56 protein-coding genes and 1 riboswitch (1 of these 57 only partly in view) are annotated in these 55,977 nt (G+C 68.8%); of the genes, 27 read left to right on the top strand and 29 right to left on the bottom strand.

Features of this window, described 5'->3' with window-relative positions; all coding sequences use genetic code 11:
* Nucleotides 1–536 carry the 5' end (the start) of an NAD(P)H-quinone dehydrogenase gene (locus tag M1M07_RS02505; RefSeq protein WP_197253845.1) on the bottom strand. It extends 862 nt beyond the left edge of the window, so 536 of the gene's 1,398 nt are visible here — the first part of the coding sequence; the start codon lies at nt 534–536; the stop codon falls past the left edge of the window.
* A 178-nt stretch (nt 537–714) separates the two neighbouring features.
* On the opposite strand from M1M07_RS02505, the gene M1M07_RS02500 reads away from it, so the two are divergent.
* Complete coding sequence (locus M1M07_RS02500) at nt 715–1,185, top strand: gamma-glutamylcyclotransferase (protein ID WP_197253847.1); 471 nt, start codon at nt 715–717, stop codon at nt 1,183–1,185.
* A gap of 364 nt (nt 1,186–1,549) precedes the next feature.
* Here M1M07_RS02500 and M1M07_RS02495 read toward each other — a convergent pair whose 3' ends face one another.
* From M1M07_RS02495 to M1M07_RS02485, 3 genes are read right to left on the bottom strand one after another with little or no spacing between them, the layout of a single operon-like run.
* Nucleotides 1,550–2,707, bottom strand: coding sequence for a M20 family metallopeptidase (locus tag M1M07_RS02495; protein ID WP_197253849.1), 1,158 nt, complete (start codon nt 2,705–2,707; stop codon nt 1,550–1,552).
* Nucleotides 2,704–3,864: a M20 family metallopeptidase gene (locus M1M07_RS02490; RefSeq protein ID WP_248673216.1), complete on the bottom strand. Its 1,161-nt coding sequence runs from the start codon at nt 3,862–3,864 to the stop codon at nt 2,704–2,706. Before M1M07_RS02490 ends, M1M07_RS02495 begins: the two co-directional genes overlap by 4 nt.
* 38 nt (nt 3,865–3,902) lie before the next feature.
* The gene (locus tag M1M07_RS02485; protein WP_197253854.1) at nt 3,903–4,601 is read right to left on the bottom strand and encodes an enoyl-CoA hydratase/isomerase family protein; all 699 of its coding nucleotides are present in this window, start codon (nt 4,599–4,601) and stop codon (nt 3,903–3,905) included.
* A gap of 66 nt (nt 4,602–4,667) precedes the next feature.
* Here M1M07_RS02485 and M1M07_RS02480 point away from each other — a divergent pair, with 66 nt between their 5' ends.
* Together M1M07_RS02480 and M1M07_RS02475 are read left to right on the top strand one after the other, a co-directional pair.
* Complete coding sequence (locus tag M1M07_RS02480; protein WP_248673215.1) at nt 4,668–5,480, top strand: purine-nucleoside phosphorylase; 813 nt, start codon at nt 4,668–4,670, stop codon at nt 5,478–5,480.
* Entirely contained in the window at nt 5,477–6,967 is a 1,491-nt protein-coding gene (locus tag M1M07_RS02475) for a phospho-sugar mutase (RefSeq protein WP_197253858.1), read from the top strand. Before M1M07_RS02480 ends, M1M07_RS02475 begins: the two co-directional genes overlap by 4 nt.
* A 10-nt stretch (nt 6,968–6,977) precedes the next feature.
* On the opposite strand, the gene M1M07_RS02470 is transcribed toward M1M07_RS02475, so the two are convergent.
* Both M1M07_RS02470 and upp read right to left on the bottom strand, forming a co-directional pair.
* Nucleotides 6,978–7,676: an MspA family porin gene (locus M1M07_RS02470; RefSeq protein ID WP_248673292.1), complete on the bottom strand. Its 699-nt coding sequence runs from the start codon at nt 7,674–7,676 to the stop codon at nt 6,978–6,980.
* Nucleotides 7,677–7,892: 216 nt separating this feature from the next.
* The gene (gene upp / locus M1M07_RS02465; protein WP_248673214.1) at nt 7,893–8,516 is read right to left on the bottom strand and encodes a uracil phosphoribosyltransferase; all 624 of its coding nucleotides are present in this window, start codon (nt 8,514–8,516) and stop codon (nt 7,893–7,895) included.
* A 90-nt stretch (nt 8,517–8,606) separates the two neighbouring features.
* Here upp and M1M07_RS02460 point away from each other — a divergent pair, with 90 nt between their 5' ends.
* Genes M1M07_RS02460 through M1M07_RS02440 form a run of 5 tightly spaced genes read left to right on the top strand, consistent with a single transcriptional unit; the run spans nt 8,607 to nt 11,902 of the window.
* A complete protein-coding gene (locus tag M1M07_RS02460) occupies nt 8,607–8,957 on the top strand; it encodes a type VII secretion target (protein WP_248673213.1) in 351 nt (116 codons plus the stop codon).
* The gene (locus M1M07_RS02455) at nt 8,954–9,949 is read left to right on the top strand and encodes a C40 family peptidase (RefSeq protein ID WP_248673212.1); all 996 of its coding nucleotides are present in this window, start codon (nt 8,954–8,956) and stop codon (nt 9,947–9,949) included. Before M1M07_RS02460 ends, M1M07_RS02455 begins: the two co-directional genes overlap by 4 nt.
* 38 nt (nt 9,950–9,987) lie before the next feature.
* Nucleotides 9,988–10,308: a hypothetical protein gene (locus M1M07_RS02450; protein WP_248673211.1), complete on the top strand. Its 321-nt coding sequence runs from the start codon at nt 9,988–9,990 to the stop codon at nt 10,306–10,308.
* Nucleotides 10,305–10,604, top strand: a complete 300-nt coding sequence (locus M1M07_RS02445) for a YbaB/EbfC family nucleoid-associated protein (protein WP_248673210.1) — start codon at nt 10,305–10,307, stop codon at nt 10,602–10,604. Before M1M07_RS02450 ends, M1M07_RS02445 begins: the two co-directional genes overlap by 4 nt.
* A gap of 59 nt (nt 10,605–10,663) precedes the next feature.
* Nucleotides 10,664–11,902, top strand: coding sequence for a primosomal protein (locus M1M07_RS02440; RefSeq protein WP_248673209.1), 1,239 nt, complete (start codon nt 10,664–10,666; stop codon nt 11,900–11,902).
* Nucleotides 11,903–11,963: 61 nt separating this feature from the next.
* On the opposite strand, the gene M1M07_RS02435 is transcribed toward M1M07_RS02440, so the two are convergent.
* Genes M1M07_RS02435 through M1M07_RS02425 form a run of 3 tightly spaced genes read right to left on the bottom strand, consistent with a single transcriptional unit; the run spans nt 11,964 to nt 14,783 of the window.
* A complete protein-coding gene (locus tag M1M07_RS02435; RefSeq protein ID WP_248673208.1) occupies nt 11,964–13,049 on the bottom strand; it encodes an adenosine deaminase in 1,086 nt (361 codons plus the stop codon).
* Nucleotides 13,050–13,066: 17 nt separating this feature from the next.
* A complete protein-coding gene (locus M1M07_RS02430; protein ID WP_248673207.1) occupies nt 13,067–14,371 on the bottom strand; it encodes a thymidine phosphorylase in 1,305 nt (434 codons plus the stop codon).
* On the bottom strand, nt 14,364–14,783 hold the full coding sequence (locus M1M07_RS02425) for a cytidine deaminase (RefSeq protein ID WP_197254985.1): 420 nt from the start codon (nt 14,781–14,783) through the stop codon (nt 14,364–14,366). Before M1M07_RS02425 ends, M1M07_RS02430 begins: the two co-directional genes overlap by 8 nt.
* A gap of 253 nt (nt 14,784–15,036) precedes the next feature.
* Between M1M07_RS02425 and sdhC the strand changes: the two genes are divergently transcribed.
* From sdhC to M1M07_RS02405, 4 genes are read left to right on the top strand one after another with little or no spacing between them, the layout of a single operon-like run.
* The gene (gene sdhC / locus M1M07_RS02420) at nt 15,037–15,444 is read left to right on the top strand and encodes a succinate dehydrogenase, cytochrome b556 subunit (RefSeq protein ID WP_282581764.1); all 408 of its coding nucleotides are present in this window, start codon (nt 15,037–15,039) and stop codon (nt 15,442–15,444) included.
* A gap of 1 nt (nt 15,445) precedes the next feature.
* On the top strand, nt 15,446–15,886 hold the full coding sequence (locus tag M1M07_RS02415) for a succinate dehydrogenase hydrophobic membrane anchor subunit (RefSeq protein WP_248673205.1): 441 nt from the start codon (nt 15,446–15,448) through the stop codon (nt 15,884–15,886).
* Between the two features lie 15 nt (nt 15,887–15,901).
* Complete coding sequence (sdhA, locus tag M1M07_RS02410) at nt 15,902–17,653, top strand: succinate dehydrogenase flavoprotein subunit (protein WP_197254988.1); 1,752 nt, start codon at nt 15,902–15,904, stop codon at nt 17,651–17,653.
* Complete coding sequence (locus tag M1M07_RS02405; RefSeq protein WP_197254990.1) at nt 17,653–18,429, top strand: succinate dehydrogenase iron-sulfur subunit; 777 nt, start codon at nt 17,653–17,655, stop codon at nt 18,427–18,429. The genes sdhA and M1M07_RS02405 overlap by 1 nt, the downstream gene beginning before the upstream one ends.
* 101 nt (nt 18,430–18,530) lie before the next feature.
* Here the strand turns inward: M1M07_RS02405 and M1M07_RS02400 are convergent, their stop codons facing one another.
* Complete coding sequence (locus M1M07_RS02400; protein ID WP_248673204.1) at nt 18,531–19,571, bottom strand: NAD(P)-dependent alcohol dehydrogenase; 1,041 nt, start codon at nt 19,569–19,571, stop codon at nt 18,531–18,533.
* A gap of 184 nt (nt 19,572–19,755) precedes the next feature.
* On the opposite strand from M1M07_RS02400, the gene M1M07_RS02395 reads away from it, so the two are divergent.
* The gene (locus M1M07_RS02395; RefSeq protein WP_248673291.1) at nt 19,756–20,958 is read left to right on the top strand and encodes a hypothetical protein; all 1,203 of its coding nucleotides are present in this window, start codon (nt 19,756–19,758) and stop codon (nt 20,956–20,958) included.
* 25 nt (nt 20,959–20,983) lie between these two features.
* Here M1M07_RS02395 and yhjD read toward each other — a convergent pair whose 3' ends face one another.
* From yhjD to M1M07_RS02365, 6 genes are read right to left on the bottom strand one after another with little or no spacing between them, the layout of a single operon-like run.
* Nucleotides 20,984–22,018, bottom strand: coding sequence for an inner membrane protein YhjD (yhjD, locus tag M1M07_RS02390; RefSeq protein ID WP_248673203.1), 1,035 nt, complete (start codon nt 22,016–22,018; stop codon nt 20,984–20,986).
* A gap of 14 nt (nt 22,019–22,032) precedes the next feature.
* Entirely contained in the window at nt 22,033–23,073 is a 1,041-nt protein-coding gene (gene trpS / locus M1M07_RS02385) for a tryptophan--tRNA ligase (RefSeq protein ID WP_248673202.1), read from the bottom strand.
* A 13-nt stretch (nt 23,074–23,086) separates the two neighbouring features.
* Nucleotides 23,087–23,509 carry a barstar family protein gene (locus tag M1M07_RS02380; protein WP_248673201.1) on the bottom strand — a complete coding sequence of 141 codons (423 nt, stop codon included), beginning with the start codon at nt 23,507–23,509 and terminating at the stop codon, nt 23,087–23,089.
* Entirely contained in the window at nt 23,509–23,997 is a 489-nt protein-coding gene (locus tag M1M07_RS02375; RefSeq protein ID WP_197255000.1) for a ribonuclease domain-containing protein, read from the bottom strand. Before M1M07_RS02375 ends, M1M07_RS02380 begins: the two co-directional genes overlap by 1 nt.
* Nucleotides 23,994–24,797 carry an exodeoxyribonuclease III gene (locus M1M07_RS02370; protein ID WP_248673200.1) on the bottom strand — a complete coding sequence of 268 codons (804 nt, stop codon included), beginning with the start codon at nt 24,795–24,797 and terminating at the stop codon, nt 23,994–23,996. The genes M1M07_RS02375 and M1M07_RS02370 overlap by 4 nt, the downstream gene beginning before the upstream one ends.
* A gap of 5 nt (nt 24,798–24,802) precedes the next feature.
* Nucleotides 24,803–26,032, bottom strand: a complete 1,230-nt coding sequence (locus M1M07_RS02365; protein WP_248673199.1) for an MFS transporter — start codon at nt 26,030–26,032, stop codon at nt 24,803–24,805.
* A 199-nt stretch (nt 26,033–26,231) separates the two neighbouring features.
* Between M1M07_RS02365 and M1M07_RS02360 the strand changes: the two genes are divergently transcribed.
* Nucleotides 26,232–26,735 (top strand): MarR family winged helix-turn-helix transcriptional regulator, encoded by a 504-nt coding sequence (locus M1M07_RS02360; RefSeq protein WP_248673198.1) that lies wholly within the window; start codon nt 26,232–26,234, stop codon nt 26,733–26,735.
* 71 nt (nt 26,736–26,806) lie between these two features.
* Here the strand turns inward: M1M07_RS02360 and M1M07_RS02355 are convergent, their stop codons facing one another.
* The 5 genes from M1M07_RS02355 to M1M07_RS02335 all read right to left on the bottom strand — a co-directional run bounded on the left by M1M07_RS02355 (nt 26,807) and on the right by M1M07_RS02335 (nt 33,301).
* The gene (locus M1M07_RS02355) at nt 26,807–28,081 is read right to left on the bottom strand and encodes an acyl-CoA dehydrogenase family protein (protein ID WP_248673197.1); all 1,275 of its coding nucleotides are present in this window, start codon (nt 28,079–28,081) and stop codon (nt 26,807–26,809) included.
* Between the two features lie 85 nt (nt 28,082–28,166).
* Entirely contained in the window at nt 28,167–29,759 is a 1,593-nt protein-coding gene (locus M1M07_RS02350; protein ID WP_248673196.1) for a class I adenylate-forming enzyme family protein, read from the bottom strand.
* The gene (locus M1M07_RS02345; protein WP_197255007.1) at nt 29,756–30,529 is read right to left on the bottom strand and encodes a citryl-CoA lyase; all 774 of its coding nucleotides are present in this window, start codon (nt 30,527–30,529) and stop codon (nt 29,756–29,758) included. The genes M1M07_RS02350 and M1M07_RS02345 overlap by 4 nt, the downstream gene beginning before the upstream one ends.
* Nucleotides 30,526–31,713: a CoA transferase gene (locus M1M07_RS02340; protein WP_248673195.1), complete on the bottom strand. Its 1,188-nt coding sequence runs from the start codon at nt 31,711–31,713 to the stop codon at nt 30,526–30,528. Before M1M07_RS02340 ends, M1M07_RS02345 begins: the two co-directional genes overlap by 4 nt.
* 244 nt (nt 31,714–31,957) lie before the next feature.
* The gene (locus M1M07_RS02335; protein ID WP_308200760.1) at nt 31,958–33,301 is read right to left on the bottom strand and encodes an MFS transporter; all 1,344 of its coding nucleotides are present in this window, start codon (nt 33,299–33,301) and stop codon (nt 31,958–31,960) included.
* A 321-nt stretch (nt 33,302–33,622) separates the two neighbouring features.
* Here M1M07_RS02335 and M1M07_RS02330 point away from each other — a divergent pair, with 321 nt between their 5' ends.
* The 8 genes from M1M07_RS02330 to M1M07_RS02295 are packed head-to-tail and all read left to right on the top strand — an operon-like array spanning nt 33,623 to nt 40,154.
* The gene (locus M1M07_RS02330; protein WP_248673194.1) at nt 33,623–34,906 is read left to right on the top strand and encodes a cytochrome P450; all 1,284 of its coding nucleotides are present in this window, start codon (nt 33,623–33,625) and stop codon (nt 34,904–34,906) included.
* The gene (locus M1M07_RS02325) at nt 34,899–35,210 is read left to right on the top strand and encodes a 2Fe-2S iron-sulfur cluster-binding protein (RefSeq protein WP_197255013.1); all 312 of its coding nucleotides are present in this window, start codon (nt 34,899–34,901) and stop codon (nt 35,208–35,210) included. Before M1M07_RS02330 ends, M1M07_RS02325 begins: the two co-directional genes overlap by 8 nt.
* Nucleotides 35,207–36,448, top strand: coding sequence for an FAD-dependent oxidoreductase (locus M1M07_RS02320; protein WP_197255015.1), 1,242 nt, complete (start codon nt 35,207–35,209; stop codon nt 36,446–36,448). Before M1M07_RS02325 ends, M1M07_RS02320 begins: the two co-directional genes overlap by 4 nt.
* Nucleotides 36,445–37,230 carry a protocatechuate 3,4-dioxygenase subunit beta gene (locus M1M07_RS02315; RefSeq protein ID WP_197255017.1) on the top strand — a complete coding sequence of 262 codons (786 nt, stop codon included), beginning with the start codon at nt 36,445–36,447 and terminating at the stop codon, nt 37,228–37,230. Before M1M07_RS02320 ends, M1M07_RS02315 begins: the two co-directional genes overlap by 4 nt.
* An 11-nt stretch (nt 37,231–37,241) precedes the next feature.
* Nucleotides 37,242–37,742, top strand: a complete 501-nt coding sequence (locus tag M1M07_RS02310) for a hypothetical protein (RefSeq protein WP_248673193.1) — start codon at nt 37,242–37,244, stop codon at nt 37,740–37,742.
* A 15-nt stretch (nt 37,743–37,757) separates the two neighbouring features.
* Nucleotides 37,758–38,531 (top strand): enoyl-CoA hydratase/isomerase family protein, encoded by a 774-nt coding sequence (locus tag M1M07_RS02305; RefSeq protein WP_197255021.1) that lies wholly within the window; start codon nt 37,758–37,760, stop codon nt 38,529–38,531.
* 7 nt (nt 38,532–38,538) lie between these two features.
* The gene (locus M1M07_RS02300) at nt 38,539–39,000 is read left to right on the top strand and encodes a thioesterase family protein (RefSeq protein WP_197255023.1); all 462 of its coding nucleotides are present in this window, start codon (nt 38,539–38,541) and stop codon (nt 38,998–39,000) included.
* Complete coding sequence (locus M1M07_RS02295; protein WP_248673192.1) at nt 38,997–40,154, top strand: flavin reductase family protein; 1,158 nt, start codon at nt 38,997–38,999, stop codon at nt 40,152–40,154. Before M1M07_RS02300 ends, M1M07_RS02295 begins: the two co-directional genes overlap by 4 nt.
* A 210-nt stretch (nt 40,155–40,364) precedes the next feature.
* On the opposite strand, the gene M1M07_RS02290 is transcribed toward M1M07_RS02295, so the two are convergent.
* Both M1M07_RS02290 and M1M07_RS02285 read right to left on the bottom strand, forming a co-directional pair.
* Nucleotides 40,365–41,798 carry an MmgE/PrpD family protein gene (locus M1M07_RS02290; protein ID WP_197255027.1) on the bottom strand — a complete coding sequence of 478 codons (1,434 nt, stop codon included), beginning with the start codon at nt 41,796–41,798 and terminating at the stop codon, nt 40,365–40,367.
* A gap of 8 nt (nt 41,799–41,806) precedes the next feature.
* Complete coding sequence (locus M1M07_RS02285; protein WP_248673191.1) at nt 41,807–43,171, bottom strand: MFS transporter; 1,365 nt, start codon at nt 43,169–43,171, stop codon at nt 41,807–41,809.
* A 158-nt stretch (nt 43,172–43,329) separates the two neighbouring features.
* Here M1M07_RS02285 and M1M07_RS02280 point away from each other — a divergent pair, with 158 nt between their 5' ends.
* The 4 genes from M1M07_RS02280 to M1M07_RS02265 are packed head-to-tail and all read left to right on the top strand — an operon-like array spanning nt 43,330 to nt 48,837.
* On the top strand, nt 43,330–44,103 hold the full coding sequence (locus M1M07_RS02280; protein ID WP_248673190.1) for an IclR family transcriptional regulator: 774 nt from the start codon (nt 43,330–43,332) through the stop codon (nt 44,101–44,103).
* A complete protein-coding gene (locus M1M07_RS02275) occupies nt 44,100–45,305 on the top strand; it encodes a CaiB/BaiF CoA-transferase family protein (RefSeq protein ID WP_248673189.1) in 1,206 nt (401 codons plus the stop codon). The genes M1M07_RS02280 and M1M07_RS02275 overlap by 4 nt, the downstream gene beginning before the upstream one ends.
* Nucleotides 45,302–46,216, top strand: a complete 915-nt coding sequence (locus M1M07_RS02270; protein WP_248673188.1) for a citryl-CoA lyase — start codon at nt 45,302–45,304, stop codon at nt 46,214–46,216. Before M1M07_RS02275 ends, M1M07_RS02270 begins: the two co-directional genes overlap by 4 nt.
* Complete coding sequence (locus M1M07_RS02265; RefSeq protein WP_248673187.1) at nt 46,213–48,837, top strand: aconitate hydratase; 2,625 nt, start codon at nt 46,213–46,215, stop codon at nt 48,835–48,837. Before M1M07_RS02270 ends, M1M07_RS02265 begins: the two co-directional genes overlap by 4 nt.
* Before the next feature lie 81 nt (nt 48,838–48,918).
* Here M1M07_RS02265 and M1M07_RS02260 read toward each other — a convergent pair whose 3' ends face one another.
* Entirely contained in the window at nt 48,919–50,136 is a 1,218-nt protein-coding gene (locus M1M07_RS02260; RefSeq protein ID WP_197255275.1) for an NADP-dependent isocitrate dehydrogenase, read from the bottom strand.
* Nucleotides 50,137–50,394: 258 nt separating this feature from the next.
* A riboswitch (SAM riboswitch) is annotated at nt 50,395–50,512 on the top strand.
* A 133-nt stretch (nt 50,513–50,645) separates the two neighbouring features.
* Here M1M07_RS02260 and M1M07_RS02255 point away from each other — a divergent pair.
* Entirely contained in the window at nt 50,646–51,776 is a 1,131-nt protein-coding gene (locus tag M1M07_RS02255; RefSeq protein WP_197255273.1) for a homoserine O-acetyltransferase, read from the top strand.
* Here M1M07_RS02255 and M1M07_RS02250 read toward each other — a convergent pair.
* The 5 genes from M1M07_RS02250 to M1M07_RS02230 form a co-directional block, all read right to left on the bottom strand.
* On the bottom strand, nt 51,773–52,057 hold the full coding sequence (locus tag M1M07_RS02250; RefSeq protein ID WP_197255271.1) for a DUF3017 domain-containing protein: 285 nt from the start codon (nt 52,055–52,057) through the stop codon (nt 51,773–51,775). The two genes, M1M07_RS02255 and M1M07_RS02250, sit on opposite strands and share 4 nt — an antisense overlap.
* Nucleotides 52,058–52,077: 20 nt before the next feature.
* The gene (locus M1M07_RS02245; protein WP_248673186.1) at nt 52,078–52,932 is read right to left on the bottom strand and encodes a bifunctional methylenetetrahydrofolate dehydrogenase/methenyltetrahydrofolate cyclohydrolase; all 855 of its coding nucleotides are present in this window, start codon (nt 52,930–52,932) and stop codon (nt 52,078–52,080) included.
* A 34-nt stretch (nt 52,933–52,966) separates the two neighbouring features.
* On the bottom strand, nt 52,967–53,545 hold the full coding sequence (locus M1M07_RS02240; protein ID WP_197255270.1) for a pentapeptide repeat-containing protein: 579 nt from the start codon (nt 53,543–53,545) through the stop codon (nt 52,967–52,969).
* 60 nt (nt 53,546–53,605) lie between these two features.
* Complete coding sequence (locus M1M07_RS02235; protein WP_269437683.1) at nt 53,606–54,436, bottom strand: winged helix DNA-binding domain-containing protein; 831 nt, start codon at nt 54,434–54,436, stop codon at nt 53,606–53,608.
* A gap of 30 nt (nt 54,437–54,466) precedes the next feature.
* Nucleotides 54,467–55,977: zinc ribbon domain-containing protein (locus M1M07_RS02230; protein ID WP_248673184.1), on the bottom strand; the 1,511-nt coding region annotated here is incomplete at its 5' end.

Genomic DNA, 55,977 nt, shown 5'->3' with positions numbered 1-55,977 from the left:
AGGTGCTCGGGCAGCTTGTCGAGGTCGTAGAGCTGACGCCAGGTGAGGATGCGCTCGCCGTCCGGCACCGCACCGGGCAGCACGCGGGGGCTCGCGCCGGTCGCGATGAGAACGACGTCGGCGTCGAGCACCCTCTCGTCGCCGGTGAACAGGTTCGCGCGGACCTGGTGGGCCGCCATGCCGACCTCGCGGTCGATGAGTTCGCCGTGCCCCGAGTAGATCGACACACCGGCGGCCTCGAGCTTGGTGCGGATGTCGGCGGACTGGGCACGGGCGAGGCCCTTGACGCGGGCATGGACCTGCGGCAGCGAGACGGCGGCGCGTTCGAGCTCGATGCCGAGGTCCGCGGCGCGGCGCATGTCGGTGCGCACCCCGGTCGACGCGATGAAGGTCTTCGACGGCACACAGTCGAACAGCACACAGGCGCCGCCGATCCCGTCCGAATCGATCAGTGACACCGTCGCGCCGTACTGGGCCGCCACCAGCGCAGCCTCGTAGCCCGCAGGCCCACCGCCGATGATCACGATCCGGGTCATTTTTCTCCTCTGTATCGATTCCGAGATGGTCCTCGGGCCGGTTTCCGGGCGTGCAGGGTCACCGCTTCGCCCTCATAAACGCTATGCCACCGGGCGCGGGCAGCGCATACGGACGCGCGGACTCGGCGACAAGTGCCCCGAATCCTGCGTCGGGCGGTGACCGATTAGCCTTAGGCACGTGCCGATCTACGCCGCCTACGGGTCCAACATGCATCCGGAGCAGATGTTGCAGCGCTGCCCGCACTCGCCGATGGCCGGTACCGGGTGGTTGCACGGCTGGCGGTTGACGTTCAGCGGCGCCGACCTCGGGTGGGAGGGTGCCCTCGCGACCGTCGTCGAGGACGAGGACTCGAAGGTCTTCGTGGTGCTCTACGACGTGCCGGACGAGGACGAGCGCAGCCTCGACCGCTGGGAGGGCTCCGAACTGGGCGTCCACCGCAAGATCCGGGTGCGTGTGGACACCGCCGACGGGCCGGTTCTCGCGTGGCTGTACGTCGTGGACGCGTACGAGGGCGGCCTGCCGTCCGCCCGCTACCTCGGGGTCATGGCCGATGCCGCGGAGATCGCGGGCGCCCCCTCCGACTACGTGATGGACCTGCGGACCCGCAACAGCCGCAACGTCGGACCCGGCCGGCCCGACGCGTTCTGAGGGCCGGGGTTCCGTCAGGCCCGGGGTCCGTCAGTCCGCGTAGAACGGGCCCGGCAGGCACACCCGAACCGACACCGCGTCCCCGGGGCGCAGGTCGTCGACGTCGCCGCGCAGTGAGCGGATCGTGATGTCGGGTCCGTCGACCCGCACCTCGCTGTGCGCACCACCGAAGGCGATGTCGCGGACGTGAACGACGACTTCTCCACCGCCCCTTCGACGGAGATCTGCTCAGGTCGCACCAGAATCCGGCCGGTGCCGCGCCCCGGCGCGGTGAGCTGCACCTTTCCGACCGCCGTGTGGGCATGGTCGCCGTCCGCTTCGGCGTCGAGCGCGCTGAACGGCAGGCTGAGCTCATCCAGCCGTTTCACCCTGCGCCGAGCACGAGGTTGGTCATCACCCGCACCCCCACCGGCAGCGCCCGCTCGTCGAGGTCGAACGTGGGCTGATGGATGTCGAGCGCCGGTCCGGTCCCGAATCCCACACCGAGCCGGCCCATCGCCCCGGGGATCTGCTCGAGGTACCACGAGAAGTCCTCGCCGCCACCGGATTGCGGTGTGTCGGCCAGGGCGTCCGGGTCGGTGGCCCGGATCGCGGCCTCGAACATGCGCGCCGAGACCTCGTCGTTGACGACCGGGGGCACACCCCGGCGATAGTCCAGTTCGTAGCTGACCCCGGTCGGTGCGAGCAGACCGTGGACGACCTCGCGCACCATGGGTTCGAGCAGTTCCCACGTCTCGTGGTCGCCGGTACGCACGGTGCCGGCGAGCATCCCGGTCCGCGGAATCGCGTTCGGCGCCTTGCCCGCGCTGACCGCACCCCAGACCATGACGGTGCCGGTCCGGGGATCGATGCGGCGGCTGAGCATGCCGGGCAGTCCGGTGATGACGGTGCCGAGCCCGTAGACCAGATCGCCGGTCAGGTGCGGGCGCGAAGTGTGACCACCGGGCGAATCCAGCACCAGTTCGACGGTGTCGGCGGCGGAGGTGATCGCACCGACCCGCATCCCGACCTTCCCCGCTTCGAGGCGCGGATCGCAGTGCAGCGCGAAGATCCGGGACACCCCGTCGAGACCGCCGGCCGCGACGACGTCCAGGGCACCGCCCGGCATGACCTCCTCGGCGGGCTGGAACACCAGCCGGACTCCGACGGGCAGCTCGGGGACCTCGGCCAATGCGAGTCCGGTGCCGAGCAGGACGGCGGTGTGGGCGTCGTGACCGCACGCGTGCGAAACACCGGGGACCGAGGACGCGAACGGCAGTCCGGTCAGCTCCTGCATCGGCAGGGCGTCCATGTCGGCGCGCAAGGCGATACGCGGTCCCGTGGTGGGCCCGAGATCGCAGATCACGCCGGTCCCGCGAGGCAGCACCTTCGGTTCAAGCCCGGCCGCGGACAGGTGCCCCGCGACGAACTCGGTCGTCGCGTACTCCTGGCGCGCCAGTTCGGGGTTCGCATGGATGTGGCGACGCCATGCGGTGAGGTCCTGGGTGTGGTCACCGAGCCACTTCTCGACATAGGGGTTCATCGGCGCGCGACCCCTTCGAGGAGGCGATCACGCTGACCGGCATCGGACGCGACGCGGGCCGCGGTCGCCGCGAGCGCCCGGGCTCCGTCGAGCACCGCCCGATCCGCGGACTCGGTGATACACGCCGCCGCGAAAGCAGCCTGGTGCGTGACCGCACCACCCGAATCGAGTCCGATGACCGGATGGATACCCGGCACAACATTCGTCACGTTTCCCATGTCCGTGCTGCCCAGCGGGCGCGATCCTTCCTCTTCGACGGGCAGCGGCGCCCGTCCCATGCCGATGATCACCTCACGATATGCCTGTACGAGCCACGGGTCGGGAGTGAGTTCGGTGTAGGTGGGTGACACCGTCCGGATCCGGTGGGTGCAGCCGGCGGCGAGCGCCCCTGCCGCGAAGCAGTTCCCGGCCCGTTCGGACAGGTCGGCGAGCGACTCCGCGGTCGTCGCGCGCAGGTAGTACAGCAACTCGGTGTGCGCGGGCACGATGTTCGGGGCCGTGCCGCCGTCGCTGACGATGCCGTGGATCTGCTGGCCCGGCAGGAGGTGCTGACGCAGCAACCCGATCGCGACCTGGGCGACGGTCGCGGCGTCGGCGGCGTTGCGTCCGTACTCGGGTGCCGCCGACGCGTGCGCCTCGCGTCCTTCGTAGCTGACGGCGATGTCCGCCAGCGCGAGGGAGGTCGCACCGGTGATGTCGAAGGGACCCGGATGCACCATCATCGCCGCGGCGACGTCGTCGAACACCCCGCGCTCGAGCATGAGCACCTTGCCCCCGCCGGTCTCCTCGGCGGGGGTTCCGATGACCCGCACGGTGACTCCCAGGGCATCGGCGACGGACGCGAGACCGAGACCGGCACCGACGGCAGCGGCGGCGATGATGTTGTGCCCGCAGGCGTGACCGATTCCGGGCAGCGCGTCGTACTCGGCGCAGATTCCGACGACGAGTTCGCCGCTGCCGAAGCGGGCGTCGAACGCGGTCGGGAGATCGGCGATCCCCGTGCGGATCTCGAATCCCGCGGCGCGCAGGACCTCGACGACCTTTGCGGCACTGTGGTGCTCGTCGAACGCGAGTTCCGGTTCCGCGTGGATCGAATGCGAGAGGGCGATGAGCTCGTCGGACGCCGCCTCGATCACCCTGTCCGCTTCGGTCGTCACATCGTCCAGTCTGTCATGCCGACCGCCCGGTCCAACGGTCAGCCGAAGCGGAAGTTCGACTCGTCGGTCTTCGTCTCGAGTGCGGCGACGAGGGGCGCGTGCAGGCCCCGTTTGACGACGCCGAGGTTCGCGCCACGGGTCGAGGTCAGTCCCGCCGCCCGCTCGACCGCCGCGGCCAGGACCGCGTCCCCGTCGACGGCCTGCGCGACGATCCCGGCGGCCAGCGCGTCGGAGCCTCCGTAACGGCGGCTCGTGGTGACGGCCTCGACCGCGGTGGCCGGGGTCAGCCGGGTGCGCAGCAGCGCGGACATGCCGACGGTGAACGGCATACCGAGCTGCACCTCGGGCAGGCACCAGAAGCCGCGGTCGGCGCGCATCACCGCGAAGTCGTGGGTGAGGGCGAGCATCGCGCCGGCGCCGAACGCATGGCCCTGGATCGCGGCGACGGTCGCGGCGGGGAAGGTCAGCATCCGCACGTACAGCGCGTGCACGGTGTCGAGATAGCCGGGCAGGTCGGGCAGATTCCCGAAGATCCAGTCGGTGTCGAGGCCGTTGCTCCAGAATTTTCCGGTCGCGGCGGTCACGAGTGCGGCGGGACCGTCGTGCGCCTCCACCTCGTCGAGCAGCGCACCGATCTCGGCCAGCCGGTCGGGATGGAAGCGGTTCTCGTCGACCTCCCGGTCCCGGTCGCCGAGGTACAGGACGAAGACGTCGCCGTCACGTTCGAGATAAGGCATGGACACGAGGATAGACCCAATAGCTACTCGCGAGTAACAAGCAGGTTGGCACTAGGGTCATGCGCCATGGGAGCAGCCGACGCCATCCTCGATCCCCCCGCCGAAGCCGGACGGGCCGCCGCCGTCCTCGCCGAGCGCACCGGAGTGGCCGCCCACCCGGTCGCCGTGGTGCTCGGCTCGGGATGGCGCGCCGCCGTCGAACGGTTCGGGCCGACCGTCGCGGACGTACCCATGAACGACCTGCCCGGCTTCACCCCGCCGACCGCGGCCGGTCATCCCGGAACCGTCCATTCGATGACCGTCGGACGGACCCCGGTGCTGTTGCTGGCCGGGCGCATCCACGCCTACGAGGGCCACGACCTCAGCCGCGTCGTGCATCCGGTGCGCACCGCCGTCGCGGCCGGCGCCCGCACCGTGATCCTCACCAACGCCGCCGGCGGCATCCGCCCGGATCTGAAGGTCGGCGAACCCGTGCTCATCTCCGACCACCTCAATCTCACCGGCCGGTCGCCACTGGTCGGCGCCCAGTTCGTCGATCTCGTCGACGCCTACTCCGCCGACCTGCGCAGCCTCGCCCGCGAGATCGACCCCTCGCTCGCGGAGGGGGTGTACGCGGGTCTGCCCGGCCCGCACTACGAGACGCCGGCCGAGATCCGGATGCTGCGCACCCTCGGCGCCGACCTCGTCGGCATGTCCACGGTGCACGAGACGATCGCCGCGCGCGCCGCGGGAGCACGCGTGCTCGGCATCTCGCTCGTGACCAACGCGGCCGCGGGCGTCACCGGTGAGCACCTCGACCACGCCGAGGTCCTGGCCGCAGGGCAGGCCGCGGCCCGCCGCATGGGCGATCTGCTGCGCGAACTGGCGGCGCGGCTGTGAGCCTGCGCTTCGGGACCGCGGGATTGCGGGGACCGGTCGGCGACGGCCCGGACTGCATGAACGTGCCGGTCGTCGAGCGCACGACCGCCGGGCTCGCGGCCTGGCTCGACGCGCAGGGGCACGGCGGCGGTACCGTCGTCGTCGGCCGCGACGCCCGCACGGGATCCGCCGAATTCTTCACCGCGGCAACGGAGGTGCTCGCCGCGGCAGGATTCGACGTGGTCGCGCTCCCCCGCCCGCTGCCGACGCCGGTCACCGCGTTCGCGGTGCGCGCGCTCGGTGCCGTCGCCGGGGTGCAGATCACCGCGTCGCACAATCCCGCCGCCGACAACGGCTACAAGGTGTATGTCACCGGCGGTGCCCAGCTGGTCTCCCCCGCGGACCGCGAGATCGAAGCGGCGATCGACGCGGTCGGCGGCGTGGTGCCTCGTACGCCCGTGAAACCCTCGGGCGGCGACCTCGTCGAGAGATACCTCGCGCGGGTCGCGACGCTGCCGCGGTCGCCACACCGGAACGTGCGGATCGCACTCACCGCGCTGCACGGCGTCGGCGGCGAGACCGCGGTCGCGGCGTTGCGGCAGGCCGGGTTCACCGACGTGCACGTCGTCGCGTCCCAGTTCGCGCCGGACCCCGCGTTCCCCACCGTGGCGTTCCCGAACCCCGAGGAGCCCGGTGCCACCGACGCGCTGCTGGCGCTCGCCGAGGACGTCGGCGCGGACGTCGCACTTGCGCTCGACCCGGACGCCGACCGCTGCGCGGTGGGGGTGCCGGCGGGCAGCGACTCGCGACGGCACGCCGTCGAGGGCTGGCGGATGCTGCGCGGCGATGAGACCGGTGTGCTGCTCGGCGATCACATCCTCGCGGGAGCGCGCCCGGAATCGCTGGTGGCGACCACGATCGTGTCGTCCACGTTGCTCGGGAAGGTCGCCGCCGCGCGCGGCGCCCGCTTCGCGCAGACCCTCACCGGCTTCAAGTGGCTGGCCCGCGCCGGCGAGGGTCTGGTCTACGCGTACGAGGAGGCGATCGGCCACTGCGTCGACCCGGACGCGGTGCGCGACAAGGACGGCATCGCGACGGCGGTCGTCGTCGCGGATTATGTGGCAGACCTGAAGACGCGTGGTCGCACGCTGCTCGACGCGCTCGACGATCTGTACGCCGAGTTCGGCGTGCACCTGACCGATCAGGTCTCGATCCGGGTCGCCGACCTCACGCGGATCGACCGGCTCATGGCATCACTGCGGGCCACGCCGCCGGACGAACTCGCGGGCGAGGCGGTCACCGTGACCGATCTCGCCCGGGCGGAGACACGACTGCGGACCGACGCGCTCGTGTTCGAGGGCGCGTCGGTCCGCGTCGTCGTCCGGCCGTCCGGCACCGAACCGAAGCTCAAGTGCTACCTGCAGGCGGTCGCGGTGGATGGAAACCACGGCAGCGCCACCAGCAAGCTGGCGGCGCTGCGCGTGTGGGCTTCCGGGATGGCCGGTTGATCCTGGGTCGTCAGACCCGCTGCGGCACACCGTAGGTGACGACGGTGTCACCCTTCGAGGTGGTCGCCTTCGCGAACGGCCGGACGGTGACCGGGCCGATCGCCCCGGAGACGGAACCGTGCACACCGGCGATTCGAACGGTGACCGCGCTGCCGTCGAAGGTCAGACCCTCGACGATCGGCACCTCGGTGATGCCGCCGGGTTCGAGTTCGATCTCGAACTCGTGCTCGGGGATGATCCGGCCTCCGAGCTGCGCATTGGCACCCAGATCCAGGCCGATGACAGGGTCGCCGAGCAGATCGCCGAAGCCGAGATTGACGTTGTTCCCCACCCCCCAATCCAGGCTCGGGGTGAAGAGGTGCACGATCGCGCCGGGCAGCGCGACCGGATAGCCGATCTGATAGCCGAGGGTGAGCTTGGTACCGGTGAACGCATCCGCTCCCGGACCGGTGATCTTGACGGCGGCAACACCGTCGCTGAAGAACTCGACGCTCAACGGTGAGCTGTCGAGCGGCGGGACGGACTGGATCGACGTGTCCGCCTGCAGGACTTCGATCGTGGCGCCGCCGTCGAGCGGCATCGACCGGGCGTTGTCGACTGCGGCTCCTGCGGCGCCCGGGTTGACCATCGCCACGAACGCGGCGGCAGCCACCCCCAGTGCTGCTACCCGGAATCGCCGGCGGGATTTCGTTACGGAATTGCGGACCATCGCGTTTCCCCATTTCACGAACTGATGACAGTGAAGCGATCGTGATGCACGCCTCAGAGTAATGAGCCGCAAGCGATTTCGTGAGGAAGATCGTGAAGAGTTGGTAACGGATCAGCGCACGAACAGCGTCTCAGCAGCCCCATGTGCACCATAAGCACCAAAATGGACATCGATGTCACGATTCGGCTGCGTGTTTCGAAGAGTAGGCGATGGCCGTTATCGCGGCCCGAATTGACGGTCGCCCGCGTCGCCGAGGCCTGGAACGATGTACTTGTTCTCGTTCAGGCCTTCGTCGATCGTGGCGGTCACCAACCGCACCGGGTGCCCGCACGCCGCGAGTGCCTCGACACCCTGCGGCGCCGCCACCACACACACCGCGGTGATGTCGGTCGCGCCGCGGGACACGAGGAGCTCGATCGTGTGCACCATCGACCCACCGGTCGCCAGCATCGGATCCAGCACGAACACCGGCAGCCTGGACAGATCGGCGGGGAGGGACTCGAGATAGGGCACCGGCTCGAACGTCTTCTCGTCGCGCGCCAGCCCGACGAAACCGACCTGCGCCTGCGGGATCAGCGCGTGCGCCTGATCGACCATGCCCAGACCGGCCCGCAGAACCGGGACCAGAAGTGGCGGTTGCTTCAGCCGCACCCCCGTGGTTGTCGTGATCGGCGTGCGCACCTCGAACTGCTCGATCGGCGCGTCCCTGACCGCCTCGTACACGAGCATCTGGGTGAGCCGGCTCAGTGCATGCCGGAAGGCGGCGTTGTCGCTGCGCTCATCGCGCAGGATCGTGAGGAGCGAGGCAGCGAGCGGATGATCGACGACGAGCGGATCCATGCCCGAAGGATAGAACGGTGGAACCGGCCGCCGCCCGAATGCGTCGAACCCGTCGAGAGCGATTCGATCCGACATCGAGGGGCGTGAGGCGTGAGAGGCGAGTTTCGGCAGGACGGTGTGCAGGTACGCCCGGAGACCATCGCAGCGTTCGGCGGTACGGCGGGAGACCTGGCCGAACGAATGCGCGGCGCGGTCGACGAGATCCGGGGCGCAGCCCCCGAACAACTGGACACCGGGCTCGGCCCGATCGGAACAGGATTCGTCGCGGCCCTGGTCACGGCGCATCGCGCGCACGAAGAGCACGTGTCCCGCCTCGTGACCGCACTCGACGGCATGTCCGTGGTCGCCGCCGCGACCGCAGCGGGCTACGAGAACCGCGAGGCCGAGTGGTCCACGGGTCTGCAGTCCGCAGGCACGCCCGAGGCGGGAGCGCGACGATGACCATCGGGGCCGATCTGCTCGCGGCTCCGCTGGCGGATCTGCTCACCGCATTCGGCTCCGGCACCGCACCCGCGATCGATCCGGCCGCGGCGTTGCGGGCGGGGACCGCGATCGCGGAGGACGTGCACGCCGTCGGCCGCGCCGCGCTCACCGAACTGGTGTGGGACTGGACCGGTACCGCGGCGGACACCGCGGTCCGCAGCGCCGAGCAGGTACTCGCCGACACGCTGGCCGCCGCCGACCGCGGCATGGAGATCGCCGCGGTCGCGGTGGACGGCACCGCGACGGTCCTCGGCGGCGCCGTCGAGATCGCCCGCATCGTCGACTCGTTCGGTTCCATCGCCCGCAGCCTCGAACCCGCGCTCGCGCTGCCCCAGGGCCAGCTGCTGATGCTCGCTGCCGCACTCGAACATCTCGCGGCAGGCCTCGACGTACTCGCCCGGGTCACGTCCGAACTGGCACAGCACACCGACCGGCTCACCGCCCTGCTGCCGGAGACGCCGCCCCCCACGGGAGCGGGACCGTCCGAAACCGATCCCGGTTCCGGCGACAGCCGCGCGTTCTACGACGACGGGGGCCTCGGGCCGGGATCGGCGTCGGACTGCGCGGTGCGCCTGCCCGACGGCAGCGTCGCCACCGCACCCAACGCCACGGCCGCCGCGGCGGTGCGTCATGCGCTGTCCCAGCAGGGCACCCCGTACGTGTGGGGCGGAACCACCCCGGGACAGGGACTCGACTGCAGCGGGCTGACCCAGTGGGCCTACGGCCAGGCCGGTGTCGAGCTTCCCCGGCTGGCCCAGCAGCAGGACATCGGGACGCCGGTCGCTCCGGACTCGGTCCTGCCCGGCGACCTGGCCGTCTGGGACGGGCACGTCGCGATGGTGATCGGCAACGGCCTCATGGTGGAAGCTGGCGATCCCGTCGCCGTCACCCCGATCCGCACCGGCAACAGCGGCATGGCCTTCGAAGGGTTCTACCGGCCCACCGGATGAGAGGGAACCGGCCGGCGATCGGGTGCGTCCAACCGGATATGAACATCACGACAGCAACCGCCGCCAATGCGGCAGGCACCGTCTCGGTGCGCGCAACCGACCAGGGGGTGCCGGTCGAGCTGCACATCGATCCCCGCGAACTGCGCCACGGGGCCGGGCACCTGGCCGGGCAGATCCTCGCGCTCAGCCGCCGCGCGACCCTCGAGGCCGCCGCGCTGCGCCGCGGCGAGCTCGCTGCCCAGGGCATGCCGGACGCCCTGCTGGACCGGATGGGCCTGCCCACCCGGGACGAGGTGGCGCGCGTCCAGCAGGACGACGACGAGCAGCGGCAACCCACGTCCTGGCTGAGGTCGGTGTGAGCGGGCACCGCGTCGACGAGATCGTCGAACGGGCTCGGGAAAGGCTGGGCATGCTCGAGGACGTGATGGCCGGGCTCGGCGAGGTGACGGCGGAAGCGATGAGCGTGGATGGCCGGGTGTGGGTACAGGTCGACGGCGGAGGCGGCATGATCGCGCTGCATCTGGCGGAGTCGGCGTGCCGGCTCGAGGCCGCCGAATTGTCCGCGGCGATCCTCGCGACCGCGCACGAGGCGGCGCGGATCGCAGCCCGGAAACGCGACCGGCTGCTGTCGGATCTTCGCGAGTCGTTCCGGTGATGACGGTCTCGTCCACTCCCGGCTATGTCTTCGGGCGCGAGGTGGCTAGGCTTCCCGCCATGGCTGGAGACATCGTCCCGATCGAGCTCGGTCTCACCGACGACAACCTCGTCACCCTGTGGGTGCCCCGGTGGCGCGAGGACGGCGAGGAATGGCAGGCGTTCCTCGGCCGTGGGGACGATCTGTACGGATTCCCCGGTGTCGCCGAACTGGTCGCGTTCGTCCGCTCCGACACCGACAACGATCTCGTCGAGCACCCCACCTGGCCGGTCGTCGTGAAGCTCGCGGCCGTCGAGTTCGAGCCCGACGACGCCTATCGGTTCGACATCGTCGGGGTGCCCGAACTCGTCGCCGAGGACGTCGACCCGGAGATCGTCGCCCAGCTCCAGGACACCTTCGACGTCGTCCGCAGCCTGGGCGAGGTGTGCGACCTCGAGGCGGTGACGAAGTTCGTCGACCGGCCCGAGATCGCGACACTGCTGCAGCACGGCGCGAGCGCGTTCGAAGGTGCCGACGGCGAGGACCTGTGGAACCAGGTCGGCACCGCGGTCGCCGAGGACTGGGACGACGTCATCGACGCGATCGACGCCGTCGTCACGACCCCCGACGTCGACTCCGCGATCGTCGCGGAGATCGAGTCCGAACTCGTCGCTGCGGAGGAGAACGTCGTCGAGGCCGACGACACCGTCGAGGGCGAAGACGACGAGGAATACGAGTTCGTGGACGAAGACGAGGACGAGGAACTCGTCGACGACTTCTGGGGCGAGGTCGGCATCGACCCGATCAAGATCATCACGAGCGAAGGCACATGGTTCACCCTGCGGTGCTACCTGGACGACGACGCGCTGTTCCTCGGCAAAGACGGCCTGATCTCGGTATTCGGTTCCGAGCGTGCGCTCGCCCGCTACCTGGCCGACCGTCACGACCACGATCTCGCGACAGTGAGCACCTACGACGAGATCCGTCTCGCAGCGACCGACGGTTCGCTCGAGATCGAGGTGAGCGACGACAACGTGTACGTGCTCACCGGCATCGCCGACGACATCGCGGCGGGCGTCGACGCAGTGGACCCGGACCAGCTGGAACTCGCGGTCGAGTTGTTCACCGATGCCGCGAACTACGCCGGCGACGACTCCACCGACGCCGCGCTCGCCGGTTCCACCGAGCTGGGCTGGTTCGTCAACTACGTGCTCGAGCCCGATACGAGCCGCCTGGCCCCGAGCGCGCCGTTCGACGCCGAGGTCGCGGCGTGGCGCGAACTCGAGCGCGAGTTCGAGGCACGACTCCGCAAGCACTAGGCGGCTCCGCCGCCGGTGTGCCTTTGTGGCGGCTCCCACCGCCACAAAGGCACACCGGGCGCTACGCGCCTATCAACACCGCGTAGCCGGGCTTGATGACGTCGTCGATCAGCTCGAGCCGCTGATCGAACGGCAGGAACGCCGATTTCATGGCGTTGATGGTGAACCGTTCGAGATCGACCCAGCCGTAGCCGAACGTCTCGACCAGGCGCATCATCTCCTTCGTCATCGTGGTGTCGCTCATCAGCCGGTTGTCGGTGTTGACGGTGACGCGGAACCGCAGCCGCGCGAGCAGATCGAACGGATGGTCCTCGAGCGCGGCCACCGCGCCGGTCTGGACATTGGAGCTGGGGCAGAGCTCGAGCGGAATCCTCTTGTCCCGCACGTAATTCGCCAACAGACCGAGCGACGCGGTGCCGTCCTCGGCGACGGTGATGTCGTCGACGATCCGCACCCCGTGACCGAGCCGGTCGGTGCCGCAGAACGCGACGGCCTCGTGGATCGACGGGAGCCCGAACGCTTCGCCCGCGTGAATCGTGAAGTGCGCGTTGGCCGCTCGCATGTACTCGAAGGCGTCGAGGTGCCGGCTGGGCGGATATCCGGCCTCGGCGCCGGCGATGTCGAACCCGGCGACCCCCCGGTCGCGGAAACGCACTGCCAGTTCGGCGATTTCACGCGACCGCGCCGCGTGCCGCATCGCGGTGAGCAGACATCCCACGTGGATCCGGCCGCCAGCCGCCGCGACCGCGGACTCCCCCGACCGGAACCCCTCGAGAACGTGTTCGACGACCTCGTCGAGGGTCAGGCCGGACTCGAGGTGCTGTTCCGGCGCGAACCGAACCTCCGCGTAGACGACGCCGTCGGCGGCAAGATCCTCGACGCACTCGCGGGCGACCCGTTCGAGCCCCTCGGCAGTCTGCATGACGGCGACCGTGTGCTCGAATGTCTCGAGGTACCGCACCAGCGAACCGCTGTCCGCCGACTGCCGGAACCATCCGGCCAACTCGGTCTCGGAATCGGCAGGCAGGGTGTGGCCGCATGCGTCGGCGAGGTCCAGAATCGTCGCCGGTCGCAGGCCACCGTCGAGGTGGTCGTGGAGCAGAACCTTCGGTGCCGTACGCACCTGCGGGGCAGTCAGCTCGTTCATGCCCCGACGGTAGTCGGCTACCCGGAGATCCGCTCCACGACGAGCGGTCGCGCGGGCACCGCGGGTGCCCCTCCGTCGGACGCCTCGGCGGAGATCCGGACCCCGCCCTGCAGCGTGGTGAGCGCGGCCGGGATCTTCTCCGGGGTATCGGTGTGCAGGGTCGCGAGGACCTGCCCGGCGCGCACCGCCTCGCCCGGTTTCGCGTGCAGCTCGACACCGGCGCCGGCCTGCACGGCCTGCCCCTGCCGTTCACGACCTGCGCCGAGCCGCCACGCCGCGACCCCGACCGCCATGGCGTCGAGTCCGGTGAGGATGCCGTCGGAGTCCGCACGCAGGGTCTCGGTGTACGCGGCGGTGGGCAACGCAGCGTCCGGGTCGCCTCCCTGCGCGGCGATCATCGCGCGCCATCGGTCCATCGCCGAGCCGTCCTTCAGCCGCTCGGCGGGGTCGACGCCGTCGATCCCGGCGAGAGCGAGCATCTCCCGCGCCAGCGCCAGGGTCAGCTCCACGACGTCGGGCGGTCCGCCACCGGCGAGAACCTCGACAGCCTCGCGTACCTCGAGCGCATTCCCCGCCGTGCGCCCGAGCGGGGTGTCCATGCGGGTGATCAACGCGACGGTGGGCAGGCCTTCGTCGCTGCCGAGCTCGACCATCGTGCGCGCGAGTTCGCGTGCCTCGCCCAGCTCGGTCATGTAGGCGCCGGAGCCGACCTTGACGTCGAGTACGAGCGCGCCCGCTCCTTCGGCGATCTTCTTGCTCATGATCGAACTGGCGATGAGCGGGATCGATTCGACGGTGCCGGTGACGTCGCGCAGCGCATAGAGCTTGCGGTCGGCCGGGGCCAGGTCCTCGGTGGGTGCGCACACGACCGCGCCGATCGCCGGATCGGTGAGGATCTCGGCCATCTCGACGGTGCCGAGGTCGGCGCGCCAGCCGGGAATCGATTCGAGTTTGTCGAGGGTGCCGCCGGCGTATCCGAGTCCGCGTCCGGACAACTGCGGCACCGCAGCCCCGCACGCCGCGACGAGCGGTGCGAGCGGCAGCGTGATCTTGTCGCCGACACCGCCGGTGGAGTGCTTGTCGACGGTGGGCAGGCCCAACCCGGTGAAGTCGAGACGCCGTCCGGAGTCGATCATCGCGGTCGTCCAGCGGGCGGTCTCGGCGCGGGTCATGCCGCGGAACCAGATGGCCATCGCGAGAGCCGCCATCTGTTCGTCGGCGACGATGTCGTGGGTGAACGCTCTGATCACCCAGTCGATCTCGGCGCCGGTCAGTTCCAGACCGTCGCGCTTGTGCCGGATCACGGAGACGATGTCAGGCACGATCGCCTCCCGTCGGATGCACGGCCGCAAGATCATCGGGCCCGAACGCGTCGGGCAGCAGCTCGGACATGGGCCGCGGCCCTCGGGACGTGTCGACGAGCAGGTCGGGTCCGCCGTGCTCGATGAGGAGCTGGCGGCAGCGCCCGCAGGGCATCAGAACGGCGCCGCGGGCGTCGCAGACCGAGATCGCTCGCAACCGTCCGCCACCACCGGAAACGAAGTTACCGACGAGTACGCATTCGGCACAAAGTCCCACCCCATGTGAGACATTTTCCACATTGCACCCACTCACAACCGCGCCGTCGGCGGTGAGAGCGGCAGCCCCCACCGGGAACCGCGAGTACGGCGCGTACGCACGCCCCATCGCTTCATGTGCCTTGGCGCGCAACGTTTCCCACTCCACGTCCACCATGGTTGACCATCCTGTCACGGTGGCGAAGACGACGTTCGGTGGCCCCCACCGCACCAGATCACAGTTGGAAAGGCAAACCTAACTTAGCATTTCGGGCCGGTACGAATCGCGAAGGAGATTAGTTCCCACGATTCCGATGGGTTTAGAGTCTGAACAAGTCGGTTCAGGTTCTCGTCGGGCCCGTACTGCGGAATCCCCCACAGGCTACAGCGGCTCGACGCGTCCACCATTGACGTTGGAGGCACAGCACTCGATGAGCAGCACGACTGAAGCCGCCCCCGCACCGGCGGGGCGCACACGGTCGCTTTACCGGGGAGATCCCGGAATGTGGTCCTGGGTTCTGCACCGGATCACAGGCGTGGCCACGTTCTTCTTCCTTTTCGTCCACGTTCTGGACACGGCACTCGTCCGGGTCAACCCCGAGACCTACGACAGTGTCATCGAAACCTACAAGAACCCGATCGTCGGCCTGATGGAGCTGGCGCTCGTGGCGATGGTTCTCTACCACGCGCTCAACGGCCTGCGTGTCATGCTCGTCGACTTCTGGTCGAAGGGACCGCAGTACCAGCGCGTGATGCTCTGGACGATCCTGGCGATCTGGTTCGTGGTGATGATCCCCGCGGCCGGACGCATCTTCTACAACATGTTTGCGGGGCACTGACATGAGTGAAGCGAAGACTCTCGGAACGGCCTACGACCGTCCGGCCGGCCTCGACAACCCGCGCTCGCCGCGTCGTCAGGCCAAGAACAACTTCGAGCTCTACGCCTGGCTGTTCATGCGCCTGTCCGGCCTCGCACTGATCATCCTCGTGCTCGGCCACCTGTTCATCATGCTGATGCTCGACGAGGGCGTGCACCGCATCAACTTCGCGTTCGTCGCCGGTCGCTGGTCCAGCCCGTTCTGGCAGTTCTGGGACCTGTCGATGCTGTGGCTCGCGCAGCTGCACGGCGGCAACGGTCTGCGCACCGTCATCGCCGACTACTCGCGCAAGGACTCGACCCGTTTCTGGCTCAACACGATCCTCGCAGTGTCGATGATCCTGATCATGGGCCTGGGCACCTACGTGATCTTCACATTCGACCCCAACATCGTTGCGAGCTAGGGGAGCCAAGACTTCATGCAGGAACATCGTTATGACGTGGTCATCGTCGGTGCCGGCGGCGCCGGTATGCGCGCGGCCATCGAGGCCGGCCCCCGCGCCCGCACCGCGGTTCTGACCAAGCTCTACCCGACCCGCAGCCACACCGGTGCCGCGCAGGGCGGCATGTGTGCCGCGCTGGCCAACGTCGAAGAAGACAACTGGGAATGGCACACCTTCGACACCGTCAAGGGCGGCGACTACCTCGCCGACCAGGACGCCGTCGAGATCATGGCCAAGGAAGCCATCGACGCGGTGCTGGACCTGGAGAAGATGGGTCTCCCCTTCAACCGCACCCCCGAAGGCAAGATCGACCAGCGCCGCTTCGGTGGTCACACCCGTGACCACGGCAAGGCCCCGGTCCGTCGCGCGTGCTACGCCGCCGACCGCACCGGCCACATGATCCTGCAGACGCTGTACCAGAACTGCGTCAAGCACGACGTCGAGTTCTTCAACGAGTTCTACGCCCTGGACATCGCGCTGACCGAGACCGAGGACGGTCCCGTCGCCACCGGTGTCATCGCGTACGAGCTCGCCACCGGCGAGATCCACGTCTTCCACGCGAAGTCGATCGTGTTCGCCACCGGCGGTTCGGGCCGCATGTACAAGACGACGTCCAACGCGCACACCCTCACCGGTGACGGGCTGGGCATCATCTTCCGCAAGGGCCTGCCGCTCGAGGACATGGAGTTCCACCAGTTCCATCCGACGGGACTCGCGGGCCTCGGCATCCTCATCTCCGAGGCCGTCCGCGGTGAGGGCGGCATCCTCCGCAACGCCGACGGCGAGCGGTTCATGGAGCGCTACGCCCCCACCATCAAGGACCTCGCGCCTCGCGACATCGTCGCCCGGTCGATGGTGCTCGAGGTGCTCGAAGGCCGCGGTGCCGGTCCGAACAAAGACTACGTCTACATCGACGTCACGCACCTCGGTGAGGACGTCCTCGAGGAGAAGCTCCCGGACATCACCGAGTTCGCGCGCACCTACCTCGGCGTCGACCCGGTCACCGAGCTCGTCCCGGTGTACCCGACCTGCCACTACGTGATGGGTGGTATCCCCACCAACGTCCAGGGCGAGGTCCTGCGCAACAACGACGAGATCGTCAAGGGCCTGTACGCCGCCGGCGAGTGCGCCTGCGTGTCCGTGCACGGCGCCAACCGCCTCGGCACCAACTCGCTGCTCGACATCAACGTGTTCGGCCGTCGCGCCGGCATCGCTGCCGCCGAGTACGCGAACAGCACCGAGTTCGTCGAGCTGCCCGAGAACCCCGCGACCTACGTCGAGGAGTGGCTCGACCGCATCCTCCACGCGGGCGGCAAGGAGCGCGTCGCCGACATCCGTCGCGACCTGCAGCAGTCGATGGACAACAACGCGTCGGTGTTCCGCACCGAGGAGACCCTCACCAAGGCCCTCGAGGACATCCACGATCTGAAGAAGCGCTACAAGAACATCACGGTTCACGACAAGGGCAAGCGCTACAACAGCGACCTGCTCGAGGCCGTCGAGCTCGGCTTCCTGCTCGAGATGGCCGAGGTCACCGTGGTCGGCGCCCTCAACCGGAAGGAATCGCGCGGCGGCCACGCTCGCGAGGACTACCCGAATCGTGACGACGCGAACTACATGAAGCACACCATGGCGTACAAGGTGGGCCAGGATCTGATCTCCGAAATCCGCCTGGATTACAAGCCGGTGGTCCAGACCCGGTACGAGCCGATGGAGCGGAAGTACTGATGACTACTCTCGAGAAGAACGACGCCGTCGCCGCGGAACTGCCTCCGGTTCCCGAGGGCGCCGTCATGGTCACCCTCAAGATCGCCCGGTTCAACCCCGAGGACGGCAAGGGTCAGCACTGGGATTCGTTCCAGGTGCCGGCGCTGCCCAGCGACCGCATGCTCAACCTGCTGCTGTACGTGAAGGGCTACCTCGACGGAACCCTCACCTTCCGCCGCAGCTGCGCGCACGGCGTGTGTGGCTCCGACGCGATGCGGATCAACGGTGTCAACCGCCTGGCCTGCAAGATCCTCATGAAGGACATGCTGCCCAAGGACGGCAAGCCGGTGACCATCACCGTCGAGCCGATCCGCGGCCTGCCGGTCGAGAAGGACCTGGTCGTCGACATGGAGCCGTTCTTCGACGCGTTCCGTGCCGTCAAGCCGTTCCTCATCACGACGGGCAACGAGCCGACCCGCGAGCGGATCCAGTCGCAGGCCGACCGCGCCCGCTTCGACGACACCACCAAGTGCATCCTGTGCGCGTGCTGCACCACGTCGTGCCCGGTGTACTGGAGCGACGGGTCGTACTTCGGCCCCGCCGCGATCGTCAACGCGCATCGGTTCATCTTCGACTCGCGTGACGAGGGTGCCGCCGAGCGTCTCGACATCCTCAACGACAAGGACGGCGTGTGGCGCTGCCGCACCACCTTCAACTGCACCGACGCGTGCCCCCGTGGCATCCAGGTGACGAAGGCGATCCAGGAGGTCAAGCGCGCGCTGCTGTTCGCTCGCTGACCCTCCCTGTCACAGGGAACTGCAACACGGAACGCGGGTCCGGCCCTTCGGGGGCCGGGCCCGCGTTCTGCGTTTCCGCGACGCTGTTCCGCCGGGCGGACTCAGCCGGGTACGACCACACCGCGGCCGAGGATGGTGCCTTCCCGCAGCCGCCGGTACGCCTCGGGCCCCTCGTCGAGAGTGAACGTCTCGGTGTGGATCTCGAGTCTGCCGGCGCGGGCGAGGGCGATCACCTCCATCAGCTCGGTGCGGGACCCCCAGTACGGCGTCACGACGGAGGCACCGAACGGTACGAGGAAGAACCCGACCTTCGCATGCGCGCCGGCGTGGATTCCGACGATCGAGATGTGCCCGTCGATCGCGACGACCTGCTGCGCCATGTCGATCGTCGACTGCGCGCCGACGAAGTCGAACACCGCGGTGGCGCCCTGCCCGCCGGTCAGTTCGCGGATCGCGGCGGCCGCACTCGCATCGGACCGGATCGCCACGTCGGCGCCCACCGTGCGGGCCAGTTCGAGACGGTCGTCGTCGACGTCCAGTGCAACGACCCGGGCCGCGCCGATCGCCCGCAGGATCTGGATCCCGACGTGACCGAGCCCGCCCACACCGACCACCACCGCGGTGGATCCGGGGCCCAGCAGCGGCAGCACCCGGTTGATCGCGTGGTACGGGGTCAGACCGGCGTCGGTCAGCGGAGCCGCCGCGACCGGGTCGAGATCACCGATGGGCACGAGGTGCCGGGCCGAATCGACGATCATGTATTCGGCCATGGAACCGGGAGAACCGAGCCCCGGCGGGGTGATCCCGAGGTCGGCGGCGCGCGTGCAGTAGTTCTCGTGGCCACGGGCGCAGGCGTGACAGGAACCGCAGCCCCACGGCCCGTACACGGCGACCGCGTCCCCGACCGCGACGCCGTCGACGCCCGCGCCGAGTTCGGCGACCGTGCCGACCCCCTCGTGGCCCAGCGTCAGCGGAAGCCCGTAGACGTATCCGTCGGCGGGCAGGTCCATCACGAAGATGTCGGAGTGGCACAGACCCGCGGCGGTGACCTTCAGCAGCACCTCCCCCGGGCCGGGGGACGGTGTGGGGATCTCGACGACGACCGGTTCCGCACCGATCTCGGTGTACTGGACGGCTTTCATGGACCCGACAGTACGGCCGATCCACCACCGCGTCAGCCGATGTAACCGAATCGAATGATCTTGTTCACCGAAACCCGGTCCGTTCTGGGCGAACCGCGGCTATCGTGGACGCGACGAACGGAGTCCCGTGTCCGACAATCGCTCTCGATCTGCCTGCGCCCGGATCGTTGCCCTCGTCGCGTTCCTGTGCGCCGCCGTCACGGTCGCCCTGCCTCCGGCCGCGACCGCCGATACTCCCCTGTGCGCGTGGCGGTTCATGTCGAACGAGACGGTGCTGAACGTCGCGTTTCCGGACGTGAACGCCACCTACTGGGTCCTGCCCTATGCGCTGGGGCCGGGCGACTCGATCGAACTGTCCGGCACCTACCCGTACGCCCGGTACTTCTCGCTCAACACCTACGGCACGAACTTCGACACCGTGGATACGTTGCGCGACAACCAGATCGACCCCGACCCTGGCAGCAGCAATCCGTTCACGGACGCGTCGGCACGGACCCTCCCCCCTGCGCAACGCCAATGGCACGCCACCATCGTCACCGGCCCGGCCGACCACGCGCGCAACGAGATTCAGGCTCTGTCGGCCGGTCAGAGCACCCCGGTGGGTTTCCTGATCATCCGCGTCTACGTGCCCGACGACGCCGCCTCCCCCAGCGGCGGTGTGCCCCTGCCCGAGGCGACGATGCGGGTCGGTGGGGCGACCGTTCCGCGGCAGCCGTGCGAGCAGCCGTTCGACCCGAACTCCTACACGGGACCCGTCTCGCAGCTCGCGCAGGCAGGTTTCGATCAGGTCATCGCCGGTGCCGCGAGCGGCGCGTTCCCCGGCGACACACCGGAGACGGTGTTCGTGAACCCGGCCAGCTCGTCCGGTCTGTTTCCCAACGGGGACAACAAGTATCTCGGAACGGCACTGACCTACCAGCCGGGCAGGATCGTGGTCGTCCGCGGGAAGGCGCCGCTGTTCCCGGACACCCGCGCGGGTGTCCCGGCGACCGACCCGGATCAGCAGGTGCGGTATTGGTCGCTGTGCCAGAACGATCGGGTCTCGCCCTATCCGGTGGTGGCGTGCGCGGCCGACTTCGAGACCGCGCTCGACGAATCGGGCTACTACACCTACGCGGTCGCCGCGCCCGCCGATCTCACCTCGGTCGCCGATCCGACCGTGACGGTGCTGCCGTGGGGCGATACGACGGTACCGAAGAAGGTGCTGTTCCTGCGCTACATGCTGCCGACGCCGGCGTTCTACCCGCAGTCCATCCAGGCGTCCCAGGCGACCGGAGCCGACCCCGCGACGGTGATGGGACCGTACTATCCGACCGCCGTGTACTGCTCCGCGACGACCTTCGTCGCGGGAGGCTACGAGGCGTGCCAGGACGAGGCGGCGGGCTGATCCGCCGGCCCCTCGACTTCGCCGGTCATCTCCGGGCGCGTCGGCGCGACCCGAGCAGCGCGCCACCCAGAATGCCCGCGCCGAGGAGCGCGATGCTCCCCCGCACCCCGGGACCCTGGTGCACCTCGAGCCGCGGAGTGATCGTCGCCGATTCCGGCGCGGGCACGTGCGCCAAGGCCAGATTCTCCTTCTTCGACGCCGCCCACGCCGTACACAACAGCAGCAGCTTCGCCGTCAGGTTGGAGAAGATGAGCAGACCGAGGATCGGGCCGAAGGCGACGCCGGCGGGCCCGTTCAGCACGATCTCGAGATAGATCGACCCGGCCTGCTTGAGCACTTCGAATCCGATCGCGGCGATCAGACCGGCCTGCGCGGCGCTACGAAAGGTGACCGGTTCGCGGGGCAGCCGCGCGATCACCCACGTGAACACCGCCCAGGTCGCGCCCAGCGCGAAGACCAGCGCGGCGATCCGCAACGCGACGCCGATCCCGAGGAGGTTCTCCATGTTCAGCAGCGTGACGAGCCTGGACATGATCGGGCCGCTGCTCAGCGCCGACAACCCGAGCGAGACGAGCATGGCGAGACCGAGACCCAGCAGCGACGCCCCGTCCCGCAGTTTGGAGACCACGAAGTTGCCCTTGTCGCGCGGGTGGTCCCACATCGCGGTGAGGCCGTCACGCACGTTCGCCATCCAGCCGAGTCCCGCGTACGACGCGGTGAGCAGCCCGATCACGCCGACGGCGCCGCGCGAGTTGATCGCCGACGCGATCAGACTCTGCACGGTGTCACCGAGTTGCCCGGGGATGTTCTCGGCGATCGCGTCCTGGATCTGCTCGATCGTCTCGGGGCGGCCGGCGAGCACGAAACCGGCGATCGAGAACGCCACCATGAGGATCGGCACGAGAGCCAGCACCGTGAAGTACGTGATACCGGCGGCGTAGTAGTCGCCTTTGTGCTCCTGGTAGCGCAGCCCGGTCCGGATCGTGTGGTCGAGCCAGGGATGGGCGGCACGCTGCCGATCGAGGAAACCGGGTTTCTTCTCGTCGCTCGCGCCGGCCATCCGTGACGCTCCTTCTACTTGCGGGGCAGGAATCCCACCTTGTCATAGACCTGGGCAAGTGTCCGGGAAGCGACGTCGCGCGCACGGTCCGCGCCGTTCGACAGGATCTTGAGCAGCTCGGTTTCGTCGGACAGGTACTCGTCGACCTTCGCCCGCAGCGGCGTCACGAACTCGGTGAGCACCGCGGCGGTGTCGTTCTTCAGATCGCCGTAGCCCTTGCCCTCGTATCCGGCGACGAGATCGTCGATGTCGCGGCCGGAGAGTGCCGACTGGATGGTGAGCAGGTTGCTCACGCCGGGCTTGGCCTCGCGGTCGAAGCGGATCTCCCGTTCGTTGTCGGTGACGGCCGACTTGATCTTCTTCGCGGACACCTTCGGGTCGTCGAGCAGGTTGATCAGGCCGGCCGCGGTCTCGGCCGACTTGCTCATCTTCGACGTCGGGTCCTGCAGGTCGTAGATCTTCGCGGTGCCCTTGACGATGTGCGGCTCGGGGACGACGAAGGTCTTGCCGTAGCGCTTGTTGAAACGCTGCGCGAGGTCGCGGGTCAATTCGAGGTGCTGGCGCTGATCCTCGCCAACCGGGACCTTCTGCGCGCGGTAGAGCAGGATGTCCGCGGCCATGAGCATCGGGTAGGTGAACAGGCCGACCCCGGCGTGCTCGGTGCCATGCTTCGCGGACTTGTCCTTGAACTGCGTCATCCGGCTGGCCTCACCGAAGCCGGTCATGCAGGTCAGCACCCAGGACAGTTCGACGTGCTCGGGCACGTGGCTCTGCACGAACAGCACCGACTTCTCGGGGTCGATGCCCACGGCCAGGAGCTGCGCCGCCGAAACCAGCACCCGCTTGCGCAGCTCCTTCGGGTTCTGCGGCACGGTGATCGCGTGCAGGTCGGGAATGAAGTAGTAGGCGTCGAACTCGTCCTGCATCGGAACCCACTGCTGCAGCGCACCGAGGAAGTTCCCGAGATGGAAGGAATCCGAGGTGGGCTGAATGCCGGACAGCACCCGAGGCCGGGCGGTCGGCGCGGTGGCGTTCTGATCTGCAGTGCTCGACATGCTCTCGATACTGTCACGCACCGGGTTCGGCGCTGCGACCGAGGTCGCCCTGTCCGGCCGCGGCGAATCGCTCGGCCACGGCGTCGGCGTGCTGCGGCGGAACCTGCAGGATCACCCGCAGCGGGATCTGCCCGAGCACCGCGACGAACCACGCCAGCTGGTCCGGTTCTCCTGTGAGCAGTTCGTGTGCGTCGAATACCAGTACCGACGGCGCGGCGGCCTCGCAGACCTCGGACAGGCACTCGTCGAACGCGTCCTTGTTCGCACCGAAGTAGTACGGGAACTGCAGCGCCGCGGCGAACTCGTCGAACAGCTGCCGGAGGGTCGTCATCTTCCGGCCGCGCAGGTGCACGACGCGCCCGTCCTGCCGCAGTTGTTCCTCGAGGTCCGCTGCCCCGGATCGGGTGGTCTCGAGCAGGGTCAGGTCGGCTCGCATCAGCACATCCTCGTGAACGACTCGTAGTGGTCGGCGGTGTACCACGCCGATCCGTCCGCACCGGTGACGATGCGTTCGGCGTCGCGGCTGCGCCCGGGCTTCTTCCGGTTGACGTCCCATTCCTGGTAGGCCGCCGGTCGCCCGTCGTCGCCGACGGTGGGCAGCTCGCCCTCGTAGTTGCCGAACCGGCGACCGCCCTGGGTGCCCGGGGCGTCGTCCGGTGGCCAGTCCCCCGCGTCGATGAGCTCGAGGGTGTCCCAGACGTAGTCGGGGATCGGACCTTCCGGCTCGCAGGTGACGGTGTCGCCGTTCGGCTGTGCCGTCCCGGACGGCTGTGCTGTCGAGGAGGGAACGGACAGCAGCGGCGCGACGGTCGTGCCGGTGTCGGTGCCCGCGGATCCGCAGGCCGTGACGAACAGGGCGACGATCGCGGACAGCAGCGCGAGCAGGGCCGCCTTGCAGTGCCGGTTCACCCGGTGCCGGATCATCGGAATTCGACCGTCACCGGCGCGTGGTCCGACCAGCGTTCGGCATATGTCGCGGCCCGTTCGACGCGGGCCGCGGTCACCCGGTCGGCGAGTGCCGGGGTCACCAGGTGGTAGTCGATCCGCCAGCCCGCGTCGGTGTCGAAGGCCTTGCCCCGGTACGACCACCACGAGTACGGGCCGGGGACATCGCCGTGGTGCTCGCGCACGACATCGCGCCACTGACCGGTCGCGAGGAGATCGCCGACCCATTCGCGTTCGTGCGGCAGGAACCCGGACTTGCGGATGTTGCCCTTCCAGTTCTTGATGTCCCGTTCCGTGTGCGCGATGTTCCAGTCGCCGCACACGAGCATGTGCCGGTCCGCCTCGACGACCTCGGCGGCGCGGTCCCCCAGGTAGGCGGCGAGCGACTTCATGAAGCGCTCCTTCTCGTCCTGCTTCGGGGTTTCCGCTTCGCCGGTCGGCAGGTAGAGGCTCCCGACCGTCAGGTCGCCGAAGTCGGCCTCGAGGTAGCGGCCGGTGTCGGCGAAGCTCTCGTCGCCGAAGCCGACGCGGACGGCGTCCGCGGGAACCCGGGACATGATCGCGACACCGGCCCGGCCCTTCGCGGAGGATTCGGCGCCGACGACCTGCCATCCGGCGGCGAGGGCGGGCGCGATCGCCGCGTGGAACTGCTTCTCGGTCGCGCGGACCTCCTGCAGGCACACGATGTCCGCGGCCGACCCCTCGAGCCATTCGAGCAGGCCCTTGGTGGCCGCGGCGCGCACGCCGTTGACGTTGACGGTGGTGATGATGCGAGGCACGCCGGTCACCGTATCCGACGCAGTCGACGGATCCGGTCCGGTGGGAGGGTGTCGAGGCGGACGGAGAATGTGAGGACCGCGACCCCTGCGAGCGCGAGTACGGCTCCGACCGCGGCGGGCGCCGTATAGCCGAACCCGGCGGCGATGACGAGGCCACCCAGCCACGCGCCCAGCGCATTCGCGGCATTGAGCGCGGCGTGGTTCAGGGACGCGGCGAGGGATTGGGCGTCGGCGGCGACGTCCATGAGGCGGGTCTGCAGCCCCGGGATCAGTGAGGCGTTGGTCGCGCCGATGAGGAACAGCAGCACGAACGCCGCGACCGGATGGTGAGCGCCGGCGACGAACAGGCCGAGCAGCGCGGCGTAGACGAGCATGCCGCCGATCAGGCCGGGAATCAGCGCACGGTCGGCGATGCGACCGCCGGCGAGACTGCCCGCAACCATGCCCGCGCCGTACACGGCCAGCCCGATCGGGACCGTCGAGCGGGCGACGCCGGTGACGTCGGTGAGGGTGGTCGCCAGGTAGGTGTAGACGGCGAAGCACCCGGCGAAACCGACGGTCGCGACGATCAACGTCAGCCACACCTGCCGTCGCCGCAGCGCACCGAGTTCGGTGATCGGGTTGGTGACGGGCATCGAGACCTTCGGCACCCAGGCGGTGATGGCCGCGACGGTCGCGGCACCGATGACGACCACGAGGCCGAACGCCGTCCGCCAGCCGAAGGCCTGCCCGAGCCACGACGCAGCGGGCACACCGACGACGTTGGCGACGGACAGGCCCAGCATCACCCGGGCGACGGCCCGGGCGCGGCGCCGGGGACCGGCGAGATGCGCGGCGACCAGCGCGGCCACCCCGAAGTAGGCCCCGTGCGGCAGGCCGGCGAGGAAACGGGCCGCGACGAGGAGCCCGTAGCCCGAGGCCACGACCGAGGCGGCGTTGCCGAGCGTGAAGACCGCCATCAGGGCGGCGAGCAGCGTCTTACGGGGCATTCGGGCGGCGAGCACCGCGAACAGCGGTGCGCCGACGACGACGCCGAGCGCATACGCGGAGATGGTGTGGCCGGCGGTGGGCTCGGTGATACCGAGGTCGGCGGCGATTTCGGGGAGCAGTCCCATCGCGACGTATTCGGTGGTGCCGATTCCGAAGCCACCCAGCGCCAGCGCGAACACCGCGAGGGCGCGGCTGCGGACGGTTCCGGACCCGGTGGGTGGGTGCGCGATGTCGGTGAGAGTCACGGGAGTCCATTGTCCCGTGCGCGGAGGCGAGGTCACCGGTGCGGCCCCGTGACTTCACTCACCCGGCACTTCGGGTGGGCAAACAGCTGCGGCCTCTTGGCAATCGCCGAAATGCCCTTAAACTGTTGACGAAACAAGAACTGATTCCTGTCCGGTTCACCGAGATCGTCGGTTCGAGCCGAAACCGAAAGGGCAACGCATGGCCGACGCGCTCGATGAATTCTTTGTCGAGGACGTCGAGCGCAGCGACGGCTCCGGCTCGAAGTCGCTCAATCTCGACAACAATCCGACGGTCCTTCTGGTGTGGGCCGCCAACAGTTTCAACCGGAGCGCCTCCCGGCACTACCAGAACAAATTCGGCATCAGCGCGATGGAATGGCGAATGCTGGTGATGCTGTGCAAGGAACCGGATGTCCCGGTGACCGCGGCCAGCCCCGCGGTCGGCTACGACAAGGGTGCCGTGAGCCGCGCGTTGAGCAAGCTCGAGAAGCTCGGCCTGGCCGAGGCGATAGCGAACGGCACGAATCCGCGGAGCCGCCTGTGGCATCTGACGCCGGAGGGATACGAGCTCCACGACCGCATGCTCGAGGATGTGCTCGCTCGCCAGAAGCAGGTGCTGTCGGGCTTCACACCGCGGGAGATCAAGAAGTTCAACGAAATGCTGCGGCGCTTCCGCGAGAACCTGGACGGGCTGAGCGAATAGACGGACCGCCGAAAAGCAGATCGGCCCGGGCACCGTATCGGTACCCGGGCCGAGCAGTGTTCGCCGGCGGCTCAGCGCCGAATCGCGTTCGGCACCACGCCGTCCGGCTTCGAGACGAACGAACCCGTGATGTCGAGCTGCGGACCCATCCAGTCCATCGCCCGGGCCTGGAAGTTGTTGATGGCGTGGGTCTGCGTGGCCATCAGGTCCGTGAGGTACCGCCCGAACGGCCGGGTGTTGTAGATACCGGTGCCACCCGCGACGCGGTACAGCTCGGTGCCGTACCGGGCGGCGCGCGCGGGGATGTACGCCGACTGGAACCGGAACTCCTCGAGCCGCTCGGGCGAAACCGCGGCACCGCCGGTCGCTTCGGCGATCACCGCACCGTAGTTCGCGTACAGCCGTCCCTTCGCCTCCGAGATGAACGAGTACGCCTCGGCGAGTGCGAGGGCAGCAGCAGGATCGACACCCTTGCGTCCCTTGCTCCGGATGAAGTCGGCCAGGGCGTCGGCCATGCCCTTCAGTGCGCCGAGCGCGGTGGGAGCCTGGGTGGCGCGGGAGAAGACCTGGAAGAACGGGAGCTTGAACAGCAGCCCGTCGTTGAGCGCGAGCCCCGGTGCCGTTCCGTCGTGCACCTCGTTCCAGGTCAGGCTGCGGTGGTCGGGGACGAAGGCGTTCTCGACCACGATGTCGTTGCTACCCGTAGCGCGCAGGCCCGAGACGTCCCAGTTGTGGACGATCTCGTAGTCCGTGCGCGGGAGCAGCAGCACGTGGCTGCCGAGCGGTCCGGGACCGGGGGTCGGCTCACCTTCGACGTTCGCACCGAGCAGCGCCCATTCGCAGTAGTCGCTGCCCGACGAGAACGACCACCGGCCGGACAGGAGGTAACCGCCGTCCACTCGCTTCGCGGTCTGCGGTGCGTACGGCGAACTGACCAGCGTGGTGTGGTCCGTCGACCAGACGTCCGCCTGGGCACGCTCGTCGAAGAAACCGAGGTGGAAATGGTGGATGCCGATCACGCCCAGGACCCAGCCGACGGACGGATCACCCTCCGCGAGAATCGAAGTCACCTCGAACGATTCGATCGGTGACAGTTCGTATCCGCCGTGGGAACGCGGCTGCAGCATCTGGAAGAACCCTGCCCGCTGCATGTCCTCGATCGTCTCGGGCAGGATGCGGTCCTGCTGCGCCTGGCGTGCCGCGCGCTCCTTCAGCGTGGGAACGAGGTCGCGGGCGCGTTGCACCAACGGCGAGGACGTGAAGTCGCCGACCAGGAATTCGTGGATCCGGCCGATCGGGTCGTCCCAGACGGAGGATGTGGTGCGGGGTGCGAGGGTCTCGGTCATAGCTCGGTCCTTTCTGTGGCCACCGTCGATCACGCCGACCGGTCCGATGGGTGGCTGCGCGTCGTCACCGACGACGGTGTGGGCTTTACTGTTCGGCGGTTACGAGGTCGACTTCGCAGGCGCGGTCGCGGAGCGTGACGTCCGCTCGCAACCGGTGTTTCGCGACCTTTCCGGTGGGTGTGAGAGGCATGTCGTCGGTGAACACGACGTAGCGCGGTCGCTTGATCCGGGCCAGTCGTGTGCTGCAGAAGTCGGCGACTTCCTGTTCTGTCAGTTGCGAATCCGTTCGCCTGGTCACCACGAGCAGGATGTCGTCGTCGCCCATTTCGGAGGGCACGCCGACCGCCGCGGCGAGCACGATCTCCGGATGCTCGGCAACGACCCGGTCGAGTTCGGCACCGGAGATGTTCTCCCCGCGCCGGCGGATGATGTCCTTCTTGCGGGCGACGAAGTAGAACCATCCGTCCTCGTCACGGCGGACGAGGTCGCCGGTCTTGAACCAGTCGCCGTCGAAGGAATCGGCGGTCTGCTCGGGTTCGCGGAAGTAGCCGAGCATCACGATGGGCGTGTTCACCCACAGTTCGCCGATCGTTCCGTCGGGGACGTCGGCGCCGCTGTCGTCGACGATCCGGCACTGTGCCCACGGCCGCGCGGGATCGGGATGCCGGCACAACCGGCCCATGCTGCCCTTCGGGGTCTCGCCGGCGTAGGGGGTGCTGAGGATGCCGGGGATCTCCGTCATGCCGTAGCCGCCCACCAGGTGCGGCACCCCGAACCGGTCACGGAAGGCCTGCATGCTCGCCTGCCGGATCCCGTAGATCTTGCGCAGTCCGTGCTCGGGCAGATACTCGCTCTCGGGACGGTTGAGCAGGATCGCGCTGATCGCCTCGATCATGTTGACCTGCGTCGCGCGCAGGCGCGTCACCGTCGTCCAGAAGTTCGACGCCGAGAACTTCGGCTCCACCAGCAGCGTCGCGCCCGCGGCGAGCGCACCCGCCACCGAGTAGAGCAGTCCGTTGACGTGGAAGAGCGGAAGGATCGTCAGGACCCGGTCGTGCGGCTGCAACTGCACCCGCTCCACGAAGCTCTCCCCCGCGGCGATCACGCTCTGCTGGGAGTGCAGGACGCCCTTGGGGAAACCGGTGGTGCCGGAGGTGTAGATCATCACGCACGGTGCCTTCGGGTCGCCGCCGAGCGCCATCGGCTCGGCGGTGAGCAGGTGCTCGCCGAGCAGTTCGATCCAGACGTCCTCGTCGACCTCGGCGCGCGCCGCCTCGGCGGTCGCCGCGGCGACCTCGTCGCAGAGAACGGCCCGGGCACCGGACTGGCGCAGGACGTAGGCCGCCTCCTCCACCTTGAAATCCGGGTTGACGGGGACGAACACGGCACCGAGTCCCGCGGCGGCGAGCAACGCGAGCACGTGCCAGTCGCTGTTGCGGCCCATCACCAGCACCCGGTCGCCGGCCACGACGCCGCGCCCGTGCAGGTAGGCAGCCAGGCGGCCGGCCGCGTCGAGGGCCCGCGCCCAGGACAGGGACCGTTCACCGCACACGAGCATCTCGCGCCCGGAATCGGTCTCGGCGCGACTGCGGACGAGATCGGCCAGGGTGCCGTCGTGCTCGCGGTAGAGCGCCAGCACGTCGGCCGAGGAGTACCGATCGGTCGACGCGGCGGTCATGCCTGCGTCTCCTCGGGTGCCGAATACGGGATGCCTTCCCGGGTGAGCTGCCAGATCTTGCGCGCGGAGGGCTCGTTGAACTCCTCGACCACGTGACCGAGCAGACCGCCGGCGCGCGAGACCACGGCCATGCCGCGGCCCGCCTTCAGCGGAATCCCGATCTCCAGGAACAGCGCAGCGATCATGCCGGTGGCGTTGATGGTCAGGTGCCGGCCACCGCGGGCGGCGTCGACCTCGCGGCTCAGCGTCAGGAGCAGATCGACGTAACGGCCCTCGAGCCCGTTCTCCTCCGCGACACGCAGCAGCTTGATCGAGCGGGGATCGTCCGGCTTGTGCAGGCGGTGCCCGAATCCCGGGACCGGCCGCTTGGCGCCGACGTACTCCTCGGCGACCCGTTTGCAGTACACGTCCGGGTCCTCACCGCTGCGGATGCCCTCGGCGAGGATCTCCGCGCAGCCTTCCATGGTGCCGGCGAAGACCGGGCCGACGGAGAGCAGACCGGCGGCCATCGCGACCTGCACGTCGTCGGGGACGCTGTCCGCGACCAGGCGGGTGACGATCGAGGTCGGGACCCAGCCGTGTTCCATCAGGGTGACCAGGCAGGCGTCGAGGACCCGCGCCTCGGCGGTGGAGGGCATCCGTCCGACGGACAGGAAGTAGATCATCTCGGTGAAGGTGCGCTCACCGATGATCTCGTCGCACAGGTCCTTGCCGCGGACGGTGACCGACTTCTCGTCGGAGGTTGCGATGTGCGTAACTACTTGGCTCACTTGACTTCTCCCGTGTTCGTCGCGGCTGCGCCGTCGACCAGTTCGTCGTGGTGCGCGTCGAGCGCCGGGGCCTTGGTGCCGAAACCCGCCCGGGCGCCGTTGATGCTCAGCGGCAGCCCGGTGAGCTTGAGCCGCTCGTCGTCGGTGTCGAGGATCATCTGCATCGCCGCGGTCTGCGGGTGCTCGAGGACCTGCGGGATCGAATTGATCGGTGCGCAGGGCACTCCCGCCGCCTCGAGGCGTTCGATCCACTCCGCGACGGTGGCACCGGCGACGATCTCGGAGATCAGCGGCAGGAGCGTGGGGCGGTTCTCCGTACGGGCCGCGTTGGTCGTGAAGCGAGGATCGGCCGGCCACTCCGGATGGCCCAGCGCCCCCGCCAGTTTGGCGAACAGGCGGTCGTTGCCGGCTGCGATGATGAACGGGCCGTCCGACGCCTCGAACGCACCGTAGGGCGTGAGCGAGTTGTGGCCGGTGCCCACACGCGGCGGAATCTTGCCGGTGGCACCGTAATCGGCGATGTGACGTCCCGCCCAGTTGACGGCGGTCTCCAGCAGGGAGGTCTTGACCTCGCTGCCCAGTCCGGTGACCTGACGCTGCAGGAGCGCGGAGAGCACACCGATGACCGACCACATGCCGGTGCCGAGGTCGACCACCGAGGGACCGACCCGCGAGGGCGGCCCGCTCGGGTCACCGTTGATCGCGACCATGCCCGAAAATGCCTGCAGGAGGGGCTCGTAGCCGGGGCGGTCCGCCATCGGGCCGGTGTGACCGAAGGCCGACATCGCGCAGTAGATCAACCGCGGGTTCACGGCCATGAGCGTCTCGGCGTCGGCCTCGAGCTTCTTGTCGACGCCGGGGCGGAGGTTGTGGACGAAGACGTCGGCGTCGCGGATGAGATCGAGGAACGCCTTGTAGTCGTTCTCGTCGTCGAGGGCGAGAACCACGGACTTCTTGTTGCGGTTCATCATGTGGAAGCTCACGGAGCTGTCCCCCACGAACGGCGGGCCCCAACCGCGAGCGTCGTCGCCGCCGGGCTTCTCGACCTTGACGACGTCGGCGCCCAGATCACCGAGGATCAACGAAGCGTACGGAGCGGCCAGGTTCTGGCCCATCTCCACGACTTTCAGTCCCGGAAGCATTCCGAGCGGACTTCCCGCTTCCTTGCTCTGCTGAATCTCCACAGCTTCCTCCTACGACTTGCGGCCCGGGCGCCGACGTGTTGCGCGACCCCGTCACAAGTTGTTGTTTTGTCAACACGCATCTTGTCGAGAGAGTTGTTGAGTTGTCAACACCACATTTTCGGCAGATCCGGTTCGGAGCCACACCCGCCCGAAAACAGCACGGCCCTACCGGAAAAAGGCATGCCGAAGCCGACGGCGGGACACGAACTTCCCGCCGCCGGCATTGCTCGGCGGATGGCCCGCCTCAGCGTGCGTCCAGTGGCTCCCCGGAGCGATCACGGATGAGGAAGGCGGCGACCAGGCTGATCGCAGCCATGCCCATCAGGTACGGAGCGACCGCCATGACCGAGCCGAAGCTCTTGGTCAGCGCTTCGGCGATCGTGGGGGCGAAGGCGCCACCGAGCACGGCACCGAGCGCGTACGACAGTGACACCCCGGAGAGCCGGATCTTCGCCGGGAACATCTCTGCGAAGAGCGCCGACTGCGGGCCGTAGGTCAGGCCCAGCGGCACCGCCAGGGTCACCACCGCGATCCCGGTGCCCAGCAGCGTGCCCGAGCTGAGGAGCCAGAACTGCGGCAGGAGCATCACGAACAGCAGCGCGTAGCCGACCCGGTAGACGATCGGACGACCGGAACGGTCGCTCCACCACGCGCCGAGGTAGGTGCAGGCGATCCACACGGCACTGGCCGCGACGAGCCACATCAACACGTGATTGCGCGACAGGCCGTGCGTCTTGGTCGAGTACGCGAGGGCGAAGCCACCGACGATCATGTAGCCGGCGGTGATGTTGCCCAGGAGCGTGCCGGCTGCGTGAAGCACCTTGCCGGAATGAGTGCCGAAGAGCTCACGCAGCGGGGTCTTCGCCGTCGCGTGCGACTCCTCGAGCTCCGCGAAGACGGGCGACTCGGCAACCCTGGACCGCACGAAGTGACCCACGAGGACCAGCACCACCGAGAGCAGGAACGGCAGGCGCCAACCCCAGGAGTCGAACGCCTCCTTGCCCAGCAGGTTGTTGAAGACGGCCATCACGATGATCGCCAGCATCATGCCGAGCGGCATGCCCATCTGCGGGAAGGAACCCATGCGGCCGCGGCGACCGGGCTCCGCGTGTTCGACGGCGAGCATCGCCGCGCCACCCCACTCGCCGCCCGCGGAGAGCCCCTGCAGGCAGCGCAGCGCGATGAGCAGGATCGGCGCCGCGATTCCGATCGACGCGGCCGTCGGCAGCAGACCGACGAGGGTGGTCGACACACCCATCAGACCGAGGGTGAGCACGAGCACGATCCGCCGGCCGAAGCGGTCGCCGAGGTAGCCGCTGGCGATCGCCCCGAGCGGCCGGAAGATGAAGCTCACGCCGGTGGTCGCCAGAGCGGTGAGCTGGCTCCACTGACCGAGGCCGCTGAAGAACAGATCACCGAAGACCAGGGCGGCGATCTGCGCGTAGACGAGAAAGTCGTACCACTCGACCGTGGTGCCGACGAGCGTCGCAAGTGCGACGCGGCGACGCTCCCGGTCCATGCCTGCCGGCGCAGCGTGACCCGCCGACGCGAAAGCGTCGGCGAGTTCAGGAGTCCGATTCGCTCCCATAGGAGTCCTCTCGACAGAGTCGTTTATGAAAGCCACTGCCCGCAAACCGGTTTCAACGGAGCGCCGGCCCCAGGGCGGGACTGCGCTCACGGAATCGATTCGGCGGAGTCCGGTGACCTGGACCACAACGGTGACGGAAGTCTCTTGACTTGTCAACATGGCTTCCCGCGAAACCGGGTCCGGCCTCGGATTTCTCGGGAGTTGTTGACAAATCATCAGACTCTGGACACACTTCGACTCGTCTGTTGACAAAACAACAACTACGGTCGAATGTGACCTCGAGCACGGTCACACATGACCGACGGGAGAAAGTGCAGACGGATGACTGTCACCGACGAGAAGCCCATCGCCGCCGCCGCACAGTGCCCCGTGACCAGCGGATTCAAGCCGTTCGATCACGACGGCACCTACGAGTTCTTCCTCGGCGCCCGCCGCGAGGCACCGGTCTTCTACAACGCCGAGACCGACTACTGGGTGGTGACCAGGCGCGAGGACGTCCTCGCGGTGTTCAAGGACGCCGACCGGTTCTCGGCCGCGAACGTGCTGTCCTCGGTCAAGCCGTACCCCGAGGAGCTCACCAAGTTCCTCGCGGACAACAACTTCACGGTCGAGCCGGTGCAGTCCAACACCGACCGCCCCCGGCACACCCGGATCCGGCAGAGCGCGGGCCAGTTCCTGAATCCCAAGCGCTACCGCGACTTCGAACCCCGCGTCCGCGCTCTGGTCCAGGAGTACGTCGAAGCCCTGCGCGAGAAGGTCGCTCGCGGTGACGACGAGGTCGACATCGTCGCCGAACTGACGCACGAGATGCCCGCACGCGTGGTGTTCATGCTGCTCGGTGTCGACGACGTGGACCCGCTGCAGATCAAGCGCTGGGCGCTCAACCGCGCCACCATGATCTGGGGAAAGCTCTCCGAACAGGAGATGATCGACGCCGGCCACGAGCTGAACGACTTCTTCCGGTTCTGCCGGGAGATCGTCGAGGACCGAAAGCGCAACCCGCGCGACGACTACCCCAGCAAGCTGCTCGAACTGCGCGGCGACGACGGCGTGCTGAGCGAGAACGAAATCGTCTGCCTCGTCTTCGCGTTGCTGCTGGCCGGCCACGAGGCCGTCACCAACGGCCTGACCATCAGCATCCTCACCCTGCTCGAGCATCGTGAGGCCTGGGAGGAACTGGTCGCGGACCCCGCGCTGATTCCCCGGGCGATCGAAGAGGTCCTGCGGCACAGCACACCGGTCATGACCTGGCGGCGTACGGCACTCGAGGACGTCGAACTGAGCGGCGTGACCATCCCGGCCGGCGGCAAGATCCTGCTCAGCCTGGCATCGGCGAATCACGACGAGGCCCGGTTCGAGCGCCCCGAGGTCTTCGACATCCACCGCCGCAACTCCCGCGAACATCTGTCCTTCGGATACGGCATCCACGTGTGCATGGGAGCACCCCTCGCACGCGCCGAACTGAAGATCGTGCTCGAAGAACTCGTCAACGCCTTCCCGGGCATGAGCCTGGTGGAGGGACAACAACTCGAATGGACCAGGACGATGGCCCACCGCGGCCCCCAGAGTCTGAAGGTCCGCCTTGGAGGTTCCGAAAATGGCTGAGGTCACCTGGATCGCCGACGGCGAGCGCATCACCGCGGATGTCGCCGACGGCATCAACCTTATGGAAGCGGCCGTCGCCAACGGCGTTCCCGGCATCGTCGGCGAATGCGGCGGCGGAATGATGTGCGCAACCTGCCACGTCTACGTCGAGTCGGACCACCAGACCGGTGAACCCACTCCGGTCGAGGCCGACCTGCTGGACTTCGCCGAGGTTCCCCGCCGCGACACCAGCCGGCTGAGCTGCCAGATCGTCTGCCGGCCCGAGCTCGACGGCATCACCGTCGAAGTGCCCTCCGCCTGGTGAGCACCGCCATGAGCCACGGAACCGTCATCATCGGCGCCGGGCAGGCCGGGCACACCGCCGCCATGCAGTTGCGGGCCGCCGGATACGAGGCCCCGGTCACCGTCATCGGCGACGAGCCGGCCGCCCCCTACCAGCGTCCTCCGCTGTCCAAGCGCTACCTGCTGCGCGAGGTCCAGCCCGAACACCTGGCACTCGGCGGCCGTGCCCGGGGACCGCAGATCGACCTGCGCACCGGCGAGCGCGTGGCCCGCATCGACGTCGACCGGCGCGTCGTCGTCTCCGACGCCGGCACCAGCTACCGCTACGACCATCTCGTGCTGGCCACCGGCACCCGCGCCCGGCGGCTCCCCGAGTCGCTGGTGGGCGGACTCGCCGGTGTGCACGTGCTCCGGACCCTCGCCGACGCCGACACCCTGGCCGGCGCCCTCGACGACGCGAAGTCGGTGCTCGTCCTCGGTGGCGGCTTCATCGGACTCGAATTCGCCGCCGTGGCAGCACGTCTCGGTCGTCGCGTCACGGTGGTCGAACGCAACCGAGTGTTGGGGCGGGTCGTCAGCGAGAAGGCGGCCGAACACATCCGGTCCGTGCACCTGGGCAACGGCGTCGAATTCGTCGAAGGTCGTGAACTCGCCTCGTTCGACGGCGTGGACGGACGCGTAACCGCCGGCGTGATGACGGACGGAACCCGCATCGAGGCCGACCTGGTGCTCGTCGGGATCGGCGCCGAACCGGTCGCCGAACTCGCCGCCGACGCCGGCCTCGAGGTCGACAACGGCATCACCGTCGACGAACTCGGCCGCACCAGCGCCCCCGGCGTCTACGCGATCGGCGACTGCGCCAACTTCGCGTGGTGCGGCGGGCGACGGCGACTCGAGTCGGTGCAGAACGCCGAGTTCATGGCCAAGGCCGCGGCCGCGCACATCGCGGGCCGGGAAACTCCCCCGCGGCCCGCACCGTGGTTCTGGTCGGACCAGTACGACGTGAAACTGCAGATCGTCGGCCTGCTCGACGAGAGCGACACCGTCGTCACCCGAAAGTCCGAGGACGGCAACGGATTCTCCCTGTGGCACTACCGCGGCGACGACCTCGTCGCGGTGGAGGCCCTCAACGACCCGGGCGCGTTCCTGACGGCCCGCAGGCTGATGGACCGCGGGGTCAGCCCCGCACAGCACACCGTGGCCGACGAGAGCCTCGGTATCCGGGACATCGCCGCACAAGCACTGGAGGCAACATCATGATCGAATCGTTCGATCCGCCGCTGGCGGACTCGAACTCCCTCGTCAGCACCCTGCGTGTGCCCCTGCAGGCACCGGTGCACCTGGACAAGGAGTTCTTCCACAACCGGCCGGGACCCGCCTTCGGGCAGCTGAAGCTCGGCGCGTTCGACAGCGACCTCACCGTGCAGGGCGTCTCCGAGCCGATCGGCACGCGGGTCATCGTGCACGGCCACATCACCGACAGCGGCGGTGTCCCGGTCAAGAACGCCCTCGTCGAGATCTGGCAGGCGAACAGCGCCGGCGGATACCGCGACTCCCTGGACGTCTCGGGCTTTCCGCTCGACCCGAACTTCTACGGAGCCGGACGCTGTCTGACCGACAGCCGGGGCTACTACCGGTTCGTCACGATCCGCCCGGGCCCGTACCCGGCGATGTTCAAGGACGGTGCACGTGTCTGGCGCGCCTCCCACATCCACTTCTCCGTGCTCGGCGCCGGATGCGCGAGCCGCCTCGTCACCCAGATGTACTTCGAGGGCGACCCGCTGATCCGGATGGACCGCATGATCAATGCCATCCCGGACCGGCGTGGACAGGACCGGCTGATCGCCAAGCTGGACGCGGACAACTCGATCTCCGAATCGTTCGGCCCGTCGAGGACACTGCCCACCGTCGACGGCAGCGGTGCCGTCGTGTACCCGCCCAAGCGGACCGATCCGGGCGCCCTGCTGACCAAGAACCCCTCGGCACTGGCCTACCGCTTCGACATCGTGCTCCGCGGATCCGCCGCCACCCCGTTCGAATGAGGGACGACTCGATGATTCTCACCCCCGCACAGACCTGCGGCCCCCTGTTCGGTTTCGCGCTGACCCCGCCCGCGGTCACCCAGGCCGTCTCCGAGGACCACCCCGACGCGATCGTCATCGAGGGCATGCTCCTCGACGGCCGGGGCGACCACGTGGACTACGGCGCGTTCCTCGAGTTCTGGAGCGACGAGCAGGCCTGCCGCGTGCGCACTCTGGAAGGGCGCTTCCGCGCCGTCGTGCGCAAGCCGGCACCGGTCACCCTGGCCGACGGCCATACTCTCGCACCGCAATTGGGCATCTTCATCTTCACTCGCGGTCTCGCGGGCCCGCTGGTCACCAAGATGTTCTTCCCCGACGAGACGGAGGCCAACCGGTCCGACGCGATCCTGCAGGAAGTGCCCGAGGAGCGCCGTCACCTGCTCGTCGCCCAGCCCACCGGCCAGGAAGGCCACCTGCAGTACGACATTCACCTGCAGGGTGAGCAGGAATCCGTCTTCTTCTCCCTCGACTAGGCAAAGGCCCCCACCATGGAAGAGAACCTGATCGTCGAGCGCCTCGGCCACGTGCTGGTGCTCACTCTCAACCGTCCCAAGAAGCTCAACGCGATGGACAGCGCGCTCTACATCCGCCTCACCGACGAGCTGCGCGGCGCCGACAAGGACGACGACATCCGGGCCGTGGTCATCCGCGGCGCGGGCACCTCCTTCTGCTCCGGCGCGGACACCGGCGAATTCGCCGAGCTGACGCCGGACAACACCGAACGCGTCGAGGCGCGGGCCGGGCTCACCTACGAGCTGCACAAGACCATCCCCGAGATCTCGAAGCCGGTGATCGGCGCGGTCCACGGCTACACCGTCGGCGGCGGTTGCGGTCTCGCGCTGGCCTGCGACATCACGATCGCATCGGCCAACGTGAAGATGGGCTACCCCGAGATCAAGCACGGTCTGGTCGCCGCCGTGGTGATGGCGAACCTCACAAAGCAGCTCGGACGCAAGGCCGGCTTCGAGCTGGTGGCCACGGGCCGCCTCGTCGGCGCCGAGGAGGCCGCCGCGCTCGGCATGGTCACCCGCGTGGTCCCCGAGGGCGAGGAGTACACCGAAGCCCTGAAGGTCGCGCAGGCCCTGGCCGAGCAGATCCCCACCTCCCTCCAGGCCACCAAGCGCCTGTTCCACAAGGTCGCAGATCTCCCGCTGGCCGAGGGCCTGGTGCGCGGTCGCGAGGCGAACGAGGAGATGCGCGAATACCGCGCAGAGGCACTCAAGGACTTCGGCGCCGCGGTCAAGGCCGCAAAGGCCGGGTGAGGACGTCATGACGGACCAGCCGAGCACGGTGCTCGCCGCCTCCGAGCACGTCGTCGAGGACATCCTGCGGGTCAGCGACCTCGACTTCCAGCGCCACATGGGCAACACCGCCTTCACCCAGGTGTTCGCGAACGCGCGCTTCGCGTTCCTGAGCGACTGCGTCAGGCCGACGGTCGGTTTCGACGTCATCCTCGCCCTGGTCAAGCTCGAGGTCGAGTTCACCGGACAGGTCCACTACCCCGCGACCATCCGGACCCGCACCCGGATCGAGAAGATCGGACGCACGTCGATGACGCTGCTCCAGACGATGTCCGTCGGTGAGAAGGACGTCGCGTCGTCCCGCTCGGTCTTCGTCCTCACCGATCGCGACAGCGGACGGTCGATGGCGTGGCCCGACGAGGTTCGTGCCCTGCTGGATTCCGCCCCGGTCGATTCGGCGGCACCCACGCCGGTGGCCGTACCGTCATGAGCACCGGGGTCCTCGATCCCGCCGATTTCCGGCAGGTGCTCGGTCACCATCCCACCGGGGTCGCGCTGATCTCCAGCGTGACCGCCGAGGGGACACCGGTCGGCATGATCGTCGGGACGTTCACGTCGGTGTCCCTCGATCCCCCGTTGGTCGGTTTCCTGCCGACCCGCGACTCGGCGAGTTTCGCCGAGATCGCGAAGGTCGGGAAGTTCACCGTGAACATCCTCGCCCACGACCAGGAACCGCTCTGCCGAGCGCTGTCCCGGCCCGCCGCAACGAAATTCGACGGGGTGGAGTGGTCGCCGTCGGGCAACGGCTCCCCGCTGTTGCCCGGTGTCGTCGGCAGCATCGACTGCACCCTCGAATCCACCACCCCGGCCGGCGACCACTACTTCGTCACCGGCCGGGTGGAGAGCCTCGCGATCCACAGACCCGTTGCGCCGCTGCTGTTCTTCCAGGGCGGTTTCGGCGGGTTCGTCCCGGGTTCGTTCGTCGCACCGAGCGACGGGATCGTCGCCGGGAGCGTCCCGATCGTCCAGCGCATCCGCAACGGGATGCAGGAGCTGGCCCACGCGGCAGGAGGCGAGGTCACGGCGTACGCCAAGGTCGCCGACCATGCGGTTGCCGTCGCGACGGTGGCCGCACCCGGCGTCCCGACGTCGACCGTCCTGGGTTCGAAGCTGCCCCTGACTCCCCCGTTCGGTGAGGTGTTCCTGGTGGGAGCCCCCGAGGCCGAGGTCGAGCAATGGCTCGCGTCGGCCGGGGGCTCCACCGACGACGAGGTGCTGAGCGTCTCGCGTGAACGCCTGGCCCACGCGTGCCGGCACGGCTGGACCGGCTCCTACGCCGGTGATACGCGGGACCGTCTGCTCTTCCCCGCCCTGAACGAGTACGGCGTCGACTCCGTCACGCCCGCCCGGCAGCGCGAGGTCCGGCAGATGCTGCACGCCGCAGTGCAGGAACTTCGCCCTGTGCCGCTCGAGGCGCAGACGCTCTACCAGGGCGCAAGCCTGGTGGCGCCCATCAGAAATGCTCACGGCCGCTGCGAACTCATGCTGCGGCTGTGCCGGATACCACCCACGCCGGGCGCGGACATCGCAGCGTGGGGACTCGAACTCCGACGACTCGCCGAGACGGCCACCGAAAACCGGTAGCCCGGGCGAACGGAGCAAGAAGCGAGAGGGACCATCATGTGCCACCGCACATGGTGGTCCTCCTCGTCGACGGAACCCCGACCCCGACGCCGGTTGCACCCACAACCGGTCGAATCCGAAATCGGCTGCGCCTGAGGGTAGTACGTCGACAACGAAAGAGGTCCGCGCCGGGCATCCCCGGCGCGGACCTCTTTCGCGTTCCGCTCGGCGTTACGGCGACTCGGGCAGGGGCGTCGCGTCCGGACTGATCAACGCCGTGACGACGCTCCGGACGTCCTCCACCGTCGTGAGATCGGACGTCATCCACTCGAGGTCGCGCACCTGGTCGGCCGGCAGGCCCCAGGGCGCATAGCCGACGCAGTCACCGAACCCCTGGGCCTGTTCCTCCGGCGTCAGCGGGTTGCCGGGGTAGCCCGGGCCGACCTCGAGGGTCCGCACCCACGTGCCGCCGGTGGTGGTGTGCACCTCGACCCGCGACGACGAGTGCCCGGTCAGCTCCGGGTCGAAATGCACCCGAATCCGCGCGAGCATGTCCGATCCGTCCAGCTCGGCGACCCGCTCGGGTTCGAAGTGCTCGAGCAGCGAGGCACCTCGTTCGAGGGCGTTCGCGCAGGTGTACTGGGCGCTGAACTGCGCGTTGACCCGGGGGTTGGTGCCCGGCTCGAACGGCTTGCCGATGAGATTGTGGGCGAACTCGGGCAGGTGGATGTCGACCCGTTCGATGTTCTTCTTGCCGACGGATTCCAGTGCGAGAAGCGCGGATTCGGTGACGCCCTGGGTCAGGCCGCAGCTCGGGTACTTCTTGAAGAAGATGTCTCCCAGCCCGTAGCGGCTGCCGATCTCCTCGACGAACGACTCCGGAGTGCGTTCACCGCGCGCATACAGCCGCGCGTACCCGAACGGTCCCGAAATGTAGTTCGCGGGCCCGGTGAGTCCGGCCTGGGCGAACTGGACGCTCTGCACGGCCGAGGCCGCGGTCCAGCCCTGGATCAACCGCACCGCGAGCGACGCGTCGACGTTGCTCTGGAAGCTCGCTGCACAGCGGTTGAACGAAAGTGCCAGCGCGTTCAGGGTCTGCTCGGCGTCGAGGCCGGCGGCCCGTGCCGCGGCGGCGGTGGCTCCGAGGAGGCCCGCAACTCCGGTCGGGTCGAGGCCGGCGTACTGCTCCTCGGTGAGGTTGAACCGGATGCCCGCCTCGAGCCCGACGGCCAGGGCCGCCAGGAACTCCGAGCCGGTGCACCCACCGCGAAGCTCGGCAGCGGCCAGAGCCGCCGGCACGACCGACGAGCCGAGGTGCAGTCCCGGGACCATCGTGTCGCAGTAGTCGAGAGCGCGCGCCATGGTGCCGTTGAGCAGCGCGGCGCTCTGCGCCGGAAGGGGGTCTCCGTGGACGAGCGAGCGTGCCTCGCCTCGACCGCCCTGGACGACGACCATCTTCCGCAGCTCCGCGATCCCATCCTGCCCGGCCCCGGCGATCGCCGTGCCGCACACCGTGCGCAGAACCTGATGGGCGACGGCGAGCACATCGGAGGGGATGTCGGCGACCACGGTGTCGGCGACGAAGCGGGCCATCAGCTGTTCCGGCGACGCCGGCTGTTCCTCGAGCGGTTCCGGCGTTGTGCGCGTTGCGGTGTCGATACTCATGAAACTCCTCAGTGCTGGGGCAGGGACTTGGACGCGGTCCGCCCCACGGTGGCGACGCTGATCAGACCGACCACGGCGACCAGGATGACCCATCCTGCCGGACTCGTGTCCTGGCCGGTGCGCTGCACCAAGAGTTCCGCGATCAGGGGCGCGGTGCCGCCGGCGGTGATGGTACCCAGGTTGTAGCCCAGCGCGATCCCGGTGTACCGCACGTTGGTGGGGAACAACTCCGCCGCGAGGGCGTAGGTGGGTACCTGGACGAACCCGTTGAAGAACATGTAGACGACGTAGACCGCGATGGCCAGGAGCACGCTGCTCGTGGTGGACAGGATCGAGAACGCCGGCCAGGCCAGGAGAGCGAGGGCGACGTAGCCGACGATCAGAACCGGCTTACGGTCGAACCGGTCGGAGAGCAGACCGGGCAGCGGGAAGGTGACGGTCGCGATCGCGATACCCGCGGCGGCGATCCACGCGATCGCCGTCGGCGAGAGATGTCCCTTGCGCTGCAAGAAGATTCCGAAGTAGGTCAGGCCGATGTACACGGTGCCGTTGAGCGCGACCGACATGCCGAACACGCGGAGCACCGACAGCGGGTGGTTGCGGATCACGGTCGCCAGCGGTCGCTTCTCCACGGCCGGTCCGTCGAGACGCTCCTCGAGTTCCTTGAACTGCGGGCTGTCCTCGAGCCGGAGACGTCCCCACAGGGCGACGGCGGCGAAGATCACGGAGACCAGGAACGGGATTCGCCATCCCCAGGACTGCATCTGCTCGGCGCTCAGGCCCAGCCGGACGGCACCGACGACGGCCGCGGCCACCGCGAAACCGAAGGTCGCACCCATGGCCGTGGAACTTCCGAAGAAGCCGCGGCGCCCGGGAGGCGCGAGTTCGGCGATGTAGGTCGCGGCACCGCCGACCTCACCACCCGCCGCGAAGCCCTGGACCAGGCGGACGATCACGATCGCGACGGTTGCCGCGATGCCGATGTTGGCGTGGGTGGGCAGCAGGCCCATTACGAGGCACGCGGCGGACATGAGCAGCACCGTCGAGACGAGCGCGAAGCGCCGGCCACGACGGTCGCCGAGGATGCCGAAGAACCAGCCGCCGACGGGGCGGACCAGGTACGAGGACGCGAACACGGCCAGCGCCGAGAGGGTTGCGGTGGCCGGGTCCTGCTCGGGGAAGAACAGCGGCGCCAGGGTCAGCGCCAGAAAGCCGTAGACGCTGAAGTCGTAGTACTCGATGACGGTACCGACGCCTCCGGCGAGCGCGGCTCGGCGCGCCATGGCGGGGTTCGCTGTGGTCTTCGCACCCCCCTCCGTTTTCACGCCGTTGTTGTTCACACCTTCTTCGATGAGCTCGCCGCTGGTGGTCATTTTCCTCCTCATGTTCGACCACTAGGTGGTTGATCGGAACCGCAGAGCAGTCCTGTGGTCTGCGTCACGCATGAAACCATGCTGTTGTTGACAAGTCAAGACGATGTTCGTCCATCAGATGGTTTGCAGAAACCACCTAGCGGACCTAGGGTGGCGTCATGACACAGGCAACAGCGGCCGCAGTAGCCGACGGCGGGGTCCGCAGCGTGGCCCGCGCCTTCGATCTGCTCAACGGGTTCGACGCCGAACATCCGGTCCGGACCCTGCGCGAACTCGTCGACATCAGTGGACTGCCCAAGTCCACGGTGGTGCGGCTGCTGGGCACGCTCACGTCGCAGGGCATCATCGCCAGCCCCGGCGAATCGACGAGCTACAGCGTGGGGCCCTCGTTCCTGCGCTGGGTGAAGCTGGCCGAGGCGATGTGGGAGATCGGTCCCGAGGCCCGGCAGTTGATGACGGCCCTGCGCGACAGGTGCGGCGAGACGGTGAACATCTACATCCGCCAGGACCTGCACCGCCTGTCGATCGCGCAGATCGAGGGAACGACCACGGTCCGCAGCGTGGTCCAGGTCGGGGCGCGGTACCCCCTCACGAGCGGGGCCGCGGGCCGGGTACTGCTCGCCGCCTGCCCGGACACGATCCTCGCCGCGCTGGCCGAGCAGAGCGGCGTGAGCGCAGCGGACCTTCGCAGCAGAGCGGCCGGGGACCTCGAAGCCGGCTGCGCGATCACCCACGGAGAGCGGGAACTGGGCGCCTCGGCGGTCGCCGCCCCGATTCTCTCCGCCGACGGCCGTGTCCTCGCCGCGCTCTCGATCAGCGGCCCCACGTCGCGCTTCACCGCCGACCGGGCCGCCCGGTACGTCGACGCCGTAACTGACACCGCCCGGCAGATCAGTGCTGTCGGGCTCGGAACCGTGGAGGCTTTCCTTTGACCACCAACCTGCTCGAGGGCGTGCGCGTCCTCGACATGACCAATGTCCTCGCCGGCCCCTTCGCCGGCTACCAGCTCGCCCTCCTCGGTGCCGACGTCGTCAAGGTCGAGACCGCCGGCAGCGGCGACCTGGCCCGTCAGCTCGGCGCGGACCCAGGGCTGAGCGCCGAATACATGGGTGTCTCCTTCCTCGCCCAGAACTCGGGCAAGCGCTCGGTCACCGTGAACCTCAAGACCGCCGGCGGCAAGGAGGTCTTCGAACGCCTGCTCGCCGACGCGGACGTGCTGCTGGAGAACTTCCGGCCGGGCGTGCTCGAGCGCCTCGGCTTCGGCTGGGACCGCCTGAAGGAGATCAACCCCCGGCTGGTCTACTGCGCGGTGTCCGGGTTCGGCGCCACCGGCCCGCTGCGCGGTCGCCCCGCCTACGACCAGGTGGTCCAGGGCATGTCCGGAATCATGAGCGTCACCGGCGACACCCAGTCGGCGCCGCTGCGGGTCGGTTACCCCGTCTGCGACAGCTTCGGCGGACTCGCCGCGGCGATGGCCGTGTGCGCCGCGATCGTCCGGCAGCGCGCGACCGGACAGGGCGCCTACCTCGACACGTCCATGCTGGACGCCGCGCTCACCTCCATGGGCTGGGTGGTCTCCAATCACCTTGTCACAGGCAAGGAACCGATCCCCATGGGCAACGAGAACATGACCTCGGCCCCGTCGGGCGCCTTCAAGACCGCCGACGGCGTGCTCAACATCGCGGCGAACAAGCAGGAACAGTTCGAGATCCTGTGCCGCGTGCTCGGCCGCGAGGAACTCGTCACCGACCCGCGGTTCGTCACCCGCGAGGACCGCAAGCGCAACCGCGAGATCCTGCGCGACGAACTCGAGATCTCGCTCAAGGAGAAGTCCGCGGCCGAGTGGGACGAGATCCTCCTCGACACCGGCGTCCCGGCGGCACCGGTGGTCCCGGTGTCGGAATCGCTTCGCTCGGAACAGATCCGGCACCGTCAGCTGGTGACCGAAGTGGAGATGCCGGTCGGAGACCTCGGCACCGTCCAGGTTCTCGGACTGCCCACTCACGTCGACGGCAGGGCCGTCGGCCCCGCCACCCGCCCGCCCATCCTGGGCGAGCACACGGACGAGATCCTGGCCGAGATCGGATTCACCGCCGACCAGATCGACAACTTCCGCCAGGAGGGCGCCGTATGACCACCACACCGATTGCAGCAGAACAGGTTTCGCAGACGCACGTCGCCACGTCGGCCGCCCGCACCGCAGCACTCGCGGCGGTGGACTCGCAGAAGACCGCCGACTGGTGGAGCACCGCCGTCTCGGACATCGAACCCGACGTGATCCGGTTCCGCGGATATCCCATCCAGGACCTCATCCGTCACGCCACGTTCGTCGAGACCATCTGGACCATGGTGCGCGGCTCGATGCCGTCCCACGCCGAGGCGGCGCTGCTCGAGAAGGCGCTCGTCGCCGCTGTCGACCACGGACCGCAGGCACCGTCGATCGCGGCCGCCCGGATGGCCGCCACGTGCGGTGTCGGCCTGCACGGCGCGATGTCCACCGGCGTCGGGCTGCTCGGCGACGTCCACGGCGGAGCCGGCCAGCAGTGCGTCGAATTCCTGCAGCGGCTGGTCACGTCCGCCGAGGGCGGCGATCTCGGCGAGGCCGTGGCGGCCGAGGTGGCCTCCTATCGCGAGCGCCGGGCCTACGTCCCCGGCTTCGGTCACCGATTCCACACCCGCGACCCGCGCCGGGATCCGCTCCTCGAGGCCGTCCAGGGGGCCGTCGACGCCGGAGTCGTGTCCGGTCGCTACCTCGCGGCCGCGCTGGAACTGGAGGCACAGCTCTCCGCCGGCCGGGCCCGACCGGTCCCGATGAACATCGACGGTGCGACGGCCGTCATCTACGCCGAGCTCGGCTTCACCGCCGAACTCGCCCGCGGCCTGTTCATCCTGTCCCGGTCGGTCGGCGTTCTCGCCCACAGCTGGGAGGAGTCGCAGAGCGGTCGCCGCATCAAGGGCCCGATGCCGCCGCCGCTGCTCCCGACCTACGTCGGGCACCCCGAGCGTGCCTGGGGAGCCGAAGCGGAGGATGAGAACGGCCGATGAGCATCTCCGACACCGATCCCTTCCGGTCGTTGACGGCGTTGCCGCTCGACGACCCGGCCGGTTCCCCGCTGCACTACTACAGCCTCGCCGCCGCCGAGGCCAACGGCGCCGGACCCATCGGCGAGCTCCCCTGGTCGCTGAAGACGCTCGTCGAAGGGGTTCTGCGCAATCAGGGACATCCCGAGGCGCTGCCCGAGCACGTTCTCGCCCTCACCCGCCGGGACGAGACCGCCGCTGTGCCGTTCTTCCCCGGACGTGTCCTGTTCCAGGACGCCTCCGGCATTCCGGTGCTGGCGGACATCGTTACCCTGCTCGAGCGGGCCGAGAGCGACGGCATCGACGCGTCCGCCTTCCGGCCGTCGTTGCCTCTCGATCTCGTCGTGGACCACGCGCTGGAGGTCGACGAGCACGGGCACGCCTCCGCGGCGGGCCGGAACATCGACCTCGAGTACATGCGTCACCACGACCGCTACCGGTTCCTGCGCTGGGCCCAGGAGCGCATCCCCGGGCTCCGCGTCGTTCCGCCCGGGGTCGGCATCTGTCACCAGCTGAATCTCGAGGTCCTGGCGCCGGTGGTCACCACCACCGAATCCGACGGCCTGCGCGTGGCGGCCCTGGATGCGCTGGTCGGCACCGACTCGCACACCACGATGATCAATGCGCTCGGTGTCACCGGGTGGGGCGTCGGCGGCATCGAGGCCACCGCCGCAGCGCTCGGGCAGGCCCTCATGATCCGGGTACCGCGCGTCGTCGGCGTCGAACTCACCGGCCGTCTCGCGCCGGGTGTCCTCGCCTCCGACCTGGCACTGACCCTGGCGGAACGTCTGCGCGCCGTGAACGTGGTCGGGGCGATCGTCGAATTCCACGGCGACGGACTGGGTTCGCTGTCGGTGCCCGACCGCGCCACGGTCGCCAACATGGCGCCCGAATACGGCGCCACGATGGCGTGGTTCCCCGCGGATCGCCGCACTCTCGACTACCTGTCAACCACCGGTCGCTCGCCCGAGCAGGTCCGTCTGGCCGAGCAGTACCTGACCGCCCAGGGTCTGCTGCACACCGCATCCAGCCCGGTCCCCCGTTTCGAGACGACACTGCGGATCGACCTGAGCAGCATCACGACGACACTGGCCGGTCCGTCGCGACCGCACGAAGCCCTGTCGCTGTCCGAGGTTCCCGCCTCGCGCGGCGAGTCCGGGTCGCACAGCGACGACGGCGCGTCCAGGTCGCGCAGCGGCGATGTCGCCATCGCCGCGATCACCAGTTGCACCAACACGTCCAACCCCCGCGCCCTGGTGACGGCGGGTCTGCTCGCGCGCAACGCCGTCGAGGCCGGTCTCGCTGCGGCGCCGTGGACCAAGACATCGCTGACCCCCGGATCGCGAGCGGCGGCCGACCTCCTGGAATCCAGTGGCCTTCAGGCACACCTCGACCGGCTCGGTTTCCACGTCACCGGATTCGGTTGTGGCACCTGCATGGGTAACTCCGGTCCGCTGCCTCCTGCCCCGGCCGGTTCGGATACGACCCCGGACACCGCCGTGCTGTCGGGCAACCGGAACTTCACCGGCCGAATCCATCCGGACGTCACCCACGCCTACCTCGCCTCCCCTGCGCTGGTCGTGGCCTACGCCCTGGCCGGCAACGTGCGGGTCGATCTGTCGGCCGAGCCTCTCGGTCACGCCGAGGACGGCTCGCCGGTCACCCTCGCCGACCTCTGGCCCGACGAGCAGGAGATCGACGCGCTGCTCGCCGAGCACGAAGCGGCCGCGCTCGGCCGCGGTGCGGATCGGGCGTTGACGACCGACCGCTGGGAACAGCTCGAGTACCCGCACGGCGAGCACTATCGGTGGGACGGAGAAACCGGCAGCATCCGCCGGCCACCGTTCACCGATACCGAGCTGACCGTGCCCGCAATCCACGGAGACCTGCACGCGCGTCCGCTGCTCGTGCTCGGGGACGCCGTGACCACCGACCACATCTCCCCCGTCGCGCGGGTCCTGCCCGATTCGGCGGCGGGACGCTGGCTCGTCGAACGGGGTGTCGACGAACGGGCGCTGGGCACCTTCAGTTCTCGCCGGCTCAACCACGACGTGATGGTCCGGGGTGGTTTCGCGAACACCCGCCTGCACAACTTCCTCGCACCGGATCGGGAGGGCGGCTGGACGCGGATCTCGCCGGAACAGCCGCCGGTGCCGGTCCATGTCGCCGCCGAACACCACCGAGAGCACGGCACACCCGTCGTCGTGGTCGCGGGAGAGCTCTACGGCGCCGGATCCGCCCGCGACTGGGCCGCCAAGGTGACACGGCTGCTCGGCGTTCGGGCCGTTCTCGCCCGCAGCTTCGAACGCATCCACCGGACCAACCTGGTCGCGCTGGGTGTCCTGCCGATCCAGTGGGACGGTCCCGCCCCCGAGGAGTTCGACGGGAGCGAGGAGATCTCCGTGCTCGGCCTGGACGATCTCGGGACGTCCCGCGACGTCGCGGTCCGGGTGACGCGCGCGGGCGAAATCCGGTGGGAGGGCACTGCACTGGCCCGGCTCGACACTCCGCTGGAGTACGAGTGGCTGCGTGCCGGTGGCCTGTTCGGACACCTGCTGGCCACACGGTCGCCGCTGTCGGTCTGACACGCTGTCGGGCCCGAGGAAAGCAAAAGAACGGGGCGCCTCCTTCCGGAGGCGCCCCGTTCTGCTGTGTCGCGAGCTACGTCAGGCGCGAGCCTTCTGCAGGTTCTCGTCGAGGGTGCCGAGGAACTCCTCGGTGGTCTGCCAGCCCTGCTCGGGGCCGACGAGCAGAGCGAGGTCCTTGGTCATCTGGCCGGCTTCGACGGTCTTGATGACGACGTCCTCGAGCTGCTGCGCGAACTCGATCACCTCGGGGGTGTTGTCGAGCTTGCCGCGGTGCTCGAGACCGCGGGTCCAGGCGAAGATCGACGCGATCGGGTTGGTCGACGTCGGCTTGCCCTGCTGGTGCTGACGGTAGTGGCGGGTGACGGTGCCGTGCGCCGCCTCGGCCTCGACGGTCTTGCCGTCCGGGGTCATGAGCACGGAGGTCATCAGGCCGAGCGAGCCGTAGCCCTGCGCGACGGTGTCGGACTGGACGTCGCCGTCGTAGTTCTTGCAGGCCCACACGTAGCCACCCTCCCACTTGAGGGAGGAGGCGACCATGTCGTCGATGAGGCGGTGCTCGTAGGTCAGGCCCGCGGCGTCGAATTCCGCCTTGAACTCTTCCTCGTAGATCCGCTGGAACTCGTCCTTGAACATGCCGTCGTAGGCCTTGAGGATCGTGTTCTTGGTCGACAGGTAGACCGGGTAGTTCTGCTGCAGGCCGTAGGCCAGCGACGCACGCGCGAAGTCCTGGATGGACTTCTTGTAGTTGTACATCCCCATGACGACGCCGCCGTCCTCGGGGATCTTGCACACCTCGTGCTGGATCGGCTCGCTGCCGTCCTCGGGCGTGAAGGTGATCGTGACGGTGCCGGCGCCGGGGACCTTGAAGTCGGTGGCGCGGTACTGGTCGCCGAACGCGTGACGGCCGACGATCACCGGCTTGGTCCAGCCCGGAACCAGGCGGGGCACGTTGGAGATGATGATCGGGGCGCGGAAGATGGTGCCGCCGAGGATGTTTCGGATCGTGCCGTTGGGCGAGCGCCACATCTTCTTGAGGCCGAATTCCTCGACGCGCGCCTCGTCCGGGGTGATCGTGGCGCACTTGACGCCGACGCCGTGCTTCTTGATGGCGTTCGCCGCGTCGATCGTGACCTGATCGTCGGTCGCGTCGCGGTGCTCGATTCCGAGGTCGTAGTACTCGAGATCGACATCCAGGTAAGGGTGGATCAGCTTGTCTTTGATGAACTGCCAGATGATGCGGGTCATCTCGTCGCCGTCGAGTTCGACGACCTTGCCTTCAACCTTGATCTTGGACATGTGCGCTTCGTGTCCTCCTAGGACGTTTCCTCGGCCCGAATCGACCGCACTTTGTGAGTACGGCTTCTCACTGCTCAGGGATCTGAGCATGGACGTGTTCACACGCGCGGGAACACGTGCCAAACAAGACAAGCGTACTGCTATTCGTCGGCAGCGCAAAGCGCGGGTTTCACTACCGGCCGGTAACTTTGTGCTGGTCAGCGGGGCGCACGGCCCGGCTTCCGGCCCGACGGAGCGAGCCGCTAAACTTGCCGTTCAGGTCATGAGTGCCAGCATCGAGCCCCGGCTTGCTGGTCGGCAACCCTCCGGTCAGGGTGGGGTGCTCCGGGTGAGGACCGGGCCGTTCGGCGCACAGGTCGGGCGGCAAGCCTGTACAGGGAGGTAGTGACCATGAGAGTTGTGATCATGAGCTGTCGCGCGTAGATCCGACCCGACCACCCGCCGCCCGCCCAGAAGGACATGATGACCAACACCGCCACCCCCACCGTCGTCGTCGAGGCGGCAGCGTCTTGACGGCGGGCACCGAACGGCGATACGTCGACCTTCCTCCCGAGGACGGCCGTCTCGGCCTGGTCGACATCGGCGCGCTGTCGCTGGAGAACGGTGAGACGCTCCCGAACGTCACGCTCGCGGTGCAGCGCTGGGGAGCCCTCTCCCCCGCCCGCGACAACGTCGTCCTGGTCGAGCACGCCCTCACCGGGGATTCGCACATCACCGGACCTGCCGGACCGGATCACCCCTCACCCGGGTGGTGGACCGGCATGGTCGGGCCGGGCGCCCCCATCGACACCAACCGCTGGTGCGTCGTGGCGTCCAACGTGCTCGGAGGCTGCCGCGGCAGCACCGGTCCGGGCAGCATCGCACCGGACGGCAAGCCGTGGGGGTCACGCTTCCCGCAGATCACCATCCGCGATCAGGTCGCCGCCGAGGCCGCGCTGCTCGACACGCTCGGCATCGAGACCCTCGCCGCCGTCACCGGCGGATCCATGGGTGGCATGCGCACGCTCGAGTGGATCGTGACCCATCCGGACCGGGTCCGGGCCTCGCTGATCCTCGCCGTGGGCGCCCGCGCCACCGCCGACCAGATCGGCACCCAGACCACGCAGATGGCCGTCATCACCGGCGACCCCGACTGGCAGGGCGGCGACTACTACGGCACCGGACGCCGCCCGGACGCGGGACTGGGCATCGCGCGCCGCATCGCGCACCTGACCTACCGCACCGAGGAAGAACTCGACTCCCGCTACGCGAATTCGCCTCAGGCCGACGAGGATCCGTGGCAGGGCGGACGGTACGCCGTGCAGAGCTACCTCGAACACCAGGCCGACAAGCTGGTGTCGCGGTTCGACCCCGGCACCTACGTCGTCCTCACCGAGGCCATGAACCGCCACGACGTCGGGCGTAAACGGGGCGGAGTCCAGGCTGCGCTCGCCGCTTCCCCGGTTCCGACGATCGTCGCGGGCGTCAGCTCCGATCGGCTGTACCCGCTGCGGCTGCAGCAGGAGATCGCCGACGGGCTGCCCAACTGCGACGGTCTGCGGGTCCTCGAATCGCGGGACGGGCACGACGGATTCCTCACCGAGGCCGACGCCGTCGCCAAGCTCCTGGTCGAACTGATGGACCTGGTCGAACGCGGCTAACCGGTTCCGAGAGGGTCGATCGAGACGGCAAGCGCCACGATCGCCCCTCCCACCAGGAGCATCGCCGCGACATCGAATCGTTTGCCGCGCACGGCCAGCACCCCGACCTGCTCGGGCGCCAGCGCCCACCGCAGCACACCCGCGAGGATCACGGCGCCGCCGAACACGAACGCGCCGCGCCGCCACCGGTCCGCGAGCACCAGCACCACCGCGGCGGCGATGACCACGGTCACCGCCACCAACGGCAGGTTCCGGCGGGCGAACCGCATCCAACGGTCCATCCGAGTCGCCTGATTCCGGATCAGAGGCCGGCGAGCTGCTCGGCCCGCTCCACCACGTTCGTGAGCAGGAAAGCACGGGTCAGCGGACCGACACCACCGGGATTCGGCGAAATGAACCCGGCGACCTCGCGCACATCGTCGGCGACGTCTCCGCGCAGACCGTCCGCGGTGCGGGAGACACCCACGTCGAGCACCGCCGCGCCCGGCTTGACCATGTCCGCGGTGATCAGACCGGGCACACCGGCCGCCGCGACGACGATGTCGGCGCGCTCGACCTCGGCCTTCAGATCCTTGGTCCCGGTGTGGCAGAGCGTCACGGTCGCGTTCTCGCTGCGACGGGTGAGCAGCAGGCCGATGGGACGGCCGACGGTGACGCCACGGCCGACGACGACCACGTGGGCGCCGGCGATCGGAACCTCGTAACGGCGCAGCAGGTGCACGATGCCGCGCGGGGTGCAGGGCAGCGCAGCCTCCTTGCCGAGCACGAGGCGGCCGAGGTTCACCGGGTGCAGGCCGTCGGCGTCCTTGTCCGGGTCGATGCGCTCGAGCGCGGCGTTCTCGTCGAGATGCTTGGGCAGCGGAAGCTGCACGATGTAGCCGGTGCACGCGGGATCGGCGTTGAGCTCGTCGATCGCGGCGTGGAGCTGCTCCTGGGTGATGTCGGCGGGCAGGTCCTTGCGGATCGAGGTGATGCCGACCTTCGCGCAGTCGTTGTGCTTACCGCGCACGTACGCAGCCGATCCGGGATCGTCGCCGACGAGGACGGTGCCGAGGCCGGGCGTGATGCCCTTCGCCTTCAGCGCGGCCACACGGGCCTTCAGGTCCTCGAAAATCTCGTCGCGGGTTGCCTTGCCGTCCAGGATCGTCGCAGTCACGACTGCCATTGTCGCAGGTCCGTGTCCCGGTCCTTCAACGGCGGTCGGGCTCGTCGATGTCGAGGCCGTGAGCGCGGGCGTAACCGATCGCCTGCGACTGCTCGATCCGGGTGTGGTCGAGTTCCGCGCTGCGCCACAATGCGGGACCGATGTGGGCGCCGCGCAGGTCCGCGCCGTCCAGTCGGACCCCCACCGGCCGCGCGCCCAGCAGATCCACCGTCCGCAGCACCGCGTACCGCATGTCGGCGCGGGTCAGGTCGGCGTCCCGGAAGATACAGGTGCTCAGGTCCAGGCCACGCAGGTCGGCGCTGCGCAGACTCGCGCGGGTGAAGTCGACGTCGTCGAGGACGAGATGGCGCATCGGGCATTGTTTGAACACCGATCCCACCAGCGAACAGCGCCGGAAGACGCTGTCCGACAGATCGGTCCGGGTGAACGTGCACGATCGGTAGGTGCTGCGCAGGTGGCTGCTTCCCTTCAGGTCTGCATCGGTGAAATCGCAGTCGATGAAGAACGCGTCCTCGATGATCGAGCCGCGCAGATCCGCGTCCCGGAAGCTTCGTCCCGTGACGCGCGCTCCTCTCCACAGGACCTCGGTGTTGTCGCTGCCCATACCTTCATCGTCCACGCCCTACCGGTTCTGGCAAGGCGACGACGACCCGGGACCTGCGGCTCAGCCACGACCGGCCAGTTCCCGCGCCAGCGGGCTCGGAAACTTCACGGTCACCCGATCGCCGCCCACCCATTCGTCGAGCCGGGCGGCCTCCTGCTCGAGTACGGCTCTCCCTTCCGATCCGATGTCCTCGAGCAGATGCAGGCACACCGCCCTGGAGTCGTTCTGCCACCAGGTGCCGACGATCCGGCCGTCCCACCACGCGGTAGGGCCCGCGTTGCCTGCGGTGTCGAACAGTTGCTGCCGGTACGGCCCGAGGTACCAGTCGCGCTCGAACCACCCCATCGTGGTGGGATCCAGTGCCGGCAGCAGCGCACCCCACGGCTCGACGAGCGGCGCCGCCTCGAGGTCGTCGGGGAGCAGATACCCGGTGCGACCGTCGAGATCTACCTCGACCGCGTTCAGTTCGGCGAGTGCCGCGCGCACGGTTTTCAGGGTCGAACCGAGCCACCACTTGATGTCGGTCTCCGTTCCGGGACCGAAAGCACGCAACCACATTTCGACGAGCGTGCGCAGCCCGTCCGCCTCGTCACACGACTCGATCCCGGAGCCCAGCCACGACTCCGTCGTCGCCCAGTTGTGCCGCGACACCCGCCACGAACCGTTGTTCGAGGCCCGCACCACCTTTCCCGACGCCGACAGCACCGTGAGGACACGCGGCCCGAGCGAAACCTCTCCGCCCCAGGACTTTCCGACGCCATACTCCATCGAGCCCCCGAGCAGCGGAATCTCGGCCCGCAGTTCCGTGGACGTCGCTTCCCGACCGTCCGCCAGCGCGTCGAGCACCCGGCCGCTCACCTCGTCCAGCCAGCGTTCGCCGTCCCGGTGCAGCCCCGACGCCTCGGCATCCTTGATCAGCGTCTACGTAAATCTGATACTTCCTGCCACTGACGTGGCAGGCGGTGAAGATCCACGTTCCTCACGGCTACCCACCACACCATCGTGCGATGTTGCGGGCTCGACCGTGTCCCACACCGACGCTTCGGGTGCAGGACAACTCCTCGACTGTGTCACCCCCTCGGACGGTCTCGGGACCGCAATACTGCGGCGGACCCGGCGATGCCGAGGCCTGCGCGGGGTGGGACCGGTCTTGTCCCGGCATTTCCGGACCGGGGCGTGCACCGCGGTCCGGATCTCCACGCTCCCACTGCGGGTGCGGACCGCTCTGCTGCGCCCCACCAACGCCCGTGTGGCGAGGTTCACCGCCGCCACATGATCACGATTCCCACCCACCTTGCACGCCTCGCACCATGCCGTGTGATAGCCACCGGGGCGGGTCAGCGGTTCGTTGCAGCCCGGACACCGTGCCGACGATCCCCGCGCCGGCACCGACACCACCACCACACCCTCGCGCGCCGCGGTGTGGGCCAGGGCATCGACGGTCTTGCGGCGGGCGGACTGCGCCGCCCGATTGTTGTTTCGCCGGCCGCGCCTGCGAGCCTCCAGGGTGGTCAGGTCCTCCACCGCGATCACCGTCGCCTCCGCCGCAGCGGCGTGGTCGGCGACCTGCCGGGCGAAATGAAACGCGAGCTCTCGGTTGATCTTCCCGCGTTTGACACCGATCGCGAGGCGATTGTCCTCGAGGACCGCGATCTTCGCCTCCAGCTCCGCCCGCACCCGGGGCGGTGCGGTCTCGGCGAGCCGGCGCAGCCGCGCGGCCTTGCGGTGCAGGAATTGGCCTTCTGTCTGGAGGCGGGCGAGTGTGATGCCGAGACCACGATCGTCGTAGGTGAAGCCCCGAAAGTCGGAGACCAACCCGTCGCCGGTGTCGGTGACCACGGCGGCGGCGCCGAGGGTGGCCGGTGACCAATCCACCCCCACCGCGACCGTGCCCGCCGCGAGGTCACCGGCGGGGACGGCTTCGGTGGCGGCGCACCGCAGCAGCACACCCCGCCCGTCGAGGGTCAGGGTCGGCAGATGCCACTGTGTGACCGCCCGGCCGTGCAGGTGCGGTGGGAGCGCGGCGGTCAGGCGCACCGACCTCCAGTGCGCCCGCCCCGTCGGGGCGGCGGTGGTGGGCAGTTTCACCGTCAGCACCATGGTGTCGCCGGGGACGGTGAGCCGGGCGAGTTGGGTGTCGGCGGCGGAGAGTCGGGCCATCGGACTTACCTGCGGTGGGGTTTGCAGGTCGGTGATCCGCAGTGGTGTCACCTCCGAGGCCGTCTCGTCGACCCGGCGGGTCCGGGCGAGCAGTTGACGGCGCACGCCCCGCGCGAACCCCGCCGGCACGTACTCCGCAGCAGAATCCGGTGCGGCGATGCGTCCGGTGGCGGGATCGAACCGGGCCGACAGCGCCGCGATCGCCGCATCCCGATACGCCAGGGTCCGCAGGGTCGCGGTGGCCTGGGCGGTGACCACCCGCGTCACCCGCG

It is taken from the genome of Rhodococcus sp. HM1 (assembly GCF_023218075.1).
Classification (GTDB): domain Bacteria; phylum Actinomycetota; class Actinomycetes; order Mycobacteriales; family Mycobacteriaceae; genus Rhodococcus.
Note: the sequence above shows the minus strand (reverse complement) of the source record. Positions and strands in the feature narration are given on the sequence as shown.

Excerpts from the sequence above, each read along its gene's own strand:
- M1M07_RS02250 (WP_197255271.1), bottom strand. The coding sequence starts at position 52,057 with ATGGACCGTTGGATGCGGTTCGCCCGCCGGAACCTGCCGTTGGTGGCG.
- M1M07_RS02305 (WP_197255021.1), top strand. The coding sequence starts at position 37,758 with ATGGAAGAGAACCTGATCGTCGAGCGCCTCGGCCACGTGCTGGTGCTC.
- M1M07_RS02300 (WP_197255023.1), top strand. The coding sequence starts at position 38,539 with ATGACGGACCAGCCGAGCACGGTGCTCGCCGCCTCCGAGCACGTCGTC.
- M1M07_RS02440 (WP_248673209.1), top strand. The coding sequence starts at position 10,664 with ATGGCTGGAGACATCGTCCCGATCGAGCTCGGTCTCACCGACGACAAC.
- M1M07_RS02265 (WP_248673187.1), top strand. The coding sequence starts at position 46,213 with ATGAGCATCTCCGACACCGATCCCTTCCGGTCGTTGACGGCGTTGCCG.
- M1M07_RS02310 (WP_248673193.1), top strand. The coding sequence starts at position 37,242 with ATGATTCTCACCCCCGCACAGACCTGCGGCCCCCTGTTCGGTTTCGCG.
- M1M07_RS02485 (WP_197253854.1), bottom strand. The coding sequence starts at position 4,601 with ATGCCTTATCTCGAACGTGACGGCGACGTCTTCGTCCTGTACCTCGGC.
- trpS (WP_248673202.1), bottom strand. The coding sequence starts at position 23,073 with ATGTCGAGCACTGCAGATCAGAACGCCACCGCGCCGACCGCCCGGCCT.
- sdhC (WP_282581764.1), top strand. The coding sequence starts at position 15,037 with ATGAGCAGCACGACTGAAGCCGCCCCCGCACCGGCGGGGCGCACACGG.
- sdhA (WP_197254988.1), top strand. The coding sequence starts at position 15,902 with ATGCAGGAACATCGTTATGACGTGGTCATCGTCGGTGCCGGCGGCGCC.
- M1M07_RS02480 (WP_248673215.1), top strand. The coding sequence starts at position 4,668 with ATGGGAGCAGCCGACGCCATCCTCGATCCCCCCGCCGAAGCCGGACGG.
- M1M07_RS02450 (WP_248673211.1), top strand. The coding sequence starts at position 9,988 with ATGAACATCACGACAGCAACCGCCGCCAATGCGGCAGGCACCGTCTCG.
- M1M07_RS02260 (WP_197255275.1), bottom strand. The coding sequence starts at position 50,136 with ATGTCCAAGATCAAGGTTGAAGGCAAGGTCGTCGAACTCGACGGCGAC.
- M1M07_RS02350 (WP_248673196.1), bottom strand. The coding sequence starts at position 29,759 with ATGACCGCCGCGTCGACCGATCGGTACTCCTCGGCCGACGTGCTGGCG.
- M1M07_RS02240 (WP_197255270.1), bottom strand. The coding sequence starts at position 53,545 with ATGGGCAGCGACAACACCGAGGTCCTGTGGAGAGGAGCGCGCGTCACG.
- M1M07_RS02360 (WP_248673198.1), top strand. The coding sequence starts at position 26,232 with ATGGCCGACGCGCTCGATGAATTCTTTGTCGAGGACGTCGAGCGCAGC.
- upp (WP_248673214.1), bottom strand. The coding sequence starts at position 8,516 with ATGGATCCGCTCGTCGTCGATCATCCGCTCGCTGCCTCGCTCCTCACG.
- M1M07_RS02315 (WP_197255017.1), top strand. The coding sequence starts at position 36,445 with ATGATCGAATCGTTCGATCCGCCGCTGGCGGACTCGAACTCCCTCGTC.
- M1M07_RS02285 (WP_248673191.1), bottom strand. The coding sequence starts at position 43,171 with ATGACCACCAGCGGCGAGCTCATCGAAGAAGGTGTGAACAACAACGGC.
- M1M07_RS02470 (WP_248673292.1), bottom strand. The coding sequence starts at position 7,676 with ATGGTCCGCAATTCCGTAACGAAATCCCGCCGGCGATTCCGGGTAGCA.
- M1M07_RS02335 (WP_308200760.1), bottom strand. The coding sequence starts at position 33,301 with ATGGGAGCGAATCGGACTCCTGAACTCGCCGACGCTTTCGCGTCGGCG.
- M1M07_RS02400 (WP_248673204.1), bottom strand. The coding sequence starts at position 19,571 with ATGAAAGCCGTCCAGTACACCGAGATCGGTGCGGAACCGGTCGTCGTC.
- M1M07_RS02495 (WP_197253849.1), bottom strand. The coding sequence starts at position 2,707 with ATGAACCCCTATGTCGAGAAGTGGCTCGGTGACCACACCCAGGACCTC.
- yhjD (WP_248673203.1), bottom strand. The coding sequence starts at position 22,018 with ATGGCCGGCGCGAGCGACGAGAAGAAACCCGGTTTCCTCGATCGGCAG.
- M1M07_RS02415 (WP_248673205.1), top strand. The coding sequence starts at position 15,446 with ATGAGTGAAGCGAAGACTCTCGGAACGGCCTACGACCGTCCGGCCGGC.
- M1M07_RS02375 (WP_197255000.1), bottom strand. The coding sequence starts at position 23,997 with ATGATCCGGCACCGGGTGAACCGGCACTGCAAGGCGGCCCTGCTCGCG.
- M1M07_RS02295 (WP_248673192.1), top strand. The coding sequence starts at position 38,997 with ATGAGCACCGGGGTCCTCGATCCCGCCGATTTCCGGCAGGTGCTCGGT.
- M1M07_RS02280 (WP_248673190.1), top strand. The coding sequence starts at position 43,330 with ATGACACAGGCAACAGCGGCCGCAGTAGCCGACGGCGGGGTCCGCAGC.
- M1M07_RS02270 (WP_248673188.1), top strand. The coding sequence starts at position 45,302 with ATGACCACCACACCGATTGCAGCAGAACAGGTTTCGCAGACGCACGTC.
- M1M07_RS02290 (WP_197255027.1), bottom strand. The coding sequence starts at position 41,798 with ATGAGTATCGACACCGCAACGCGCACAACGCCGGAACCGCTCGAGGAA.
- M1M07_RS02455 (WP_248673212.1), top strand. The coding sequence starts at position 8,954 with ATGACCATCGGGGCCGATCTGCTCGCGGCTCCGCTGGCGGATCTGCTC.
- M1M07_RS02325 (WP_197255013.1), top strand. The coding sequence starts at position 34,899 with ATGGCTGAGGTCACCTGGATCGCCGACGGCGAGCGCATCACCGCGGAT.
- M1M07_RS02435 (WP_248673208.1), bottom strand. The coding sequence starts at position 13,049 with ATGAACGAGCTGACTGCCCCGCAGGTGCGTACGGCACCGAAGGTTCTG.
- M1M07_RS02355 (WP_248673197.1), bottom strand. The coding sequence starts at position 28,081 with ATGACCGAGACCCTCGCACCCCGCACCACATCCTCCGTCTGGGACGAC.
- M1M07_RS02405 (WP_197254990.1), top strand. The coding sequence starts at position 17,653 with ATGACTACTCTCGAGAAGAACGACGCCGTCGCCGCGGAACTGCCTCCG.
- M1M07_RS02425 (WP_197254985.1), bottom strand. The coding sequence starts at position 14,783 with ATGGTGGACGTGGAGTGGGAAACGTTGCGCGCCAAGGCACATGAAGCG.
- M1M07_RS02330 (WP_248673194.1), top strand. The coding sequence starts at position 33,623 with ATGACTGTCACCGACGAGAAGCCCATCGCCGCCGCCGCACAGTGCCCC.
- M1M07_RS02380 (WP_248673201.1), bottom strand. The coding sequence starts at position 23,509 with ATGCGAGCCGACCTGACCCTGCTCGAGACCACCCGATCCGGGGCAGCG.